The sequence below is a fragment of the Nocardia sp. NPDC003269 genome (assembly GCF_042888005.1).
GTDB lineage: Bacteria > Actinomycetota > Actinomycetes > Mycobacteriales > Mycobacteriaceae > Nocardia.
The window spans coordinates 510313-566694 of the sequence record NZ_JBIAPA010000001.1 but is presented as its reverse complement, the minus strand read 5'-3'; the positions used below and the strand labels follow the sequence as shown (position 1 = coordinate 566694).

Genomic DNA, 56382 nt, shown 5'->3' with positions numbered 1-56382 from the left:
TGAATCAGGTCAGGGCGCTGGGAGATTCGCTGCGGCAGCGGACCATGCGCGCGCTGCGGATCGCCTTCCTGTCCTCGATGGTGCTGGAATCGCTGGCGACGCTGAGCGTCGCGCTGATCGCCGTCGCCATCGGCCTGCGGTTGGTCTACGGCGAGATGACCTTGTACGCCGGGCTCGTCGCGCTGATCCTCGCGCCGGAGGTGTACTGGCCGCTGCGGCAGGTGGGGGAGAAGTTCCACGCGGCGCAGGACGGGATGGCGGCGGCCGACAGGGCATTCGCGGTCCTGGAATCGGCGAATTCGTCAGCCGATCACGTGGATTCGACGGGCTCGCGGCCCGGCGGGGCGGCCCTCGGTGCCCACGGAACCGATGTCGAGCGCGAGACGCCCGGGATGGCCGCCGAGGATGCCGAGGCGGTGCGCGGTGCCGGGCTCGACCCGGGCGGTGTGGATCGCGGCGACGGACCCGGCGCGGCAGAGATCGCCCGGTGCCGTGCGGACCGCGGTGGGCAGGCGGGACCGCGCATCGTGGTGCGGGGGTTGACCATCGCAGCGCGATCCGGGAACGCGCCCGATCGCCTGACCGCGGACCTGGCCCCGGGCCTGATCACGGTGCTCACCGGGCCGAACGGATGCGGCAAATCGACCACGCTGCAAGCGATTCTGGGCCTGATCGCACCCGATGCCGGCGCTGTCCTCGTCGACGGTGCCGACGTCCGCGCGCTCGACCCGGACAGCTGGTGGGCCAACATCGCCTGGCTGCCCCAGCGCCCCGTGCTGGTCCCCGGCACCCTGCGCGAGAACATCGAACTACTCGGCGCGCACTCCACCGCCGCCGACCTCGACGAGATCAGCGCCGCAACGGGTTTCGACACCGTCCTCGATGAACTGCCCGCCCGCTGGGACACCCGGGTGGGCCAGGGCGGTCTGGGCCTGTCCCTCGGTCAGCGCCAACGCCTCGCCCTCACCCGCGTCCTGGCCGCCCACCGCCCCGTCCTCCTGCTCGACGAGCCCACCGCCCACCTCGACTCCCACAGCGAACAGCAGGTGCTGACCACCCTGCGCACCCTCGCCACCGCGGGCGCGACCGTCGTCATCGTCGGCCACCGCCCGACCGTCCTGGCCGCCGCCGATGTCGTCGTGGAGGTGGTCGGGAGCAGCGCGCCCGGCATCGAAGACCCCGCTCCCGCCCAGTCGCCGACGGTGCTCGGTGGCGACGATTCCGGATCGCGCGGGCGGGGACGGGGCGATGTGGGCGTTCGTGGTGTGGAGGGGGTGTCGGTGTCGTGAGTGGAATCGGGTCGGTGCGTGGGGGTTTCGGGGGCGGGTCGTTGCTCGGGGATCTGCGGGAGATGTGGCGATTGCTGGCGCTCTCGCCGTGGCGGGTCGTGGTGGCGATCGCCTGGGGTGTGGCGGCGCTGGGCAGCGGGCTCGCGCTGGCCGCGCTGGCGGCCTGGTTGATCGCGCGGGCCTGGCAGATGCCGCCGGTGCTGTACCTGAGCGTGGCGGTCGTCGCCGTCCGGGCACTCGGCATCTCGCGCGGGCTGTGCCGCTATCTGGAGCGGCTGGCCACCCATGATGTGGCGCTGCGGGCGATGACGACGGCGCGGACGACGGTGTATCGCACGCTCGCGCACGCGGATATCTGGTGGTGGGGCGGGTCGTCGGCCGACCGGCTTGCGGCGATGTCGTTCGACGGACGTGCTGATCCGCGGGAGGGGTCGGGTGCGCTCGACGGTTTGCGTGAGGCGCCGGGCGCTGCGGACGAGTCGGGCGGGTATGCAGATCTGGGGGTGGGGTCGGGCGCTGCCGATAATCTGCGCAAGGCGCCGGGCGCTGCGGATGAGGCGGGCAGGTATGCCGATCTGCGGGAGATGCGGCGGGGGGATCTGCTGGTGCGGGTCGGTGCCGATATCGATGATCTCGGTGCGGTGGTGGTGCGGGTGCTGGTTCCGGTCGCGGTGGCGGTGATCCTGTCGCTGGCGGCGATCGGGCTGATCGCGTTCATCTCGGTGCCCGCGGCGGGGATTCTGGCTGTCGCCCTTGCTGTTTCGGGGATGCTCGCGCCCTGGCTGGCGGGGGTGTCGGCGCGGGAAGCCGAGCAGGCGGTGCGGGCCGATCGGGCGGAGTTCACGGCGGAAGCGGTCACCGTGCTCGACCACGCGGCCGAACTGCGGGTGGCGGGCAAGCTCGACGCGGCGCTCGCCCAGGCGGACACGGCGAATGGGCGCGCGGTGCGGGCCGAGGATACGGCCGCCGCGCACAGCGCGTGGGCCGCCGCGGCCACCCCGCTCTCGATCGGCGTCAGCGCGCTCGGCGCGCTCCTGGTCGGCATCGCGGCCTACGGCCCGACCGGCGGCCTCCCCGGCGGCATGACCCCCATGGCCCTCACCATCCTGGTCCTCGTCCCCCTGTCGGCGTTCGAGGCCGTCGGCGCCCTCCCCACCGCCGCGACCACCCTGACCACCTCCCGAGCCGCCCTCCACCGCCTCCGCGCCGCCGAAACCGCCACGACCGACGCTGCCGCGCCCGAGACGTCCCATACCGATGTCGGGGCCACCGCGACCGACTCGACTGCCGCGCGGGGCGCGACTACCGCGTCGGGCACGACTGCCGCGCCGCGTGCGACTGCCGCGACCGGCCCGACCGACACCGCAGGTCACGGCACCGCTGCCCACAGTGCGGCGGATCGAGGGCGCGGGGCGGGCGAGAAACCGTCCTCGCCGCAAATCCCGCTACCCGACGGCCGCCGAATCGTCGTGGTAGGTCCGAGCGGGGCGGGCAAGACGACGCTGCTCATGGCCTGGGCGGGCCTGTTCGACACCCCGCGCGACGGCGTCACCTTCTTCGCCGAAGACGCCCATCTGTTCGGCACCTCGATCCTGGAGAACCTGCGGGTCGCCAGGGGCGACCTGACGACCGAGGACGCCGCGGCCGCACTGCGCCTCGTCGGCCTCGGCCCCTGGCTGGACTCCCTGCCCGACGGGGTGCACACCGGGCTCACGGCGGGCGCGGCCACGGTCTCGGGTGGTCAGCGCCGCCGCCTCCTGCTCGCCCGCGCGCTGGTCGCCCCGGCACACACCCTGCTGCTCGACGAGCCCACCGAGCACCTGGCGGCCGCCGAGGGGGAGCAGCTGCTGCTGGATCTGCTCGACATCGACAGTGGCCTGGTCGCCCCGGATCGGACGGTCGTCGTGGTCACCCACCAGCTCCCGGCGCACCACCGCGCCGACACGATCGTCACCGTCGAAGCGACCGGCGCCCGCCATGTCGTCCACCCCGCGCACTGACCGGCATCCGCCCAGGTCAGACCCGCGAGAAAATCAATTGCCGACCTCGTGGCGCACCGATAGATTCGTCGGTACACAAGAGAGGAGGTGGTCTGAAGAATGTATGTTCATCGGATGCGTGAGGTGGCTGCCCGCTAGCAGCACCACTGCGGGAGATTCCCCAGCGGTGCGCTGAGCGAATCCCAGGCAGTCACCCGACCCCCGAGCCCCCGGACTATCCAACCGGGACCGTCATGTTCTCGAGCGTGGCGGAACGGCTCGGGGGTCGCTCCATTTCCACCGGAGAACGTCGAAGGCCCCGCACGAGTACGTGCGGGGCCTTCGGTGCGTCTGTCAGCCGATGTAGCGCTGCAGGCGGGCGGAGAGGCGGGGTTCGAGGGCGCCGTCGGCGTCGACGCGCTCCTCGACGTAGGCCAGGTCGCCGCCCTCGACGATGCCGTAGAGGCGCTTGGCGCCGCCGACGACCGCGCCGGACTGGCTGCGGATCACCACGTCGGTGGCCAGTTCCCAGGAGGACTGGGTGCGGGCGGTGCCGTAGAACAGTTCGACGATGCCGTTGCTGTGGGTGAGCAGGAGTTCGAGCATCTCGTCGTCACCCTCGGTGCCGACGCGCCAGAAGCCGCTCTCACGCAGATCGGTGCGCTCGAAATCGCCCTCGCCGTCGAGCTTCCAGGTCTGCGACTCCCAGATCAGGTAGTCGCCGCCGTCGTGCGAGACGACGATCTGCTGGCCGAAGCGGTAGTCGCCGTCGGTGGAGTGATTGCCCTCGCCCTCGCCGCGCCACACGCCGACCAGCGGCAGCAACGCCAGCATGGCGTGGTTCAGATCGGGACCCTCGCGCAGATTCGCGGTGTCCTCGGGCAGCGGAAGACCCGGCAGGACCGAAATGTTTCGGACGCCGGTCTCTTTCGCGCGTTCGGCAGCGGTGTTCACTGCCTCGTCGCCGCTTCGACGCTCGGCCGGAGCGTCGTGCTCGGTGCTCGCTCGCTCGGCCGGATCGGAACCCTCGCTCGCGAGCCCGCTCATGACTCGGTGAACAGCCGGTAGAAGACGTACAGGCCGAACCAGCCGATGAGGATCGACACGGCGATGAGGAGAATCTCGAAGAAGAGGACCACGATCGGAGTCTAGCGACTCCGGCGGGCGGACACGAAAACGGCCCTGGTAGTTCCCGCACAGGAACTACCAGGGCCGTTGTGAGGTACTTACTTCGCGACCTCGACGTCCACCGAGTGGATGCCGGCGCCCTCGGGGCGGACCTCGGCCGAGCCGTTGCCCGACGAGGACAGCGCGCGCAGGGTCCACGAACCCGGCGCGGCGAAGAAGCGGAAGTCACCGGTGCCGGAGGCCACGACCTCGGCGGTGAAATCACCGTTGCCGTCGAGCAGACGCACGAACGCGCCGCCCACCGGCTGACCGTCGGCGCTCAGGACGCGGCCGGTGATGACCGTCTCCTTCTCCACGTCGACGCCGGCCGGGATGGCCTGACCCTGGGTAGGTGCTGCACACATATTGATTACGCTCCCAACTCGATAGGCACAGCGACGAGCGAACCGTATTCGGTCCAGCTGCCGTCGTAGTTCTTGACGTTCTGGTGGCCGAGCAGCTCCTGCAGCACGAACCAGGTGTGCGAGGAACGCTCGCCGATGCGGCAGTAGGCGATGGTCTCCTTCTCGCCGTCCAGGCCCGCGTCCTTGTAGAGCTCGGCGAGCTCGGCGTCGGTACGGAAGGTGCCGTCCTCGTTGGCCGCCTTGCTCCACGGCACGTTGATCGCGGTCGGGATGTGGCCGGCCCGCTGGCTCTGCTCCTGCGGCAGGTGCGCGGGAGCCAGGATCTTGCCGGAGAACTCGTCGGGCGAACGCACGTCGACCAGGTTCTTGGCGCCGATGGCCGCGATGACCTCGTCGCGGAACGCGCGGATCGAGGTGTCGGGGGCGGCGGCCTTGTACTGGGTGGCCGGGCGCGCCACCGCGTCACGCGAGAGCGGACGACCGTCGAGCTCCCACTTCTTGCGGCCGCCGTCGAGCAGCTTGACGTCGTTGTGGCCGTACAGCTTGAAGTACCAGTAGGCGTAGGCGGCGAACCAGTTGTTGTTGCCGCCGTACAGCACGACGGTGTCGTCGTTGCCGATGCCACGCGCGGACAGCAGGTCGGAGAACTGCTCCTGGTTCACGAAGTCGCGACGCACGTGATCCTGCAGGTCGGTCTTCCAGTCCAGCCGGACGGCGCCCTCGATGTGGCCACCCTCGTAGGCGGAGGTGTCCTCGTCGACCTCGACGAAGACGACGCCGGGGGCGTTGAGGTTCTCTTCGGCCCAGTCAACGGAGACCAGGACATCGGAGCGAGCCATGTTGTTCCTTTCAGAGATGACTTGCAGGGGTTCAGTTCGATGCCGGGGCAGTGGACCGGCGGAAGCGGGCCACCAGCGGGTAGATCTGGCAGCCCAGGCAGACCCCGAACGCCGCGTTCAGGAACGCCGCGAACAGGGCGAAGCCGGCGAACACCGCGCCGACGATCGGGGAGCCGAGCGCGAAGCCCAGCAGGGAGAGACCGGCGAACGCGAAGCCGAGCAGCTGCGCGAAACGCAGCGGCGGCACGGGCTCGGTCTCGGTGGTCGGACCGTTGCGCGGCGCGACGAGCGCGGCGTAGATCCGGCCGTAAGGGTGCTTGGCGGGGCCTGCCGACGCGCCGATCGCGAACACGACGGCCTGCAGGCCGATCAGGAGCGCGGCGGCGGCGGTCGAGAACGCGGCGGTGACGAGCACGAGAACCAGCACACCGGTGGTGATCCAGGCCACGAAACGCGGCCCGCGAACATCCACCCGGGGGGTGGCATCAGGGGAAATGGTCATGGTGCGAACTCCTGCGCTGAGTCGATTCAGTGGGAACTGCAGTTCGCCGGGGGATCGTGTCGATCACTCGCGCGGCGGACAGAGGTCGGCGTCAGGAATCTCGGGAGAGAAGCCGACCGTTCAGCGGCACAGGCAGCAACAACCACCGAGCCGACACAGATCAACTGTGCGGCGTCGGGTGAGCATCAGCTCGTGGTCGGATTGCACGGGGAGTAGTTTACCCGGTCTCGTCGGGAAATGTCCCGGCCCCCCGGAACAAGGGGCCAGATCACACTGTCAGCGGTTCCAGCGCGGTGCGCAGATCGCCCGCCTTCGGCACCCCGGAGATGCGGAAACGCTCCTTGCCGTCGGCGTCGAAGACGAAGGTCGTCGGCAGCGAGAGGACGTTGAGCTCCCTTGCCAGCGCGGGGTCGGCGTCGATGTCGATCTCGATGTCGCGCGGGGCGTTCGGGGACGTGGCGAGGTCGGCGGTGACGCCGGCGACCACGCGGCGGACCGCGTCGCACGGGCCGCACCAGTCGGCCGAGAAGTGCAGCACCGCGGGGGTGGCACCGGTGACGCCCGCCGCGTCGAGCAGGCGGGCGCGCTGCGCGGTCTCGGGGTCGAGGGCGGCCGGGCGGACCCGGCCCTGGTTGCGCCGCAGCAGCAGGCCCACCGCGACGGCGGCCAGCACGACGGCGGCGAGGATGGCTAGTTCGATCATGGTTGCAGCAATCGGTCCAGGTCGATGGTCAGGGAGCGGCCGACACCGTAGACGATGATCTGGCCACCCTTGGCCTCCACTTCGGTGGGGGCGATGCCGAACGGCAATTCCTTGGTGTCGATCGTACGGCTGAAGCGCTCGAGCACCGCGGGCCGATCGACGTCGAGGATCTCGGTCTTGGTGGTCGAGACCGGGGTGTCCGCGGTGGCGGAGCGGTCCTTGTAGAAGCGGGTGGCCTGGATCCGGATCTTGTCCCCGTCCAGCATCAGGTCGGCCTCGACCTGCACTTCGACCCTGGTCGTGTTGTTCGACGGGGTGACGCCCGGCGCGAGGATCCGGCCGTTGGGCGCGACCGGCAGTGTGCCCTTGAGCACATGGGCGCCCGCGGTCGTCAGGCCGGAACCACCCGAACCGCCGGTGCCGTCGGCCTTGTCGGCGGGCGGGCCGAGGACCTGCAGGTCGGGGATACCGAACAGGCGGCCGAGCTCGGTCGGCTCGATCGCCATCTGGGCCTCGACCCGGTCGACCTGCACCGCGCGCGCCGTGCCGTCGATCAGCTGACTCGCCGAGGCGTGCAGGCCGTACAGATTGGCCTCGAGCGCGATCTCACCCGGGATGTCGGGGCGCATGCTGCGGGCGCGGACCAGGACGTCGTCGTAGCGGCCCGACACCGCCTGGGCGATGAACGGGAATCCCTTGATGGTCACTTCGGGGTCGGCCGACAGATCGGCTCCGGCCCGCAGTTGCCGCGATACGTGGTACTCGGTGTAGGCGGCGGCGCCGAAATCGATCACCACCGCCACACCGGCCAGGCACAGCAGCCCGATGATCAGCTTGCGCATGCGAGCCAGCCTATCCGGCGCTACCGTTCGGGCGAAGCGCGCGCCGACGCGTTACCTCGTGGCCACCATGTTGCGAGGTCATGGCCGCGCACGCGCTAATGTTGCAGACGACTTACCTGTGTTTCGGCGACGTAGCTACGCGGCTGCTGTCGTCCGCGGAGCCACGAGATAGGAGGAGAGCCCGGTGGAGCTGCTCCTACTGACCTCCGACCCCAACCCCGATGCGGTGTTGCCGTCGTTGTCGCTGCTGGCGCACAACGTGCGGCCCGCGCCGACCGAGGTGTCGTCCCTGCTGGAGGCGGGGAGCGCCGACGTCGCGCTGGTCGACGCCAGAACCGACCTGGCCGCGGCCAGGGGGCTGTGCAGGCTGCTCGGCAGCACCGGCTCCTCGGTGCCGGTCGTCGCGGTGCTGACCGAGGGCGGTCTGGTGGCCGTCAACGCGGACTGGGGCCTGGACGACATCCTGCTCCCCGGTACCGGCCCCGCCGAGCTGGACGCGCGCCTGCGCCTGCTGGTCGGCCGCAACGGTGGTGTGGCCAGCCCCGAGAACACGGGCAAGATCACCCTGGGTGAGCTGGTGATCGACGAGGGCACCTACACCGCGCGGCTGCGCGGCCGCCCGCTCGACCTCACCTACAAGGAATTCGAGCTGCTCAAGTACCTCGCCCAGCACGCGGGCCGGGTCTTCACCCGCGCCCAGCTGCTGCAGGAGGTGTGGGGCTACGACTTCTTCGGCGGCACCCGCACCGTCGACGTGCACGTGCGGCGCCTGCGCGCCAAGCTGGGCAGTGAGTACGAATCGCTGATCGGCACCGTGCGCAACGTCGGCTACAAGGCGGTGCGCCCGGCCAGGACGCCCGCGGCCAAGGGCGACGTGGTGAGTTTCCCCGACGAGGACGTCGACGGCGACGACACGCTGGCCCCGCTCAACGGCACCGCGCAGTAGTCGCGCCGAGCAGCGCCAGGACGGTACGGCGCGGCGCGGCAACGGCTCGCCGCGCACAGCGAGGAGGACGTCGATGTCGCAGACAGCAACCCTGACCTGGATCGACCGGGTCGAGCCGGGCACCGCGCCGCTGGTGCGCGAGCTGCTCGCCAGGGCGAAGGCCGCCGACGGCGTCGCGCCGGTCTCCGAGCAAGCCGTGCTGTCCCTCGCCGAGACCGACCCGGCGACCAGGCATCTGCTCGCCGAACGCGGTGGCGAACTCGTCGGTTACGCGAATCTCGTTGCGGCACATGCCGAACATCCCGCCATGGCCGAGGTCGCGGTCGACCCGGCGGCCCGGGGCGCCGGCGTCGGCACCGAGCTGGTGCGCGCCGCGCTGGCCGAGGGCGGACCCGGCGCGCGGGTGTGGGCGCACGGTGACCTGCCCGCCGCCAAGGCGCTCGCCGCCGGCCTCGGACTGGTCACCGCGCGGGAACTGTGGCAGATGCGCCGCTCGCTGGCAACACCGGAGCTACCCGAGCTGGTGGTGCCGGACGATCTCGTCCTGCGCACCTACGCCGGTCCCGCCGACGACGCCGAACTGCTGCGCGTCAACAACGCCGCCTTCGCCTGGCATCCCGAGCAGGGCGGCTGGACCGAGCGCGACATCGCCGCCCGCCGCGCCGAATCCTGGTTCGACCCGGCCGGGCTGTTCCTGGCCTTCGACGCCGCCGATCCGGCCCGCCTGCTCGGTTTCCACTGGACCAAGGTGCATCCGGACGCCGCGCCCGCGGGCGAGGTCTACGTGGTCGGCATCGATCCGGCCGCGCAGGGTCGCGGTCTCGGCAGGCTGCTGACCCTGGCCGGGCTGCGGTACCTGCGCGCGGAAGGGCTCGCCGAGGTGCTGCTCTACACCGAGGCCGACAACACGGCCGCCGTGCACACCTACACCCGGCTCGGGTTCGCGCCCGCGCATATCGACGTCGCCTACGCGGCGTCCTGACCGGGTGCGAGACACCTCACACCCGCGGTGAATTCTTCTGCGCCGCTGAATAGTGCGCGGCTGACGGGGTACGCGCGAGTAAAACTGGGGCAAACGTCACAATCGTGGCCCTAATCGCGCCGGGCTGTTCATTTTGCGTTAACCCACGTCGGGCCAACTGTCAACCGGGCGACCTTACGTTACTTCTGGGCGGCACAGTCGTCGCCTGGTGCGCGCGTTCCCCGCGATCCGCACCGCCCAACTCGCCCGGGCCGGTGAGGGACCGAGCGAGTCGTCAGCAATGTCGGAGGAAAAGTGAACTTCAAGCGCACCAGTGCCCTGGTCGGCGTCTTCGCCGTGGGCGCCATGACCCTGGCCGCCTGTGGCAGCGATGACAACACCACGGGTGACACCAGCAACGCCGCCAACACCAGCGTGGCCTGCGGTGGCAAGAAGGCGCTGAAGGCGTCCGGTGCCTCCTCGCAGAAGAACGCCATGGAGCGCTTCGTCGCCGCGTACGAGAACAACTGCGACGGCTACACCCTGAACTACACCTCCAGCGGCTCCGGCGCGGGCGTGAACGAGTTCATCGGCGGCCAGACCGATTTCGGTGGCTCCGACTCGGCGCTGAGCTCGAAGAAGGAAGAGCCGGCCAAGGCTCAGGAGCGCTGCGGCGCCCCGGCGTGGAACCTGCCGACCGTCTTCGGCCCGATCGCCATCACCTACAACGTCGACGGCGTGACCGACCTGGTCCTCGACGGCCCGACCGCCGCCAAGGTGTTCAACGGCTCCGTCGCCACCTGGGATGCCCCCGAGATCAAGGCGCTGAACCCCAACGCCAAGCTGCCGGCGGAGAAGATCGCCGTGATCTTCCGCTCCGACGAGTCGGGCACCACCGACAACTTCCAGCTCTACCTCGACGCCGCCTCCGACGGCGCGTGGGGCAAGGGTGGCGGCAAGACCTTCAACGGCGGTGTCGGTGAAGGCGCCAAGGGCAACGAGGGCACCTCGGCCGCGATCAAGAACACCAAGAACTCGATCACCTACAACGAGTGGTCCTTCGCCAAGGCGCAGAGCCTGTCGATCGCGCAGATCATCACCTCCGCGTCCAAGGACCCGGTCAAGCTGTCGGCCGAGTCGGCCGGTAAGTCGATCGACGGTGTGAAGGTCAAGGGCGAGGGCAACGACCTGGTGCTCGACACCAGCTCGTTCTACAAGCCGACCGCCGCGGGCTCCTACCCGATCATGATGGCGACCTACGAGATCGTGTGCTCCAAGTACGCCGACGCCGAGACCAGCAAGGCCGTCAAGGCGTTCCTGACCTCGGTCGTCACCAACGGTCAGGCCGGTCTGGCCGACGCCGGCTACGTGCCGCTGCCGGACGCCTTCAAGACCAAGCTGACCACCGCGATCAACGCCATCTCCTGATCGCTTCCTGGCCATGACCATGCACCCTGAGGTGACCGCCGTGGGCTCGTCGAATTCGACGAGCCCACGGGCGGCCGGAGATACTGCGAATATGCCGACCGAACCGAAAATCGACAAGGCCCCTGAGTCGGGTCGCGTAGGCCGTCTGAACGCCGAGACGATCTTCCGGTGGCTGGCCACCGCAGCTGGTGCGACCATCGTCGCGGCCATCGCGCTGATCGCGCTGTTCCTGCTGATCCGCGCGGTGCCGTCGGTCAGGGCCGACGAGGTCAACTTCTTCACCAGCACCGAGTTCGCCACCAACGATGCCAACCACCTGCGGTTCGGCATCCGCGATCTGTTCATGGTGACGGTGCTGAGCTCGATCTTCGCGCTCATCGTCGCGGTGCCGATCGGCGTCGGCATCGCGCTGTTCCTCACGCACTACGCGCCGTCGCGGCTCGGCAGGCCGTTCACGATGCTGATCGACCTGCTCGCCGCGGTGCCGTCCATCGTGTTCGGTCTCTGGGGCTTCCTGGTGCTGGCGCCGCAGATCGCGCCGGTCCAGCAGTTCCTCAACGACAAGCTGGGCTGGTTCTTCCTGTTCTCCGACGGCAACGTCTCGATCGGCGGCGGTGGCACCATCTTCACCGCCGGTGTCGTGCTCGCCGTGATGATCCTGCCGATCATCACCTCCGTCGCCCGCGAGGTGTTCGCGCTGACCCCGCGCGCCCACATCGAGGCGGCCCAGGCGCTCGGCGCCACCAAGTGGGAAGTCGTGCGGATGACCGTGCTGCCCTACGGCCGCAGCGGTGTGATCGCCGGTTCCATGCTCGGCCTCGGCCGCGCGCTCGGTGAGACCATCGCCGTCCTCGTGGTGCTGCGCACCGCGAGCCAGGCAGGCAGCTGGTCGCTGTTCGACGGCGGTTACACCTTCGCCTCCAAGATCGCCTCGGCGGCTTCGGAGTTCAGCTCACCGCTGCCGACCGGCGCCTACATCGCGGCCGGCTTCGTCCTCTTCGCGCTGACCTTCGTCGTCAACGCGCTGGCCCGCCTCGCTTCCGGCGGAAAGGTGAACGGCTGATGACCAGCACAACGACCCTCGACAAGCCGGTCAAGGCACCTACCTTCCGGCACGTCAGCACCGGTCGGCGGATCAAGAACAACGTCGCGACCGGCCTGGTCACGCTGTGCTTCGTGATCGCGCTGATCCCGCTGGTGTGGGTGCTCGGCCTGGTGGTCACCAAGGGCATCACCGCGATCGTCTCCGCCGACTGGTGGATGAACTCGCAGAAGGGCATCCTGCCGGATCAGACCGGCGGCGGTGTGTACCACGCGATCTACGGCACCATCGTGCAGGCCGCGGTGGCCTCGATCATCGCTGTGCCGCTGGGCATCATGGCCGCGGTCTACCTGGTCGAGTACGGTCGCGGCCGACTCGCCAAGGTCACCACCTTCATGGTCGACATCCTCGCCGGTGTGCCCTCGATCGTCGCCGCGCTGTTCATCTTCGCGCTCTGGATCGCCACCTTCGGCATGCCGCAGAGCTCCTTCGCCGTCTCGCTGGCGCTGGTGCTGCTGATGCTGCCGGTCGTGGTGCGCAGCACCGAGGAAATGCTCAAGCTGGTGCCCGACGAGCTGCGCGAAGCGTCCTACGCGCTCGGTGTGCCGAAGTGGAAGACCATCCTGCGGATCGTCATCCCTACCGCGGCGCCCGGCATGATCTCCGGTGTCCTGCTCTCCCTGGCCCGCGTCATGGGTGAGACCGCGCCGGTCCTGGTGCTGGTCGGCTACAGCAAGTCGATCAACCAGAACATCTTCGACGGCAACATGGCCTCGCTGCCGCTGCTGATCTACCAAGAGCTGGCCAACCCGGAGGCCGCCGGTCGCGAACGTGTCTGGGGTGCGGCGCTCACGCTCATCCTGATGATCGCGGCGCTGTACCTGGCCGCCGCCGGTGTCAACAAGTGGCTCACCCGGAACCGATAGAAGCGAACGGATAACTCAGATGGCCAAGCGGATCGACGTCAAAGATCTCAACATCTACTACGGCGCCTTCCACGCGGTGTCCAACGTGGAGCTGACCGTGCTGCCCCGCAGCGTCACCGCCTTCATCGGTCCCTCCGGTTGTGGCAAGTCCACCGTGCTGCGGTCGCTGAACCGGATGCACGAGGTGACCCCGAACGCCCGCGTCGAGGGCGCGGTGCTGCTCGACGGCGAGGACATCTACGGCGCCAACATCGACCCGGTCGGCGTACGCCGCACCATCGGCATGGTGTTCCAGCGGCCGAACCCGTTCCCCACCATGTCCATTCGCGACAACGTGGTGGCGGGCCTGAAGCTGCAGGGCGTGCGCAACAAGAAGGAACTCGACGAGGTCGCCGAGCGCTCGCTGCGCGGCGCCAACCTCTGGAACGAGGTCAAGGACCGGCTCGACAAGCCCGGTGGCGGCCTCTCCGGTGGTCAGCAGCAGCGTCTGTGCATCGCCCGCGCGATCGCGGTCTCGCCCGACGTGCTGCTGATGGACGAGCCCTGTTCGGCGCTGGACCCGATCTCCACCCTGGCGATCGAGGACCTGATCACCGAGCTGAAGAAGGAATTCACCATCGTCATCGTCACCCACAACATGCAGCAGGCCGCGCGTGTGAGTGACCAGACCGGTTTCTTCAACCTCGAGGCGCAGGGCAAGCCCGGCAAGCTGATCGAGATCGACGACACCGAGAAGATCTTCTCCAACCCCACCCAGCGCGCCACGGAGGACTACATCTCCGGCCGCTTCGGGTAGACACCAGCACGAGAAAGCCCCCGCCTCCGATCGGAGTGCGGGGGCTTTCTCGTTGCCGTGTCCTAGCTTTCGAGGTCCTCGTCGCCGGGGAGCACGCCGGTCACCAGGAAGATGACGCGGCGGCCGATCTCGACGGCGTGGTCGGCGAAGCGCTCGTAGTAGCGGCCGAGCAGGGTGACGTCGACGGCCGAGGCGACGCCGTACTTCCACTCGCGGTCCATCAGCAGGGTGAACAGGTGGCGGTGGAGGTCGTCCATCGCCTCGTCGTCCTGGTTGAGCTGGGCGGCGCGCTCGGGATCACGGGTCTCCAGCACCTCCTTGGCGCCCGCGCCCATGTTCACCGCGATCCGGCCCATCTCGGCGAAGTAGCCGTTGACCGACTCGGGCAGCGCGTGGTTGGGGTGGCGGCGCCGGGTCACCTTGGCGACGTGCAGGGCCAGCGCACCCATCCGGTTGACGTCTCCGACGATCTGGATGGCGCTCACCACCTGGCGCAGGTCGCCCGCGACGGGGGCCTGCAGCGCGAGCAGGGCGAAGGCCTTCTCCTCGGCCTCGGTGATCATCACCGAGATCCGGTCCTGCTCACCGATGACCTGCTCGGCCAGGGCGAGGTCGGCCTGCAGCAGGGACTGGGTGGCCTGTTCCATCGCCTGGCCAGCGAGACCGGCCATCTCGCCCAGGAGGTTGGCGAGATCGGCCATTTGCTCGTTGTAGATGACACGCATGATTGCAGACCCTAGTGGGTACCCCCGGCGCTGTCACCCAACGGTGGGTGAATGCCGCGTGGCAGTGTCGTGCCAGCTCAGCGGGGTTTGCTACCGCTGAGCCGCTCGCCGACCCGCCGCCCTTCGAACTAGCGGGTGATGATCCAGTGTCCACTCGCCGTTTGCGCGCAGTAGTACGTGAACGGCGGGGCGTCGTAGGTGCCGTTCTGGGTCATGGCCCGGATCGCGGCCCAGCATTCATCCGAGGACGCGTAGAGCCCGTCCGCTTCGACTGCGGCCGCGACTGCTGGGAACATCGTGATCCCCACCGCGGCAGCTCCGATAACAAGGGCGGCCGACATCGTCTTCTTCATCTACTTCTCCCCACGGTAGACGGCACGGATCGATTGAGCCGGAGGGATCAATTCCCTTCCGTGCCAATGGTGTTCGGTCGATCTACACATTTGGACGCGAGGGAAGGCCGTACGGTTCCGCGTTGTGATCTACAGCACGAATTGCCACGGCTCGAGTGGTGGCGGATGGCTGCGTGGGGCTCAGTCGCAGCTGGTGTCGGCCGCGTTCATGTGCTCGAGGTCGGACGGGAGGGCCACCGGTGCGGCCGCGATCGCTTTGCCGGTCTCCACGTTGGGGATTTCGGTACCGACCGCGGTGGGGGTGCGGACCTGTCCGGCGAAGCTCGAACCCAGGATGACCTCGACGATCCCGTCCAGGCTGTCGTCGCGTTCGATGACAGCGCCGGGGATCGAACTGGCCACAGTCGCGGCCGCGGCCTCGTTGCCCATCGAGTAGTGCACCACCGTCGACTCGCTGCCGTCGGGGTAGTTCCCGACGCTGTAGATGCCGAAACCCATCGTGCTGAGCTTGTTGGCGGCCTGCTGCGCGACGCCGGTGCGGCCGGTTCCGTTGGATACCCGGACCGACACCGAACCCGGACTGACGGCATGCACCTTGGGCGCCTGCGTCGGCGGCGCCTCCACCGAGCTCGTGACCGGCGGGGCGGTCTGTTCTCCTGGCAGCGGCTGGTCGTCGATGATCGAGCGGAAGATCGCCTTGATATCGGACTCGCGCGGAATCTCGTTCCCGTAGGTCGTGGTCCCGGCGGTCGGTGCGGTAATGAACGTCACCGCACCGGCATTGACCTTCTGCAGCGATCGGCCGAGCAGCATCAGGTCCTGGGTACCGACGCCGTCGACGAACGTGTGCTGCCGGAAGGCATCGACGAATCCCTGCAGCTTGCCCGGGTCGAGCAGGACCTTGCTCGACAACGCCCCGCGGAGCAGGGCGGCCAGGAACTGCTGTTGCCGGTGGATGCGGTCGTAATCGCTGCGCTCCTCACCAACGACGTGGCGTGCGCGCACATAGTTGAGCGCGGTCTCACCGTTGATGCGCTGCTTGCCCGAGGTCTCGAGGACCGTGCCGAGCACGCCGTCGATGATCGGCTTGGTGGAGCAGACCTCGACGCCGTCGACCTGGTCGACCATCGCCTGGAATCCGGCGAAGTCGATGCCGATGAAGTGGCCGATGCTCAGACCCGACATCTTGCGCACCACGTCGACCAGGCAGCGGGGGCCGCCGATCGCGTAGACGGCATTGAGCTTGTCGCCCATGAACGGGGGGAACTTCTGGTCGGTGTAGGCGGCCTTCTCGTTGTCCCAGCCCGCGCACTGCGGCCGGGTGACGTCGAGGTCGCGGGGGAAGGAGACGACGACGACGCGCGAACGGTTCTTCGGGATGTGAACCAGCATGACCGTATCGGCGCGCGCGCCTTCGGCGTCGTCGGTGGTCCCCGCGCCCAGCTGGGCGTTGACGCCCGCCCTGGTGTCGGTGCCGACGATCAGGTAGTTCTCGTCACCGAGCTGCATGTCGCCGTCGAGCACGTCCTCGGTGGCGCCGTCGAGCGCCGAGACCTGGTTGAAGCTGTTGTTGGTGGCGCGCAGATAGCTCCAGCCACCGCCGGTGACGACCAGCGTCAGCACCGCGAAGAAGATGAGGGCGCCCCGGCCCGCCATGCGCGCCTGCTTGCCGCGGCGGCCGTCGGCGGAGGGGCGGCGCGGAGGCGCGCCACCCGCGGCGGTCTTGACCGGGCGGGCGCGCTGCGGCGGCTCGGCGGTGACCGCGGGGAGGATGTCGGTGGCCGGGTCGCCGATCGGATCGTGGGTCCGGCGGGGCGGGGTCGGCTTGCGCGGCGCCCGGCCCGCCTCGGGGGCCTGGGCGGGCAGCGCGGTGGTGGCGGTGCGGTCGGCGGGGGATTCGGCGCGATGCGGGGTGCCCGCGATGTCGTCGACGACGGGCGAGCTCTCGACGCGCGGGGATAGGTCGGGGCGCTGGGTGGGCCGGGGCGCCTGCTCGCGGGCCCGGCGGCCCGCCCGCGATCCCTCGGGCTCGGCGGCGCCGTTGCGCCTGCCGCGCCGGGTCCGTTCGCTGTCGACGCGGTCGACGAGGTCCTGCACCGTCAGCGGGGCCGCCGCGGGGTCCTGTGCCGCGTCCGCGTGCCGGGAACGTCGCGCGCCCGTCTCCGGCTGCTCGGTGGGTTCGGCCGTCGGATAGCGCTCCCAGGGGGCGCGACTTCCGGGCCGGGGCGTTCGCCCACGCCGATCGTCACCCACCAACGAACCTCACTTCTCTATCTGCCGCAGCATGCGCGTCATCGCCCGGCTCCGCTTCGAACCGCAGCCGAACGATGTCCGCAATGATAACGATTCCGCCACGAGTGGCCACTCCTGTGCACAACAGATTCGCTGACGATCTCGTTGCGACGCTCTGACCGGCGCGGAAGGCGGAAGGTCGGGCAGGCGGAAATCAGCCGCCGCTGTGCATCACGTCGGCGGCGGCGGGGACGGTGTCGTCCTCGGGGTCGTCGAGCCAGCCGTCGGGGAGGGCGACCTTGGTCTGCGGCGAGCCCTGGCGGCCGCGGGGGCCGAGGGCGTCGGTGGGGAAGGGGACCGCGGGGTCGAGCTGGGCGACGAGGTCCTCGAGCTGAGCGAGCCGGGAGACGGTGGCGAAGCTGCGGCGCAGCTGCGAGCCGACCGGAAATCCCATCAGGTACCAGGCCATGTGCTTGCGGATGTCGCGCATCGCCTTGTCCTCGCCGTCGTGGGCGGTGAGCAGGGTCGCGTGCCGGATCAGGATCTCGCCGACGCGGCCGAGCGTCGGCCCGTCGGGGATCGGCTCGCCGCGCAGCGCGGCGCTGAGTTCGGCGAACAGCCAGGGGCGGCCGAGGCAGCCGCGGCCGACGACGACACCGTCGCAGCCGGTCTCGCGCATCATCCGCAGGGCGTCGTCGGCGGAGAAGATGTCGCCGTTGCCGAGCACCGGGATGGTGGTGACGGTTTCCTTGAGCCGCGCGATGGCCGACCAGTCGGCCGCGCCGGAGTACAGCTGGGCCGCGGTGCGGGCGTGCAGCGCGACGGCGGCCGCGCCCTCGGCCTCGGCGATGCGGCCGGTGTCGAGGTAGGTGTGGTGGTCGTCGTCGATGCCGACGCGGAACTTGAACGTCACCGGGACGCCGGCGGGTTCGGCCGCCGCGACCATCTCCCGGACGATGTTGGCGAACAGCCTGCGCTTGTACGGCAGCGCCGAGCCGCCGCCGAGCCTGGTCACCTTGCGGACCGGGCAGCCCAGATTGAGGTCGATGTGGTCGGCCCAGCCCTCGCCGACGATGATCCGCACGGCCTCGCCGAGCGTCTTCGGATCGACACCGTAGAGCTGCATCGAGCGCGGGTTCTCGTCGGCGTCGAACGACATCATGTGCAGCGTCTTCTCGTTGCGCTCGACCACCGCGCGCGCGGTGATCATCTCGCAGACGTAGATCGAGGTCGCGCTGCCGAATTCGCGGCACAGGGTGCGGAACGCGCGGTTGGTGATGCCCGCCATCGGGGCGAGCACGACCGGCGGATCGACCGGGTAGGGCCCGATCCGCAGCGGCGTCGTCACCTGGGGCATCGTGGTAGTCACGTCGGCCATTGTCTCATCACCCGAGGTCGCGACCACAAAAAGCCCTGGTGCGACCGATCACAGCGGCCGTTGCGGACCGGCTCGCAGGGCGTGTCGCCGACCGGACACGCGCGGTGTGATCGATATCGCGTACTACCTGTTTCGCGTGGTTACAGCATCATGACCGCGCCGGAGCGCCCGCGCGTGTGAGCAACACGACAGCATTCGGCCGTGGCCGATCGCCGCGCGCGCTACGGCTCAGTAACCTGTGTCTGCCGGCACCGTCGCCTCGGGCGGTGCGCTGTTCCCACGTAATCGGAGAAACCACCCCATGGCCGAACCCGCTGACGACGCCACCGACCTGACCAAGCCCGCCGCCCCAGCGCAGCCGGACAAGGGGACGGTCGCCGTGCAGATCTCGTCGCTGATCGGCGGCGCTGTCATCGCCGTCCTCGCGATCATCGCGATCGTGCTCGGCGTGCTGCTCGGCTCGGCGCGCTCCGAGCTGTCCGACCTGAAGGCGCAGGCCGCCGACGACGCGAAGGCCGAGCAGATCGCCCTCGACTATGCCGTCGGCTCGGCGACGCTGAACTATCAGGACGTCGACGCCTGGGTGGCCAAGCTGAAGGCGGGCACCTCGACGGAGCTGTCCGGCAAGTTCGAGGCGACCGGCGACAAGCTGGAGCAGATCATCATCCCGCTCAAGTGGACCTCCAGCGCGACGCCGATCACCGCGAAGGTGATGTCGCACGAGGGCGACGTCTACAAGGTGGCCGCGTTCGTCGACGTGAGCACCACCAACGCCCAGAACCCCGACGGCCTGCGCAACACCGTCACCTACAACATCACCGTCGACGCGGGCAAGGATTGGAAGATCACCGACGTCGGCAGCACCGACGGCGCCCTGCCCACCAAGTAGCCCCACTGACGAAAACAGCGCCGCCCTCCGAATCCGGAGGGCGGCGCTGAGTGGTTCGACAGCCTAGACGCGCGCCAGCTCGAGCTTCTTGGCCTCGCGGGCCAGCATCTTGTCGCGCTGCTCCTCGAACTTGAGCACGTCGGCGCCCAGCTTGTCGAGGAAGTCGGCCAGGCGCTCACGGGTGGCCTCACCGCGGGCGGTGAAGTCGGTCCGCTCGAAGATGTTCCACTTCTTGAGCACCGGCTGGACGACCTCTTCGAGGTGCTGACGCAGGTCGTAGATGCCGTGCTTGGCCATCAGCACGCCGTTGCGCCGGAAGTTCGGCATGCCCGCGCCGGGCATCTGGAAGTTCTCCACGATCAGGGAGATGGCCTCGATCGCCTGGTCGGGGCTCAGGTCGAGGGCCGCGCCGCAGAGGTTGCGGTAGAAGATCATGTGCAGGTTCTCGTCGGCGGCGACGCGCTGCAGCATGCGATCGGCGATCGGGTCGTCGCAGACCTTGCCGGTGTTGCGGTGGCTCACGCGGGTGGCCAGCTCCTGGAAGGTCACGTAGGCGACCGAGTGCAGGAAGCCGGCGTCGACCTCGGTGGGCGAGGCGAAACCGTTGGTCATGTGGATCATGCGCGCGTTCTCGAGGGCGACCGGGTCCACACCGCGGGTGACCACCAGGTAGTCGCGCATCACGATGCCGTGCCGGTTCTCCTCGGCGGTCCAGCGGCCGACCCAGGTGCCCCAGGCGCCGTCCTGGGAGAAGTTCTCGGCGATCTCACGGTGGTAGGACGGCAGGTTGTCCTCGGTGAGCAGGTTGGTGATCATGGCCGCCTTGGCGACCTCGTTGAGCTTGGACTGCTCCGGATCCCAGTCGATGCCGCCCATGGCGGCGAAGTTGCGGCCCTCATCCCACGGGACGTAGTCGTGGGGATGCCATTCCTTGGCCAGCGACAGGTGCCGATTGACGTTCTCTTCGGCAACCGGCTCCAACTCTGTGAGCAGTTCGAGTTGAGTCAGATCCCTTGCCATGTAAAAAACCCTTCGCTGTCGTGCTTACGGTCGAACGTCGCGATGCGGCCATACCTTACGGCACCGTAGGTGTGATGCGAAACGCAACTGAGCGGAATCCTGCCGAGTTTGATCAACGCCACAACCTCGGCCGACGCCGTCTCGTCGTGCTGACGAGTCTAGGTGTTCGGCCCGCAGCGTAGGGACTATCGCTGCGGGCCGCGCGGTGTTAGCCCCCGGTGGGGAACCTCTCAGCGCTTGCCACCGAGCAGGCCGCCCAGAATGCTGCCCAGACCGCCGCCGGCGTTCTTCGCCAGCGCCTCGCCGATCACGCCGCCGAGCCCGCCGCTGCTGGTGCTGCCGCCGATCAGCCCGCCCAGCAGATCGCCGAGACCGCCGCCGGAAGCCTGCGGCTGCGGTGCCGGTGCCGGCGCGGCCGCACCGCCACCGCCGGTCAGCTGCTTGGCGACATAGGCGAGCACGATCGGCGCCAGGATCGGCAGCAGCTTGCCGATCAGGTCGTTGCCGCCGGTCCCGCCGGTGCCGCCGAGGGCGCTGATGACGGTGTTCTTCTCGTCGCCGAAGACGTTGTCGACGATCTTCTCGCCGTCGGCCACGTCCACCTGCTGCAGATCGACGGCGCCCTCGCCCTCGACGAGACCGCCGTGGTTGTCGAGCGCGCCGAGCAGCGACGCGGCGCCCTGCGGTTCGGCCGCGTTGGCCTGCAGCCCGCCGAGCAGCGTCGGGAGCGCCGCCTGGACGGCGTTGGTCGCGGTCGCCTGGTCGACGCCGAGCTGGTCGGCGATCTGGGCGATCGGTACCTGGGAGAGCAAATCATCGAAGGAAGTCATCGGCTCCGCCTGTGTCGAATGGGGCCCGGTAGTGCCCGGGTCGGGCTCAGGGTAGGGGACCGAGATGGCGGAACCGGGGGTTTCGGCGGCGTCTGCGTCTGGCGCGTCGCCACGTGACGTTGGTCATCCGGGCCTCGTTGGTCAACCCGAGTAGCCGGTTACGCGTGCCCCGGCGACCGCGGAAGCCGACGGTGGAGGGAACGGCGCAACCTGTTGGGAGTGAGGACGATGGCCGAGCCGATGACGATCGCGGCGGACCCGCCGCCGAAGCAGGCGTCGCCGCCCACCTACGACGCCTTCCTGTCCTACTCGCACGCCGACCGCGCCATCGCGGCGGGCATCCAGCGCGGCCTGCACCGCATCGGCCGCCGCGTCGGCCGCCTGCACGCCCTGCGGGTCTTCCGCGACGCCACCGACCTGACCGCCAGCCCCGACCTGTGGGGCAAGGTCGCCGAGGCGATGGACCAGGCCCGCTACTGCATCGTCGTGCTGTCCCCGCATTCGGCCGCCTCGGAATGGGTGGACCGCGAGATCGCCTACTGGCTGCGCACCCGCGGCCCCGAACACCTGCTGTTCGTCGTCGCGGGCGGGCAGGTGAAATGGGACCGCGAGCTGCACCGCTTCGATCCCGACCGCTCGACCGTCGCACTCCCGGTCCTGACCGAGCCCGGCGCGCTCCCCACCGAACCCCTCTACGTCGACGTCACCGAGGACGCCCCGTGGGACCCGCGCGCCGCCCTCTTCCGCGAGAAGCTCACCGACCTCGCGGCGCCGATCCACGGCAAGCCGAAATACGAACTGGCGGGGGAGGATCTGCGGGAACAGCGGAGGTTCCGGCGGTTGCGCCGCGCCGCCGTCGCGGGGCTGGTCCTGCTCACCGTGCTCGCGCTCATCGCCGCTTTCGTCGCCATCGACCGGCAGCGGGAGGCGGTGCGCCAACGCAACCAGGCGATCGGGCTGCGTTTGGTCTCCGACACCGAGTCCATGCTGGCCGGTGCCCGTCCGCGCGACGACGTGCGGGCGATCCAGCAGACGCTGGCGGCGCGCCAGATCACGCCCGACTTCGACGAGGGAGCGTTGCTGCGGACGTTGAATGCGGAAGCGGCGGTGGACAAGATCGTGCAGACGGGGAAACCGTTCAGCACGAATGCAGTCCTCGACGGATTCGACGCGATGGCCGAGGCATACCGGACAGCCACGCCGGACTTCAGTATCGCGTACAGCCCGGCGGGCGACCGAATCCTCACCAGCGGCATCGAGATGCGACTGTGGGACGCGGCAACGGGTGATCGCATCGATCGCGCCTTCGATCCTCAGCCGCGCGCACTGCGTGCGGTGTTCAGCCCGGACGGTCGCCGGATCGCGGGCACGAGCGCCGACGGCGCGGTCCAGATCTGGGATGCCGAGACCGGAAAGGCGGTCGCTCCACCGCTGGTGGGCTTCGAAAGCGCCGTCAATAGCATCGCCTTCTCCCCGGATGGCCGATCGGTGGTGGCGGCGGGTGGACAAGACGGCACGATTCGGTGGTGGGACATCGTCGACGGTCGCACTGAGGTGTTCACCGGCCACGAAGGCGCGGTGAACTCGGTGGCGTTCAGCCCAGACGGCAGGCGTTTCGTCTCCGGCGGTGAAGACACCACCGTGCGTATCTGGAACGTCGATTCACCTACCGCCCCGCCGGCGACTTTGCGTCGGCACGGTCAAATCGTGAGATCCGTCGCCTGGAGTCCCGATGGTCGACGTATCGCGTCCGGCAGCATCGGCGTGGCCAGCATGGCGGCCTCAGCGCCCGAGTTCGGCACGGGCCTCTTGCTCTGGGACACCGACACAGGTCAACCGGTAGGACAACCGCTCATGGGGTACGACGGGCTCATCACCTCCGTCGCGTTCAGCCCCGACAGCACCAGACTGGCTTCCGGATCGACCGACAGCACGGTCAGACTGTGGAACGTGGCCACCGGAACACCGGAGGGGACGCCGCTGGAAGGCCACTCCGGTTGGGTGATGGGTGTCGAATTCGACCCCGACGGCCGCCGCCTCGCTTCCACGGCGTTCGACGGGACGATGCGTATCTGGGACATCAGTCGATCCGGTTCGCTCGGCTCGCCTTGGCCGTCGGACGAGGGATCATCGGAACCGGGCTTCGGCGCGGTGCTGGCTTTCGAGGGTGAGGGCAGCCTCTATGCCAAGCAGGTCGACGCGGACGCCTCGGTGTGGGTGGTCGATGCGCAGACCGGCCGCAGCATCCGTCTCGTCGACTACCCGGACGATTTCGGAGCCCGGGCGGCGGTGAGCGCGGACGGCCGCCGCGTCGCCGTCACCGGCCCTGACAAGACCGTCACCTTCTACGACACCGAGACCGGCGAGCAGGTGGGCCGCCCACTGACCGGATTCGGTGAGCAGGTGGGCGATCTGGACTTTGCCGCGACCAGTTCTCGGCTGGCCACCGCCACCGTCGGAAATGTCGTACAGGTATGGAACACCGACACCGCCGCGCTCGTCGGCGGGCCGTTCGACGGACTGCCCGAGGTCGACGGGATCGTGCTCAGCCCGGACGGTCGCTATCTCGCGGTGGCCGACGACAAGACGGTCCGGCTGTGGAACACCGAGACCGGCGCACCGATCGGCGACCCGCTGACCGGACACACCTCCGACATCAGCAGCATCGAATTCGATGCTGCTGAAACGCGCCTGCTCACCCACAGCCCCGATTCGGTACGTCTCTGGGACGTGCGCACCGGTGCCCTCGTCAAGGAGATTCGTGCCAAATTCATCTGGGCGGCGGCGATGGCGCCCGACGGGTCCCGGTTCGTCACCGGTGAGGAAGCGATCCTGCGCCGATGGGATACGCGAACCGGCGAGCAGATCGGCCCTCCGATGGCAGGGCACACGGACTGGGTGCGGAGCTTGGCCATCAGCGCTGATGGGCGCTATATCGTTTCCGGATCCAGCGACCGGACCCTGCGCTTCTGGGATCTGGCCGACGGCCACGCGATCGGTGAGCCGTTGCAGGGGGCGCCCGGCTGGATCGAAGGCGTGTGGATCAGTGCGGACAGCGCGACGGTCCGAACCATGCAACGGGACTTCGACGACAAGACCACCCTCTGGACCTGGCCTGGTCCCGAGGCATGGGCACGGCTGCTGTGCGACAAACTCCCTCATGAAATGAGCCGCCGGCAGTGGTCGGAATGGGTGTCCCCAGACCTGGAGTACCACTCGGTCTGCCCCGAGCTCCCGCCCCACCCCGACGACCGCTGACACGGACTGGGCGTGGCGGGAATCACAAGTACTCGCGCCGACGGAACCTCGGGCCTGCGGCCGGCGAATAGCGCGCAGTGAGGCGAGGGGGTGGGATTCGTCGGGATGTAGGCGGCGCACACGCGCGTGGCCAGTTCTTTCATCGTGGCCTGCGGGCGGGTGTGGTGGCTCAGCCTGCCTATCCCCGCAGGTCAGCCAGGTAAAACATGGTGCCCCCTGTAGGACTCGAACCTACGACCTAGTGATTAAAAGTCACCAGCTCTACCAACTGAGCTAAAGGGGCGCGGTGGGGAGTCTAACCGACACCGGCCCGTCGGGCCGAATACCGACCCCCGGCGCCGCCGGGAGTCGGGGGAGGCGCTGGTGGGCGCCGGTAACGAACCGTCCGGGCCGGACGATTCGTGGTAAACAACTGGTACCCATCACCGTTCGCGCTTGGGGCGCTGACGTGGTATCGAATACTGTTGTATTGCAACAGTTTTCGATGAGCAGGGGTTTCGTGGCCGATGAGGTGGTCCGGTGTTGGCGCGGTTCTCGCGACCTGCGGGCGAACGGCAGGGGGTTCGCGCGTGGGCGGTGGGCCAGGTCAACCGGGCTGTGCGCCTATGGAATTCGTAGCTTACGAAACCATTCCGGTTGCGCCTCGTTTGCTGGCCTGGATAACCGAACCGGATGTTCGGATGGGTGTTCCATTTGCCGCGTGTCGGCTGCGGAATGCGGGTACGGTGATTGCCTGGTGAATTTCGGAACAATCACCGGTGCTGCGTTATCCGACGGCCGCCCGGTGCTGGGTGCGGTGTCGAGGAATTCATCGAGGGTTCGAAGTGCCGGGGCAAACGCGATGGGCGCGCGAATCTTCGGCAAAGGGGCAATCGTTACCGCAGGAGGAGGCGGTTCTCACAGGTAGTTGAGCCCGAGTGTGCACCCCCTGCGGCGCACTCGGGCAGGCGAACTATACCAGCCGGAGGGGTACCGGCTTTTCTGCGAGATTTCATACCGAAAGTTTGTAATAAAACCACAATTCGCGCTACCGGTTGGTTATTGATCGTTAGCGACGAGAAGGTTCGGAGGCGTTTCGAGCATGGCACGGCAGCAAGAGCGGGCGCGCCGGACACGCGCGGCGATAATCAAGTCCGCGGCCGTCGAGTTCGGGAAGAGCGGATATGCGGCGGCATCGCTCAACCGCATTCTGGAAGGTTCACGCGCGACCAAGGGCGCGATGTACTTCCACTTCGACTCCAAGGAAGACCTCGCGCGCGCGGTCCTGGAGACCGCGGTCGAGCGCTACCGCACCTGTGCGGAGCGCTGGCTGGCCCGCGCCGATCTGGGGCCGCTCGACGTCCTGCACGGGATGGTGGACGAGATCGCGCTGCGGCTCGAGCACGACACCATCGTGCAGGCGGAGTACCGGCTCGTGATCGAGCCCGAGTTCCATCGCGACGCGGGCAACGGCGGCGGCCGCATCGTCGGCCGGGCCACCCGGGTGCTGGCCGTGCGCGCGATCGACGACGGACAGCTGCGCGCCGACGCCGACCCCGACCGCTTCACCCGCACGCTCTCCGCGGCGCTGGCCGGCCAGCGCTACCTGGTCGACCCGATCGCCAACGGCTCGGCCGCCGATCTGCGCGCCCGGTTCGCGGAGGTGCTGGAGGTTATCGTGGAGGCGATGGCGACGCCGGTGTGGATCCAGAACTTCCGCAGCGACGGGTGGCGCTCACAGGCGCGCCTGGATGACCTCGGTTTGGGCGCCTGACCAGCCGATTTGGAAGTCTGCGCACACCTGTCATAAGCTATGCGAGCTCCCAACGGAAACGTTGAAAGCCGGTCCGGAGAGATCCGGGACGAGCCCCCTTCGTCTAGCGGCCTAGGACGCCGCCCTTTCAAGGCGGTAGCGCGGGTTCGAATCCCGTAGGGGGTACAGTCTTCGGACTGTGTAGTACAGCAAGGCCCTGTGGCGCAGTTGGTTAGCGCGCCGCCCTGTCACGGCGGAGGTCGCGGGTTCGAGTCCCGTCAGGGTCGCAAGTAGCGCCGGAGTGATCCGGCGCTTCGCGTATGGCATTCCGTACGGGTGCCTGCGGCCAGGTAGCTCAGTTGGTACGAGCGTCCGCCTGAAAAGCGGAAGGTCGCCGGTTCGATCCCGGCCCTGGCCACTCATGAAGACCAGCCTTTCGGCTGGTCTTCACTCATTTCCGGGCTCGGTAGCGAGGCTAGGTCGTGAGGTCGACGAGTGCGGCGCCCGCGGCGTTGGTCTGCACCGAGGAGATGCCCTTCTTGGCCGCGTCCTTGGACTCGTAGGCCTGCGACTGGGCGATGATCTCGTTGTTGCCCGCCTTGAGCCGCCACCGGAACTTACCCGCCGCGTCGGCGAAGATCTCGAACTTTCCTGCCATGATCGGGCCCCGCTTTCGTTCGAAGGGAAAACGCGCCTACCAGCACAGAATAGGCCAGCGGTGCGGCCGGGCGGGGGATTCGCCGCGTCAGCGGGTGGTGGGCATGCGCAGGGCGTTCACCCACAGGCGGGTGACGGTGTAGACGAGGTCCTCGAGCGGGCGGGGCTCGCCGTCGAGGTGGCCGTCGGCGACGACGAAGTAGTGGAAGGCCAGGCGGCTGACCATGCCGGAGAGGGCTCGCGAGGTGAGCATCGGGTCGAGCTCGGGGTCGGCGAGGCCGCGTTTTTGCAGGTCGGCGATGCTGCGGGCGTTGCGGTGGATGAAGGCGTCGGCGCGGTTCTGGCGCAGCTTGCTGAACTCGGGATCGATATTGGCGACCTGCTCGAGCAGGCCCATCAGCTTGGCGTTGCGTCGGTAGGCCTCGAAGTAGGCGCGGTTGCTCGCCTCGACGATCGACGCGGGGTCGTCGTCGTCTGCCACGTGCCGCATGCCGGGGTGCAGCATGTCTTCCTGGGCGTGTTCGAGGATGGCCGCGAAGATCTCCTCCTTGCCCGCGAAATAGGTGTAGAAGGTGCCCGAGGAGCAGTTGGCTTCCTGGGTGATGTCGACCAGCCGGGTGTCGAGGTAGCCCAGCCGTTCGAAGACCGTTCGGCCCGCGTCGATCAGGGCCGACCTGGTTCGCAGGCCGCGCGGGGTGGCGGGTAGCTCACGCAGCAGCGAAGTGCGCGCCATCGAGGGCGGCGCGCCTTCGCTGTCGGTGTGGTCCATGCAGTATTTATAGCGCTCAGGGCTGGAACACGACGCGGCCGACCGTGCTGCCGTCGCCGAGCCTGCCGAGGCCGTCGGGCACGTCGGCCAGCGAAAGCCGCTCGCTGATCAGCGGTTTCAGCTGACCGGCGGCGGCCAGCCGGGTGAGTTCGGCGTGGCAGTCCGCGATCGCCCCCGGGTTGTACTGCTTGTACAAGCCCCAGTGCAGGCCGATGATCGAGTAGTTCTTGATCAGCGCGTGGTTGAGCGCGGGCTGCGGGATGGTGCCGCCGGCGAAGCCGATCACCAGGATGCGGCCCTCGAAGGCGACGCACTTGGTCGACTTGGCGTAGGCGTCGCCGCCGACCGGGTCGTAGATCACGTCCGCGCCGCGGCCGCCGGTGAACTCCTTCACGATCGGCACGAAGTCCTCGGTGCGCCGGTCGATGACGAGGTCGGCGCCGAGCCGACGGCAGTACTCGGCCTTGTCCGGCCCGCCGACCACGCCGATCACGGTCGCGCCCGCGGCCTTGCCCAGCTGCACGGCGGTGCTGCCGACGCCGCCCGCGGCCGCGTGCACCAGCAGGGTCTCGCCCGCCTTCACCTGGGTGCGCCGGTGCAGCGCGAACCAGCTCGTCTGGTAGCCGATGGACAGCGCGGCGGCCTCGGCGTCGTCGAGCGCCGCCGGAGCGGGAAAGACGTTGTCCGCGTCGAGGACCGCCAGTTCGGCGAACGCGCCGCCGGGCAGGGTGGTGGTGCCGACGACCCGGTCACCGACCGCGCACCGGGTGACATCGGCGCCCACCGCGAGCACCGTGCCGCTCAACTCCACGCCGGGCGTGAACGGCAGCGGTGGCTTGATCTGGTACTCCCCGCGGCACAGCAGCACGTCCGGGAAGTTGGCGGGCGCGGCCAGCACGCGCACCAGCACCTGGCCCGGCCCGGCGACGGGGTCGTCGATGTCGTCGAGCCGCAGCACCGCGCGTGGTTCGCCGAGCTCGTGCACCTGCCAAGCCTTCATGATGACCTCCTGCTAGATTCCGGCGTCGTCGGCGACGTCGCGGGCCAGACGCAGCACGGCGTCGAGGCGCTCGGCCGTCGGCGCGCCCGCCGCGGCCTTGTTCTCGGGGTTGTCCAGCGCGCGGCGCAGCACGCCCTCGCCGATGATCGCGAGCTTCCACAGCCCGAGGACCTGCCAGAACTTCAGCGCGGCCGGATCGCGGCCGGTCAGGTCGAGGTACTGGCGGGCCAGCTCGGCGCGGTCGGGGAAGCCGTCGAGCGTGGACGCCGGGAAGTCACCGGCGATGAGCTCGCCCGGCTCCGCCCAGTAGGCGAGCATGCTGCCCATGTCGGCCAGCGGGTCGCCGAGGGTGGACAGTTCCCAGTCCAGCGCGGCCGTCACCGCGCCGGTCTCGCGGGAGGTGATGACGTTGCGAAGGTGGAAATCGCCGTGCACCAGGCAGACCTCGGTCTGCTCCGGCACCGCGGCGGTGAGCCTGCGGGTGAGATCGTCGAGCTCGGGCAGGTCCCTGGTCTTGGACCGTTCCAGCTGACCGCTCCATCGCTTGAGCTGACGCGGCGCGTACGGGGTGTGCGCGGCCAGATCGGCCAGGCCGACCGCGGCCGGGTCGACCGCGTGGATGCGCGCCAGCGTCCGCGGCAGGGATTCCGCGATCGCCCGGCGGCGCTGCGGCGTCAGCGATTCCACGATCGGCATGGTGTCGACCACCTGCCCGTCGACGTACTCCATCAGCACCAGCGGCGCGTCGACCAGCGCCGGATCGGTGAGCACGCCGAAGATCCGCGGCACCGGCACCTCGGTGGACTCGAGCGCGGCGATGATCCGCGCCTCCCGCACGACATCGTGGGCCGAGGCCAGCAGCTTGCCGAGCGGCGGCCTGCGCAGCACCCACCGCCGGTCCGCGGCATCGGTGACCAGGTAGGTCAGATTCGATTGACCGAGCCCGATCCGGGCGAAGCGCAGCGGCGCCGCGCATTCGATGCCGAGGGTGGCGAACCAGCTGGTCACCACGGCCGGGTCGATCCCGACGATTGCTCGCGTGTCAGACACCGATCGAGGCTCCGCTCCGGAACAGGGGCGCGTCGCCCAGGCGCTGTCCGCCGTCGATCACCAGGATCTCGCCGGTGATCCAGCGCGCCGCGTCGGACACCAGGAACGTGACGGCGTCGGCGATATCGCCGGGCTCACCGATCCGGTTCAGCGCGATGCTGTTCGCGACGGCGTCCTCCTTGTCCTTCCACAGCGCCTCGGCCAGTTTGGTGCGGACCACGCCGGGCGCGATCGCGTTGACGCGCACCTTCGGCGACAGCTCCAGCGCCATCTGCTTGGTCAGGTGGATCAGCGCGGCCTTGGCCCCGTTGTACATGCCGATGTTCGGGTCGAGGACCAGCCCGCCGATCGAGGCGTTGTTCACGACGGCGCCGCCGTGCTCGCCCATCCACGCCTCGGTGACCAGCGACGTCCACAGGATCGGCGCCCACACGTTGACGTCGAAGGTCTTGGCGAACCGGCTGTGGTCCTGGCTGACCACCGGGCCGTAGGCGGGATTGGTGCCCGCGTTGTTGACCAGGATGTCGACGCTGCCGAAGTGCTCCACGGTCAGTTCGACGCATCGTCGGGCCGCCGCCTCGTCGGTGGCGTGCGCGCCGACGCCGATGGCGTTGCCGGTCACCTGCGCGGCGGCCGCGTCGGCCGCCTCCTGGGTCCGCGCGGTCAGCACGACATTGCCGCCCGCCGCCGCGATGGCCTGGGCGATCGCCAGCCCGATGCCGCGGGAGGCACCGGTGACGATCGCGGTGCGCCCGGTCAGGTCGGGTCCGGTCATCGGTTGCTCTCCTTGCCGCGGTACTTGCTCAGTTCCTGGCGCGCGATGGCGCGCTTGTGCACCTCGTCCGGGCCGTCGGCCAGGCGCAGCGAGCGCAGCTGGGCCCAGGCCAGCGCGAGCGGGAAGTCGTCGGTGACGCCGCCGGCGCCGTGCACCTGGATCGCGCGGTCGAGGACCTCGAGCGCGATGGTCGGCGCGGCGACCTTGATCGCGGCGATCTCGGTGCGGGCGGCCTTGTTGCCGACGGTGTCCATCAGGTGCGCGGCCTTGAGCGTCAGCAGCCGGATCATCTCGATATTGATCCGCGACTCGGCGATCCAGTCCTGGATATTGGCGTTCTCGGCGATCGGCTTGCCGAAGGTGACCCGCGACAATGCCCGCTGACACAGCATCTCCAGCGCGCGTTCGGCCATGCCGATGCTGCGCATGCAGTGGTGGATGCGGCCGGGCCCGAGCCGGGCCTGGCTGATCGCGAAGCCCTCGCCCTCGCCCTTGAGCACGTCGGTGACCGGCACCCGCACGTCGGCGAAATCGATCTCGGCGTGGCCCTCGCGCTCCTGGTAGCCGAACAGCGGCAGGCCGCGCAGGATGGTCACGCCGGGGGCGTCGATCGGGACGACCATCATCGACTGCTGCCGGTGCGGCGCGGCGGTCGGATCGGTCTTGCCCATCACGATCAGGACCTTGCAGTTGCGGTGCAGGGCGTTGGTGGCGAACCACTTGCGGCCGTTGAGCACGTACTCGTCGCCGTCGCGCACCATCGACAGTTCCACATTGGTGGCGTCGGAGCTGGCCACGCCGGGTTCGGTCATCGCGAACGCGGAGGCCATGGTGCCGTCGAGCAGCGGTTCGAGGTACTTGCGCTTGTGCTCCTCGGTGCCGAACAGCTCGAGCACCTCCATGTTCCCGGTGTCGGGGGCGTTGCAGTTGCAGGCCTCCGAGGCGAGATGGCTGCGGCCCATGATCTCGGCGAGCGGCGCGTACTCGAGGTTGGTCAGGCCGGGGCCGCGACCGGGGTGCGGGTGGAAGAGGTTCCACAGGCCGCGTCGCTTGGCCTCGGCCTTGAGCTCCTCGAGGATCGGCGGCTGGAAGTGCGGGTCACCGGACTCCCGCATCTGCTCCTCGTAGACGGGTTCGGCGGGGTAGACGTGCGCGTCCATGAAATCGAGCAGGTCGGCGCGGTATTTCTCGGCGCGCTCGGAGAGATCGAACAGCGACATGGGAGCTCCCGATGATCGGCGGTGACTTGTCAGCGAACCTATTAGAAGTTGACGTCAACTTCAAGTCTGTTCCGTCGACGCCGCCCAGCTGGGGTGGCTGAGCTGGGCGGGTGGCTTACGGCCGGACCAGGGTGGCGATCCAGGCGCGGGTGTCGGCGGGGTCGATGACGTCGTCGAGTTCGAATCCGGTCGCCGCGGTGAGCGCCTTGCCCTGCTGATAGGCGAGGGTGAGCAGCTGCTGGAACAGGATCTCGCGGGCGGCCGGGTCCGCGGCGGCGGCCAGCTCCTTGCGGAAGCCGAGGCGCACCGCGCCCTCGAGCCCCATCGGCCCGATCTCGCCGGTCGGCCAGGCGACGGTGAAGTCCGGCGCGCGGAAGTGCCCGGCCGCCATCGCCATCGCGCCGAGGCCGTAGCCCTTGCGCAGGATGATCGTGCCGAAGGGGACGCTCAGCCGGGCGCCGCGCACGAACAGGTCGCTGAACCGGCGCACCGTCGCGGTCCGCTCCGCGTCCGGGCCGACCATGAATCCCGGTGTGTCACACAGGGCGACGACCGGGAGCCCGAACGCCTCGCACAGCCCGAGGAAATCGCCCATCTTGTCGGCGGCCTCGGCATCGATGGCACCGCCGAGGTGATGACTGCTGTTGGCCACCAGGCCGAACGGCACGCCGTCGACCCGGATCAGCGCGGTGACGATGCCGACCCCGTAGTCGGAGCGCAGTTCCAGGATCGAGCCGAGATCGGCGATCGCCTCGATCGCGCGGTGAATGTCGTAGGCGCGCAAGCGGTTCTCCGGCACCACGTGCCGGGCCAGGCGCGGGTCGGGCGCCGTGTAGTCCGCGATCGGGCCCTGGAAATAGCCGAGGTACTGCTTGGCCAGCGCCACCGCGTGCGCCTCGTCGCGGGCGACCAGGTCGACCACGCCGTTGCGCCGCTGGACCTCGATCGGTCCGATGTCCTCCGGGCGGTACACGCCGAGCCCGCCGCCCTCGATCATCGCCGGGCCACCCATGCCGAGGTTGGCGTCGGGCGTCGCGATGATCACGTCGCAGACCCCGGCCAGGGCGGCGTTCCCGGCGAAGCAGCGCCCGGACACGATCGTCACCAGCGGCACCTGCCCGCGCAGCGCGGCGAGCGCGCGGAAGGTCGGCACATCCAGGCCCATGCCGGTCACGTCGGTGTCGCCGGGCCTGCCGCCGCCGCCCTCGGCGAACAGCACCACCGGCACCCGCTTGCGGGCGGCCAGGTCGAAGGCGCGGTCGGTCTTGGCGTGATTGTTCTTGCCCTGGGTGCCCGCGAGCACGGTGTAGTCGTAGGAGACCACCACCGCTTCGGCGGCCGCCCGGCCGAAGCGGTCGGCGCCGATGGTGGCCAGGCCGGTGATCAGGCCGTCGGCGGGGGTGTTGGCGATCAGGTCTTCCTCGGTGCGCCTGCTGCGCTGGGCGGCGACGGCCAGCGCGCCGTATTCGACGAAGCTGTCCGGGTCGACCAGGTCGGCGATGTTCTCCCTGGCCGTGCGGCGTCCGAGCCCGTGCCGCTTGGCCACCGCGTCCGGGCGGGATTCGTCCAGCGTGCCGAGGTGGCGCGCGCGGATCTCGTCGACATCGGCCCGCGAACGGCCGGGGTCCAGCTCGGCCTGCGCGCGGTCGGCGGCGTCGGCGCCGGTGCGGCTGACGATCACCAGCGGATCGCCGGGCGCGACCACCTGGCCCGGGTGGACCAGCACCCGGACGGTCCGCACCGCGGCCGGTGCGGCGAGCACGTGCTGCATCTTCATGGCCTCGAGCACGATCAGCTGTCCACCGGCCGCGACCTCGGTGCCCTCGCCGGTCACCTCGACCACGGTGCCCGCCAGGTGCGCCCGCACCGCTTCCTGTCCCGGATACAGCTCGACCGCGGCGATCGCGATCTCCGGCCGCCCGGCGTCGGCCGCCGCGACCAGCGCGGGCAGGTGTTCGCCGAGATAGCCGGTGGTGACGGTGCCGGTCTGGAATCGGCGGTCGCCGAGGATTTCCCGCAGGAAGCCGAGATTGGTGCGCGGGCCGTCGACAGTGAATTCGGCCAGCGCGGTGGCCGCCTTGCGCGCGGCGGCGTGGAAGGAATTCCCCCGGGTGCGCGTGATGACCTTGGCCAGCAGCGAGTCGTAGCGCGGGCTCGGGGTGAGGCCGGGACGGCCGAAGGTGTCGACGCGCACGCCGGGGCCGGTCGGTGGGGCGAACGCGGTCAGCGTGCCCGCGGTCGGGACGGCCGACCCGTCGGCCGTCATCGTCTCCATGTTCACCCTGGCCTGGATCGCGATGCCGTCGGCGGTGGCGGGTGCGCCGTCGGATCGCGTTCCGTCGGAGACGATTCCGTTCGGCAGACCCAGCTCGGCGAAGGCCGCGCCCCCGGCGATGGCCAGCTGCGCCGCCACCAGGTCGACACCGGTCACCTCCTCGGTGACGGTGTGCTCCACCTGGATCCGCGGATTCACCTCCAGGAAGACGAATCGCTCACCGGTGACCAGGAATTCGACGGTGGCGAGCCCGCGATAGCCGACCCGCGCGCACAGCCGGGCGGCCGCCTCGTGCAGATTCCGGCGCAGGCTGTCCGAAAGTCCCTGCGCCGGGGCGATTTCGAGCAGCTTCTGATGCCTGCGCTGCACACTGCAATCCCGATCGCCGAGCGCCAGCGCGGTGGTGCCGTCACCGGTGGGCGCGGCGACGATCTGCACCTCGATGTGCCGGGCGTCGGCGAGCAGTGCCTCGGCGAACACCGCCGGGTCGCCGAAGCCGAGTTCGGCCTCCGCGGCACACTGCCGATAGGCGTCGTCGATCTCCGCGGCCGTGCGGACCACCCGCATGCCGCGCCCACCACCACCGGCCAGCGCCTTGATCATGATCGGGCCCGGCTGGGCCGCGAAGAACGCGCCGACCTCGGCGAGCGTGCTCGCGCCGTCGGTGGCGGGCAGCACGGGGACGCCCGCGGCGACGGCGGTGCGCCGGGCCGCCGACTTGTCGCCGAACAGGTCGAGCACGGCGGGGTCGGGGCCGACGAAGGTGCGGCCCGCCGCGGCGCACGCCCTGGCGAACTCGGCGTTCTCGCTCAGGAAGCCGTAGCCGGGATGGATGAGTTCGGCGCCGGATTCCTTGGCGGCGGCCAGGATCGCGGCCTGGTCGAGATAGGGCGCCGGTCCGGCGCCGGCCAGGCCGATCGCCTCGTCGGCCGCGTGCACATTCGGGTTGCCGGCGTCGTCCTCGGCGTAGACCGCCACGGTGCGCAGGCCGAGTTCGGCGGCGGTGCGGATGATGCGCAGGGCGATCTCGCCGCGATTGGCGATCAACAGGGTCACGTGGCGTCCTCGATGTCGGCGAAGCCGATCAGCCGTTGGGCGATGGCGATGTGGTCGGTGACGAACTGTTCGCGCTGGTCCGGGCGGGCGCGGGCGGCGCCGATCAGCAGTGCGTCGGAGAGGGTTTCGACGATGCGTGGCAGCGGCGCGCAGGGGTCGATCTCGCCCTCGACACGTTCGAGAAACGCGGTGAACCGATGCCGCAGGCGCTCGCGCACCCGGGTCCATTGCGCGCCGATCGCCGGGTCGACATCGGCGCGATGCTCGATCAACGTCACCAGCGCGCCGTTGGCGAACACCGCCGCCGCGAAAGCCCGTGTGGTGGCGGCGATAACCGTCACCGGTGCGGTGACCTCGACGTCGACCACCAGCTGCGCGTCCAGGAACTGCGCGCACACCCGCTCGGTGATCGCCTGGAACACCTCGTCTTTGGAGGAGAAGTACGCGTAGAACGTCGCTCGCGAGACCCGCGCCCGCGTGGTGATCGTCTCCACCGAGGTCTGGTCGTACCCGAGCTCGGCGAAGCACCCCGCCGCCGCGTCGAGCAACTCGCCCCGCCGCGGCCCGGCACTGTCCTTGCGCGCCGACCTGGCCCGTTGCTGCGCCTCGCTGGTGGTCACCGCCCGAGTGTCGTTGACATTGACGTCAATGTCAACGCTCGGTCGACCGGCCCACCTGCACGATTACCGCCCGAACGCTTCCACGGGGTACAGTCCACCCTCGTTGTAGCGATACATCACGGCCCTGTGGCGCAGTTGGTTAGCGCGCCGCCCTGTCACGGCGGAGGTCGCGGGTTCGAGTCCCGTCAGGGTCGCAGACGAGATCCCCTCACCGATCATCGGTGAGGGGATCTCGCGTTTCCGGGGTCAGCGGCGGTGGTCGATGCTGGTGATGCGGTAGCGGCCGGGGGCCACTTCGGCGGTGCGCATGGTCTGCTGGATCTTCTCGATGGCGGTGTCGCCGGGCCACTGCTGCTGCACGGTGACGTTCCAGACGGTGGGGTCGGTGGAGTCGGCGCGGGTGATGTGGATGCAGTACTTGACGCCGGTCGGGAAGGTGGAAATGCCTGCGGCCAGGGCTGATTCGTCGCCGACATGGGCGTCGTCGGTGACGTAGGTGCGGGCCTTGGCGGCATCGCGGTCGACGTAGTAGCTGTACTCGAAGCCGAGGATCGCGCCCTGCGGGGTGGCGGTGTCGCCGCGTTCGGCGCTGATCGTGATGGACTGGCTGCGGAAGGATTCGCAGCCGGCCACCGCGTGCGCGGGCAGTGGCGGAACGGTGGTCGCGGTGGATCCCGTTGTCGGCGAACCGGACACGGACGCCTGTTTCGCCGCGACCGGTTTGTCGCCGGAGCCGAGGAAGATGTTCGCCGCCAGGCCGAGCACGACCACGAACACGAGCGCGCCGACGATGCCCTTCACCGCGGCGGCGGCTTTCGCCCGGCCGTTGGGGTCGTCGTAGCGTTCGTCGTCGTACTTCTTGCGCGGCCTGCGCGCGATCGGCCCGCCACCGCCGAAGTCCTTGAGGCGCGGCAGGACCGGCATCTCGACCCGGTCACCGCTCTGTTCGGTCGCGGTGGCGGTCGCCCAGTCGTTCCAGTCGACATCGTCGGTGCGGTGCGGCGCCTCCTCGGCGGGCGCCTCGTCGTTCCAGTCGTTCCAGTCGCCGGTGAACCCGTCCTCCTCGGCGGCGGTGCGATAGATCGGCTCGGTCGGCGCGGTGGCGAGCACGCCGGCGGCCTCGTCGAAGTGCTCCGGCTCCGGCGGCGGCCACGTCTCGGGATTGGTGCCGATGGTCTGCGGTTCTGCCTCGCGCCGCCGCCTGCGTCGCCGTTTGCCCTGCGGACGACGGCGCGCCGGATCGGCGGGCGAGGAGAAATAGGCCCCGAACGGATTGTCCATCCGGTGCCCTTACGCGGTCGCCGGGACGACTCCCGGCTGCCCGTGCTTGGGCGCGGCCGACGGACGCTCGCTCTCCTGATCCTGTTGCGGACGGCTCGCCGGCGGAATCACGCCGGTCTGACTCGGCTGCTGCTGTGCGGGCGCGGGCGCGGCGGGTGCCTGCTGCGGCTGCTCGACGACCGGCGATTGGCCCGAGGGCGCCGGTGTCGACGGGGCTGCGGGGGCGGGCTTGGTCGACGCGCCGTTGTTGTTGTTCGACGGCTCCGGCTTGGTGGTGGTGTCGCCGTTGCCGAGCCCGGCGAACAGGCCGCCGGAGTTGCCGCCGCCGTTGGTGGACGGTGTGGTCGGCGACGGTGTCGTGGTGGCCGGCGTGGTCGCGGTGCCGTCGGTGCCCGTGCCGGTGACATTCGCGGCGAGGGTGTCGATGCCGGTGGTCGCCAGGTCGGCGCCCGCGTCGATGCCGTGCATCGCGACCTCGGCGATCTTGTCGATCAGGTGCGTGCCGAAGGTGACGCCCGCGTCGATCGCCGCGGTGCCCAGCGCGACACCACCGTCGATCAGCGCCTCCTGCAGCGCGATCTGGGCGGCCGTCGCCGGATCGGTCGTGGTGGTGTCGGTGTCGATGGTGTTCGTCGACGTGCCGCCCGTGCCGAGGACGTAGACGCCCGGCGACACCTCGACCGCGCCCGGCGGCACGGTGACGCCGTTGGTGCCGCCCAGGTCGGAGGTGAGCTCCTTGGTGTTGCGGGTGTGCTCGTCCATCTCGGTGCTCGCGGTCCCGACGACGGTGACGGCCTCCTGGATCGCCTCCTCCGCGAGCTCGACGATCGCGTCCAGGTTGTTGCCGTTCACCGCGGGTGCGGCGGCCTTCGCCTTGGCACGGAAGTCGGCGATGATCGCGTCGACCTTGGCCGCCGCGGTGGACTGGGTCGAATGCGCCTGGCCGAGCAGGGTACTGAGCCGCTGGCCGCGGTCGGCGGCCGCGGACACCTCGGTCGCGGTCTGGCGCAGGGCCGGCGTGGCCGGTGCGGCGGTGTCGGTCGACTCGAGCGCGTACAGGCCGAGCCGGTGCGGGTCCTCGGTCGCGCTGGTCGCGGTGCTCGCGGTGGTCAGCGCGCTGACCACGGTGGCGTCGGGGTCGGCGGAGGTGTTGGAGCCCAGCGATTTCCGCAGTTCCAGCAGCGGCACCTCCAGCAGCGCGACCACCGGCGCGATCTTCGCCTCGGCCTCCTCCTGGGTGATCGTGCTCAGTGTGGTCTCGGTGACCAGGGATTTCGCGCGCATCACGCCACCTCGCTCTCGATCGCGACCAGGTCGCCCGCCAGCCCGGTATCGACCCCGGTGACATCGGCGCCGTACCGATTCAGGATGTCCTGATACGCGGTGACCAGATTCCCCGCGGTGCTCAACGTCGACGCGTGCGCTCCCGCGGCCGCCGTCCACGCGGCCGCGAATTCCTTCCCGAGCATCCCGAGCCCCGACAGGTCCACCCCCGCCGCCGTCGTCGTGCTGGTCGCCGCTTCTCCGAGTAGATCCGCGACCCGAGCGGCAGCGCGCTGATACGCGTCGAGCGCTGATGGGTCGAATGACATTTCCGCCACGATGCTCTTCCCCTTCACGATCGCGGGTGCTCGTCGGGCACTCCCGGCACGAAAAGCGTAACGAGATCGGCGCGGTTGTGGGTGGTACTGGGTCGGACCCACCGACCGGGACACGCGTGGCGCGGCGAGTAGGGTCGCGGGGGTCATGGGTGTCCTGTTGATCACGTTGCTGGGGTTTGCGGTGGTCGACGCGCTGGATGTGCTGTTGGTGGCGATCACGACGGCGGTGGTGGCGGACAGCCGGCTGGCGCGGCGGTCGCCCGTGGTGGGTGGGCTCAGTTTTCTCGGTGGCGTGTTCGCGGTGTCGGTGGCGTTCGGGATCGCGACGGTGCTCGGGATCGATTTCCTGGTCCGGTTGTTCGACTTCGAGCTGACGCCGGTGCTGCGGTACTGGGGTGAGCTGCTGATCGGTGTGGTGCTGATCGCGGTCGCGGCGTTGCCGATGGACACGACGATGAGCGGCGGCGGGCGCTGGGTCCGGCCGGTGCGGAAGTATCCGTGGCTGATGGGGGTGGTCGGGGTCACGCTGGGGCTGGCGAAGGTGCCGACCTCGGTGCCGTACCTGGCCGCGCTGGCGCTGGTGTCGGCGCAGCGTCCGCTGCCGGTGGTGTGGCCGTTGATCGTGGTCGTCTATTGCGCGATCGCGCTGCTGGTGCCGCTGGTGGTGCTGGCGCTGGCCCTGCGCAAGACCCCGCGCAGCCGCCGGGTCTACCGGCTGCTGGTGCGGTGGATCACCCGCTACGGGCCGCCGGTGGTCCGGGTGTTGTTCGTCGTTTTCGGCGTCGTCCTGGTGGTCGACGCGCTGGTCCACGCCCGCCAGCTGTGGTGACGCGGCCACGGCCGCTCAGGTTCGCGTCAGGTCGATCGAGTACGGTCATAACGAATCGATGACATGCTCGCGCGCCCGTTCGGTGGGGCGCGGGGCGTAACCAGGTGAGCAGGGAGGGCGACCCTTGAGGGTTACCGTTGTTGTGCCGACCTACAACGAGCGGGAAAATCTGCCGGTGGCGGTGGAGCGGCTGACGGCACTGCCGGTTCCCGATCTGCACGTGCTGGTGGTGGACGACAACTCACCCGACGGCACGGGCGAGGTGGCCGACAAGCTGGCCGCCGAGCTGCCGAACGTGGTGGGCGTGCTGCACCGCACCGAGAAGGACGGCCTCGGCCGCGCCTACATCGCGGGCATCACCAAGGCTCTCGACGAGGGCGCCGACGTGGTGATCCAGATGGACGCCGACCTGTCGCACCCCGCCGAGGTGATCCCGGCCATGCTGGAGAAACTGAGTTCCGCCGATACCGGCGTCGTGCTCGGTTCCCGCTACGTGCCCGGTGGTTCGACCGCCGCGGAGTGGAAGTGGTACCGCAAGGCGCTCTCGGCCTGGGCCAACTTCTACGTGAACCTGATCCTGCGCCTCGGCGTGAAGGACGCGACCGCCGGCTTCAAGGCGTGGAAGGCCGACACCCTGCGCGCGATCGACGTGGCCTCGATCCGCAGCAACGGCTACTCGTTCCAGGTCGAGATGAACTACCGCGCGATCAAGAAGGGCTACACGATCGCGGAGGTGCCGATCCGTTTCGAGGAGCGTACCCTCGGCGCGTCGAAGATGAGCCTGAAGGTGCAGCTGGAGTCGGCGCTGATGCCGTGGAAGCTGCTGTTCGGCCGCTCGGTCTAGGGCATACGGCGAAGGGCCCCACCGGTTTTCCGGTGGGGCCCTTCGTCATCTTCGGACTACCGAGTGGTGATGCTGCGGCGCACACCTTCCAGCGCGACCACGATGACCGGCACCAGCACCACGTGCATCACCGACAGCGCGATGGTGGAGGCGGTGTCGAAGTCGGCGTCGACGGTCATCGCGATCGTCGCGATCGACAGCAGCGATCCGACGACCGCCGCGACCCGCAGCACGCCGGTCCACAGGTAGGACACCAGCACGGCGACGGTCAGGCCGATCAGCAGCGGCACGGTCGACATGAAGATCACGCCGCCGGGAGCGACGTCCATCACCTTGCCGCCCTCGGTGGTGATGAAGGATCCGCCCGCGGCCGCGCCGATGCCCCAGACGATCAAGTTCGCCACGACGGCGGCGACCACGCCACCCAGGACGGCGACGGGCCGGTTCAGCGCGGGCAGGGTCAGCGAGCGGGTGGCGGAGGCGGTGGTGGTGGTCATGATGTGCTCCCTCATTCGGTGGTGAGACAATCATGAAACCTAAACAATCCTTGAGGTCAAGCCCGCATCCGAATTCTTTTCGCCGGATCGATGAGACGCTGGTCATACGCCCTGCGCCCGGTTGCTACGACAGTTGGTCGTAGCATGGCGGGGTGTGTTCACCGACGGATCACACCGCGCGCTTACGCGGCGCCGCGGTGGGTGCCGCCTCGGGTGCGGTCGCGATGCTCGCGCACGGACTCGGTGGCGCGACCGCCGTTCCCGGCGGATCGTCGGTGGCCCTGCTGCTCGCCGCCTGCGCGCTGATCGGCGTCGTCGCCTCGGCCCTGCCGCGCGGGAACACGCCGCTGGCGACGATGGCGGTGCTCGCCGTCGGCCAGGGCATCGGGCACACCGCGCTCTCGCTGGGACACGCCCAGCATCACCACACCTTCTCCGCCACCATGCTGCTCGCCCACCTGGTGGCGATCCCGGTGGGCGCGCTCGCGATCCGCGCCGCCGAGGTCGGGGTGCGCCGGGCGATCACCAGCGTGCGTCGGCTGGTCCGCGTGCTCGGCGGGGTGTCGTCGCCGTCCGTGCGGCCGCGTCCGCTACCCCGCGCCGACGATCGCGCGGTGCTGCGGCAACTCCTCCTGCGACCCGGAATCGGGCTGCGCGGTCCGCCCGCCGACGGCCACATCACACGTCACCCCGTTCCGGCGTAGCCGCCGAAATCCGCCGTAGCCGCGGATGATTCGCCGTGCCGGTCCGGGTTCTCACCTCACCCGATGATCGGAGATCTTTCGTGTCCGCATTCCCGCGTACCCACCTGCGTTCGCCCCGCGCCGCCCGTCGGCTCGGCGCCGCGACCGCGCTGTCCGTCCTCGCCGTCTTCGCCACCGCCTGCGCGGATTCCGAGCCGACGCCCGCGCCTGCCGCGGCCGGTGACCGGGTCACCATGAGCGATCAGTGGATCAAGGCCGCCGACTCCGGCATGTCCGCCGCCTTCGGCAATCTGCAGAACACCGGTGACGCGCCGGTGACCCTCGTCGCCGCGACCAGCCCCGCCTCGGACCGGGTCGAGATCCACGAGGTGGTCCCGGACAGCACCGGCGCCAAGACCATGCGTCCCAAGGCCGGTGGCATCACCATCCCCGCGCACGGTGAGGTGACGCTGAAGCCCGGCGCCGAGCACCTGATGTTCATGGACCTGAAGCAGCCGCTGCGCACCGGCTCGGAAACCTCGCTGACCCTGACCTTCGCCGACGGCTCGAGCACCGTCGTCACCGCGCAGGTGCGCGACTTCGCCGGCGGCAAGGAGAACTACGCGCCGGGCACCGAGAACTCCTCGCACGGTGGCTGATCCGCATACCAAGCTCTCCCGCCGGCGGTTGCTCGGCGGGGGAGCGGCGGCGGTCGGCGTGGTCGGCGCGGCCGGGATCGGCTGGGGCGCGGCCGGTCTCGCCGAGCGGGAGCCCGAACGAGACGACGCGCTCGAGGTCGTCTCGTTCTACGGCGCGCACCAGGCGGGCATCGAGACGACGCCACCCGGTCACGTCGCCTTCGCCGGTTTCGATCTGGCGCCGGGCGTCGGCCGCGATGACGTCATCGGCCTGCTCCGGATCTGGACCGACGACGCGTCCCGGCTCACCCAGGGCCTGCCCGCGCTCGCCGACACCGAGCCCGAGCTGGCGGTCCGGCCGGCGCGCCTGACGATCACGGTCGGTTTCGGTCCCGAGCTGTTCACCGCCACCGGCCTGACCGCGCGTCGGCCGAGCTGGCTGCGGCAGCTGCCGCCGTACCCCATCGACCGGCTCGAACCCGCCTACACCGGCGCCGACCTGGTCCTCCAGGTCTGCGCCGAGGAGGCGACGACGGTCGCGCACGCGGTGCGGGTGCTGTCCAAGCACGTGAAGTCGCTGGTGACGGTGCGCTGGGTGCAGCGCGGTTTCCGGGACGCGCCGCGCGGGCAGACCATGCGCAATCTCATGGGCCAGGTCGACGGCACCGTCAACATCGCCCCGCGCACGGTCGACTTCGACCGGCTGGTGTGGGACGACGGCACCTCGGCGCCGTGGCTGGCGGGCGGCACCTCCCTGGTGCTGCGCCGCATCGCCATGGACCTCGACACCTGGGACGAGCTCGACGCCGACGGCCGCGAACTGACCGTCGGGCGCCGGGTGGCCGACGGCGCCCCGCTGACCGGCACGGCCGAACACGACGAGCCGGACCTGGCCGCCGTCGACCGCAACGGCATCCCGGTGATCCCGCCGTCGTCGCACGTCGCCAGGGCCAGGCACACCTATGACGGGGAGCGGTTCCTGCGCCGCGGGTACAACTACGACGAGGCCCCGGCCCCGGGGCAGGTGTCGAATTCGGGCCTGCTGTTCGTCGCCTACCAGCGCGATGTCGCCGCCCAGTACCTCCCGGTCCAGGCCCGGCTGGCGGAGTTCGACGCGCTGAACGAATGGACGACCCCGGTCGGTTCGGCGGTCTTCGCCATCCCGCCCGGCGTCCCCGGCCCCGGCCACTACCTGGGCCAGCAGCTGTTCGAGGGCTGAGACCGAGTCCGGCCGGGCATCCACCCGGCCGGACTCAGCCGGCCTGCGGCCAGTCCAGCAGGGTGTTCTCGAACAGTCGGCGGACCCCTTCGACCTCGTCGTCCATGTCGGTGGGGTCCCAGCCGGAGACGTCGATCGGCGGCAGCACGGCGACGTCGACCAGGCCCGAGCGGGCGATCGGTGAATCGCGCCAGGCGATCTCGCCCGCGTTGCGGATCACCACCGGGATCACCGGGACACCCGCCTGGATGGCGATGTGGAAGGCGCCCTTCTTGAACGGGCCGACGCCAGGGGTGTAGGACCGGGTGCCCTCCGGTGCGACGGCGATGGACAGCCCGTCGCGCAGGGTCGAGACCACCGGCGCCAGCGCGGCCTTGGCGCGTTCGGTGTCGGTGCGGTCGATGAAGGTGACGCCGACGAACCGCATGAGCGGGCCGAAGAGGGGATGGTTGGCGAGTTCCTTCTTGCCGATGCCGGTGACCGCGCCGTCGAGCACCTTGGGCACGATGATCACGTCGAACTGGCTCTGGTGGTTGAACAGGAACACCGCAGGGCGCGGGGAGCGGGCGTGTTCGGCCCCGACGACCCGCAGTTCCACGTCGATCGCCGCGAGAGTCGCGGTGGTGGCGTCGTGCATCAGCCCGTCGGCCATCGATTGCCGCTTGCGGGTGTAGGTCTTGCGCAGCACGCCGACCAGCGCGCCGCCGAGCAGCGCGGCGAATCCGGCGACCGTGCGCAGATAGTCGATGGGCTTGGGCGCGAGCCGGGGACGGAATGTCAGCGCGGGCCAGCCGCGGTCGGTGGCGATCCGCGCGAGTTCGGGGTCAGGGTCGACGACGGTCGGGATCTCGGCCAGGTCGAGCAGGGTCAGATCGGTGATGCTGTCGGCGTAGGCGTAGCCGATCTCCACCTCGGCGGCGGCGGCGAATTCGGCCACCGCCTCGGCCTTCTCGACCCGCCACAGCGGCGCGCCGTCCGGCTGTCCGGTCACCAGCTCGTCGCGCACCGCCAGCTGCGTGCACAGCACGTGCTCGATGCCGAGCCGCTCGGCGGCGGGTTGCACCTGGAAGCGGGTGAGCTCGCTGACCAGCACCACCGTGTGCCCGGCCAGCTGATGCGCGCGCACGAGCTGCCACGCCTCGGGGAACAGCCGCCCGTAGATCTCCCGGCGGAAAGCGCTGCGGCCCAGCTCTTCCAGCTCGGCCTCGGACATCCCGGCCCAGGTCCGGTCGACGGCTTGCAGGAACCGCCCGAAGTCGCCGTCGCTGCCACCGCGCCGGATGCCGCCGAGCAGCGCGGCCCGGCGGGCGTCACCACGGCGCAGCACCCGGCGCGCCAGGCCGCGGCGGGGCAGCCCGTCGACGACGGTGCCGCCGAAATCGAAGACGGCGGCCACGCCCGGTCCCTGCGGACCCGTTCTGATCGCGGCGACGGCCTCGGCGAGGGTGCCCATCAGATCGTGGTCCGGTTCGACGGGTCGAGGCTGGCCGCGCGCGCGATGCGGTCACCGAGATCGCGCAGGCGTTCGGCGAATTCCATTCTGCGCGCGGTCAAGTCGTCCTCGGCGCCCTCGGTGGCGGGGCCGATGAGGCCGTGGTTGGCGGCCAGTTTCCAGGCGCTGGTGAACAATTCGGTCGACACCGATTCGGGGCTGTGCAGCCGCTGTTGCAGCAGCATCTGTTTGCCGACGGCCACACACTCGTCGATGAACTCCTTGCGATCGATCGTCGCGTCGGCCGGGCGCGCGGCCAGCCGCTCGGCCACCACGAGCTGCGCGTCGAAGAACGAGCGCAGCACGCGATGGGCCATCACGAAGCCGGAATCGGTGAGGGCGCCGAGGAATTGGCGATCCAGCCGGTCGTCGGGGGTGTTCTCGTCCCATTCCGGCACGATCAGCCGCACCTCGTCGATGATCTGCTCGGCGAACTCCTGGCGCTCGGGGAAGAAGAACTCGAACTTGAGCAGGTCGCGCAGCGCGAAGGCGGCCTTCCAGGCCGAGCGCAGCGGATCCTCGCCGGGTTCCTCGACGGCGGTGAGTGCGGCCAGCTCGAGGATCGCGCGGTTGACGAACCAGTGCACCGCGCTGTTGCGGTAGAACGCGGCCTCCAGGTGCGCACCGGGTTCGATCGCGTAGACCGGTTCCAGCCCACCGCGATACACGGTGACCACGCCGGCCAGCGCGAGCTGTTCGAGGACGACGCGCAGGCCCTGTTCGTCGCGCAGCGTGGACAACTCGCCGCTGGGCAGGCCACGCTGGGCGATGTAGCCGAGCACCGGATCGACGACCGTGCGCACCTGCCCGAGGGTCAGCGCGCGCTCGTGCACGCCGAGCAGGGCCAGGGTGACCAGCGCGTTCACCGTGATCGGGGTGACCGCGTTGATCCCGACGGCGACGTCGAAGGCCAACCGCTGCACCGCTTTGCGCTCGGTCTCGCTCAGCGCCGACTCGTCGGGGACGCTGGTCGCGCCGGTGGTGGTGTCGCGCAGCGGAATGGTCAGCGGGCGCTGGTCCATCGGATCACCGTGCGCGCCGAGCCGTTCCCGGGCAGAGAGCGGTTCGCCGAAGCGCACGTACACCCGGCCCGCCGAATGCTGCTGGCTGCGGACGTATCTGGCGAGCCAGCCGATACCCTCCGGCTTCTTCTTGCCGCCGGACTGCTCGCTCGCGATCGCCCCCAGCTCGTTGAGCCGCTCGTAGGTGATCGACACCGGCACCAGCAGCACGTCCTCGACCCGACGCGAACGCACGGCGGCGGCAAGGTAATTCAGCAGGCCATAGCGCGGCGGGCGCAGCTTGCCGGTGCGGGTGCGCCCGCCCTCGAAGTACCACTCCATGTTGAAGCGCTTGGCCAGCAGATAGGCGAAGTACTCCTCGACGACGGCCTTGTACACCTCGTCGTCGCCGAAACTGCGGCGGATGAACACCGTTCCGGTGCGCCGGGCGATCGGGCCCATCGGCCAGAAGTTCAGGTTCGCGCCGCCGATCACGTGATTGGGCGGGAAGTCGTTGCGCGCCAGCACGTCACCGAGGACGAAGGCGTCGACGTAGGACCGGTGCGAGGGCAGGAACACCAGCGGGTACTTGCGGTTGAGCTTGCGCAGCGCGTCCAGGCCGTGCAGGTCGGTGTCGACCTTCCAGGTCGAGGCGTGCACCGGCCGCATGGCCTGGGTGAACAGGTCCGAGACCAGCCTGCTCTGCGCGGCGACGAGTTCGCGCAGCGCCTTCTCCGCGTTGCGGTACACCTGATCGGGCTCGGAGCCGATCTCCTCGGCGATGTAGTCGAGTTTGCGCTGGAATTCGGGGGAGTCGAGGATCTCCTCGGCCACCAGCTGCGGCACCTTGTAGCGGTCGCCGATGACGGTGCGTTCGGCCCGCTCCAGCGCGACGACCGCCGCGCGCACCACCGACCGCGCGAACGGATCGGCGGTGCCGGCGCGCAGCAGGGCGGCGGCCTCGGGGTTGTTGGTGCGCAGTTCGCTGAGCCGGGCGGGCGCGCCGACCAGCACCCGGTGCCGGTCGGGTTCGGTGCGCAGCAGCCTGCGCTGGACCAGCCGATTGGGCTTGCGCGGGTTGGTGAGCAGGGCCAGATCGGCGAAGGTGACCCGGCGGACGCCGTCGCGCTCGGGCGGTAGCCACAGCACCCGGACCGGGACGACGAGCGGGTCGTCGTGCCTGCCGACCAGGCGTTTGGTGATCGCCTTCGCGTCGAGGTCGAGCTGGGTCACCGGCGCATCGGAGCCGATGTCGCGGGCCAGGCCGCCCTCGGCGATCCAGTTGCCGATCAGTTCGCGTTCGACGCCGGAGGCCGCGTCGACCAGGGCGACCACCGAGTCCGCCCCGGATCCCGTTCGCGGGCCGCGCCGCCCACCGATGTCGATCATCCCTCCATTCAAGCGGCAGATCCGCCTCGGCGCACCGAACTTGGGCTACCGCGCGTTGCGACGGCCGATCGGGGTGGCCTAGGTTACCCAATACTGGTCTGGCCAACCGACGAGGTAATGCTAACCTAACCCGAGAAAGTTAGGTCAGCATTACCTTGGAGGATCGTTGTCGTCGACGGAGCAGCCCGTACGGGTGGAGTATGTGACCGATCCAGCGGCAGCGATGGCCCGCCTGGCAGCGGCGGACCGTTTCGGTGAGTACGTGATGTACGAGCAGCCCGGGGAATGGGTGTTCGCCGCCGATCCGCTCGGCAGTGTGGAACTCGACGCCGGTGAGCTGCGCACGGTCTGGGGCGGGCGGACCACCGCCCGCGCGTGGACGGGCAGCCCCGCGCAGGTCGTCGACGCCGCGCTGGCCGAGCTGCCGCTCGACGGCCGCAACGCCTTCGGCTGGATCGGGTTCGAGTTCTGCGCCTACTCGCTGGACGCCACCCGCTACCTGAACCAGCGGACCCCCCTCGCGCATCTGATGATCCCGCGGATCGAGGTGCGCATCGACGCCGCAGGCGTGCGGATCAGTGGCGCCACCCCGAATGAGGCCTGCGATATCCACGACCTGATCGCCGCGTCGCAGGGCACCGACCTGCCGGTCGCGCACCCGGTCGACGTGCGCCCCGACCCGACGGACTACCAGGGCCGCGTCGCCGACGCGGTGGCCGAGATCCGTTCCGGCAGATACCAGAAGGTCATTCTGTCGCGCAAGGTCGCGCTGCCCTTCGCGGTCGACGTGCCGGGCACCTATCGGCTCGGCCGGGCCAACAACACCCCCGCGCGTTCATTCCTGCTGCGTCTCGGCGGGCTGGAGGCCGCCGGGTTCAGCCCGGAGCTGGTGGCCTCCGTCGACGACGATCGCATCGTCACCACCGAGCCGCTGGCGGGTACCCGCGCCTTCGGGCTCGGCGCCGCGGCCGACGACGCGGCCCGCACCGAACTGCTCGCCGATCCGAAGGAGATCGTGGAGCACGCGATCTCGGTGCAGACCTCCTTCGCCGAGATCACCGCGGTGGCCGTGCCCGGCACCCCCGCCGTCTCCGACTTCATGGCGGTGCGTGAGCGCGGCAGCGTGCAGCACCTGGCCTCGACCGTGCGCGGCACCCTCGCCGCCGACCGGACCAGCTGGGACGCGCTCGAGGTGCTGTTCCCGTCGGTGACCGCCTCCGGCATCCCCAAGCGCGAGGGCGTCGACTCCGTCTTCCGCAACGACCACGACCCGCGCGGCCTGTACTCCGGTGCGGTGGTGTGCGTCTCGCCGACCGGTGCGCTCGAGGCCACCCTGGTGCTGCGCGCCATCTACCAGACCGGTGCGGGCGCCTGGCTGCGCGCCGGCGCGGGCATCGTCGGGCAGTCGCGGCCGGAGCGCGAGTTCGAGGAGACCTGCGAGAAGCTGGGCAGCGTAGCACCCTACGTCGTCAAGGCTTGAGACAGCAGAACGGCGGCTCACCTTTCGGTGGGCCGCCGTTCTGCGTTCCGGTCAGCCGTGCAGCGCGCGCAGGGCCTTCTTGTCGATCTTGCCGACCGCGGTGATCGGGAGTGCGTCCGCCTGGCGGACCACGTCGGGCAGCTTGTAGGTGGCCAGGCCGCGCTCGGTGAGGAAGGTCTTGATCTCGCCGAGGCTGGGCAGTTCGCCCGTGACGACCAGGACGACGCACGCCTTCTCGCCGAGCGAGGCGTCGGGCAGGCCGACCGCGGCCGCGTGCCGGACGGCGGGGTGGGCGAGCAGGTGCTCCTCGAGCTCGTCGCAGGAGATGTTCTCGCCGCCGCGGTTGATCACGTCCTTGATCCGGCCGCTGACCACCAAGTGCCCGCTGGGCAGCTGCCGCACGAGATCGCCGCTGCGGTAGTAGCCGTCGGGGGTGAAGGCGCGGGCGTTGTGCTCGGGCGCGCGGTAGTAACCGCGCAGCGTGTACGGGCCGCGGGTGAGCAGTTCGCCCTCCTCACCGGGCGCGATGTCGTTGCCGTCGGCGTCGACGACGCGCAGTTCGTCGGCGGGGGAGAGCGGGCGGCCCTGGGTGGTGTAGACCAGCTCGTCGGCATCGTCGAGGCGGGTGTAGTTGAGCAGGCCCTCGGCCATGCCGAACACCTGCTGGAGACGGCAGTGCAGCGCGGGCTCCACGTCGCGGGCGTTGACCTCGGCCAGGCGCGCGCCACCGACCTGGAGCAGGCGCAGCGAGCTCAGGTCCGCGTCCTCCCATTCGACCGCGGCGCTCCACAATTGGGCCAGCGGCGGGACGACGGCGGTGACGGTGACGCCGAGCCGCTCGATCGCGGCGAAGGCCGCCTCCGGGCTCGGGTCGAGGGTGAAGGCGATCGCGCCGCCGGTGGCGACGACACCGAGGATGCCGGGGCAGGCCAGCGGGAAGTTGTGCGCGGCGGGCAGGGTCGCGAGGTAGACGTCGTCGGCGGTGAGTTCGCAGACCGCCGCGCTGGCGGTCGCGTTGTAGGCGTAGTCGTCGTGGGTGCGGGCGATCAGCTTGGGCAGGCCGGTGGTGCCGCCGGAGACCAGCATCAGCGCGATCTCGGACGGGTCGACCGCCGGCAGCGACGTGCCGTCGGCCGCGATCGAAGCCAGCGCGGTGAACTCGCCCGGGTCGCCGGCGACGAGGACGTGGCGCAGGCTCGGGACGGCCGCGCGCACCGTGGCGGCGAGCTCGCGGTAGTCGAAATCGGCCAGGGTGCCGGGGATCAGGTAGGCCACGGCGCCGGAGAGCGCGGCCAGGTGCTCGATCTCGGCGCGGCGGTGCGCGGGCAGCGTCAGCACCGGGATGATGCCTGCTCGCAGCAGGCCGAACAGGGCGGTGGCGAACTCCGGGATGTTCGGCAGCTGGACGACCACCCGGTCGCCGGGGTTGATGCCGAGCGCGAGCAGTCCGTGCGCCATCCGGTCGGCGGCGGCGTCGAGTTCGGCGTAGGTCCGCGCGCCCGTGTCGGTCAGGATCGCGGGCCGGTCCGGCCCGCTGCGGGCGGAGTCGCGCAGGAGGTCGCCGAGGGTGCGCCCGGCCCAGTAGCCGTCGGCGCGGTACTGCTGTGCGGCGGCCTCGGGGAAGGGGACGTAGCCCTCGCGATGGTCTGCTGCGGCTGATGTCGACGTCACGTGCTGCCTCGCTGCTCTGGCCGGTAGTGCGGTGGTTCGGCGCCCGCGTCGCAGGCTACCCTTGCATAGGTTAGGCAACCCTATCTCAATGGAGTAGGCTGCCGCCGAGCAGTACCGAAATCCGTCCGGCCAGGACGGCGAGCAAGGAGTGAACCGGCAGATGGACACAGCACCCGCAGGCGTCGTGATCGACCGCGCCGAGATCCGTGCCGCGATCGCCCGCCAGCTCGAGCTCACGCCCGAAGACGTCGCCGACGCCACCGACCTGATCCAGCTCGGCCTGGACTCGATCCGCACCATGAAGCTCGCCGGTGGCTGGCGCAAGCGCGGCATCGCGGTGAACTTCGCGCTGCTGGCGGCTCATCCGACGGTCGACGCCTGGTACGCCTTACTCAACGGCACCGACCCCGACGAGCTCGCGGCCGGGTCCGCCGACGCGCCGCAACCGCCCGCGGAGGGCGGGACGCAGGCCGACGCCGGGGCGAGCGCCGACCTGCCCGCAGGCCCCGGCGACGCGGCCGCATCCGGAGCCGCACGACCCGCCGACGGCAGTTCGGCTGTGCCCGCCGACGGCAGCCTGGTTGTGCCCGACGGCAGCCCGGTTGTGCCCGACGGCAGCCCGGTTGTGCCCGACGGCGGCTCGGTCGTGCCCGACGGCGGCCCGGCTGTGCCCGACGGCGGCCCGGCCGTGGGCGGCGACTTCGGCACGCCCGCAGGCGAATTCGCGATCGTGCCCGACGACGGCACTCCGTTCGCGCTGGCTCCGATGCAGCACGCGTACTGGATCGGCCGGTCCGACGCGCAGGAACTCGGCGGCGTGGCCGCGCACCTCTACGTCGAATTCGACGGTGCCGATGTCGATCCCGAGCGCCTGGAGCGGGCCGTCGAGCAGCTGCTGGCGCGGCACCCCATGCTGCGCACCCGGTTCCTGCCCGACGGCACCCAGCAGACCCTCGACCGTCCGGGCCGCGCCGTGTACAGCGTCACCGACCTGCGCGAATCCGCCACCGACGAGGCCGAGCTGCGGCTCGAGGAACTGCGGACCGCGCGCACCCATCAGCGGATGGCGGTGCAGGAGGGTCAGGTGATCGATATCGCGCTGACCCGCCTGGCCGACGGCCGCACCCGCCTGCACCTCGATGTCGACATGCTCGCCGCCGACGCGATGAGCTACCGCGTCCTCGTCACCGACCTGGCCCGGCTCTACCACGGCGAGCAGCTGCCACCCCAGGACTACACCTTCCGGCAGTACCTGGCCGAGCACCCGGCGGGCACCGGCGACGAGCACGCCCGCGACCGCGCCTGGTGGCAGGACCGCCTGTCCGAGCTGCCCGGCTCGCCGGAACTGCCGCAGTCCCAGCACCTCTCGGACCCGAGCCGGACCGTCCGCCTGCACCGCTGGCTGTCCCCGCAGGCCAAGGCCCAGGTCTTCGACGCCGCCCACGCGCGCGGCATCACCCCCGCGATGGCGCTGGCCTCGGTGTTCGCCGAGACCATCGGCGGCTGGTCGGCGCAGCGCCGGTTCCTGCTGAATCTGCCGCTGTTCCACCGGGAACCGGTGCACCCGCAGGTCGACGGCGTCGTCGGCGACTTCACCTCCTCGGTGCTGCTCGAGGTCGACGTCACCGAGCCCGCCACCGTCGCCGACCGGGCCCGCGCCCTCCAGCAGCGGCTGCACGAGGCGGGCGCGCACTCGGCCTATTCCGGCCTGGAAGTGCTGCGTGACCTGGGCCGTCACCGCGGTGAGCCGGTGCTCGCCCCGATCGTCTACACCAGTGCGCTGAACCTGGGCGAGCTGTTCGCCGACACCGTCACCGACACCTTCGGCGAGCCGGTCTGGATCATCTCCCAGGGCCCGCAGGTGCTGCTCGACGCCCAGATCACCGAGGTCCGCGGCGGCCTGCTGCTCAACTGGGACATCCGCGAATCCGCCTTCCCCGCCGGCATGGTCGAGTCCATGTTCGCCCGCTACATCGATGCGATCGAGCGGCTCGGCGGCCAGAGCACCACACTGGACGGTGCCGAGTCGGCATCGGGCGATGCGGGTTCGATCGCCGCAGCCGCGCAGGCGGGGACGATCGACGTCGGCGTTGCGGGCCGAGCGCCGTTGACAGGTGGTGCGGTGAGCGCGACCGAGCCGGTGTCGAGTGTGGACCTCGCGTCCGCTGCCGCGGACCGCCGCGGACGAACCGCGCAGGCGGTCGGCGACGCGGGCTGGCAGGCCGAGGCCGGTGTGCGAATTCCCGTGGAGCAGGCCGCGACTCGTGCTCGCGTCAATGCCACGGCGGGCCCGGTCAGCGGTGGACTGCTGCACACCGGTTTCTTCGCCAACGCCGCCACCACTCCGTCCGCGCCCGCGGTGCTCTGGGAGCCCGCCGGGCAGCTGACCTACGGCGAACTGGCCGCCGACGCACTGGCCGTGGCCGGTGCGCTGCGGGAAGCCGGTGTGGCGCCGGGTGATTCGGTCGCCGTGCAGCTGCCGAAGGGGCCGGATCAGGTCGTCGCGGTGCTCGGTGTGCTCGCGGCGGGCGCGGTGTATGTGCCGATCGGCTTCGATCAGCCCGCCGCCCGGCGCGCGGAGATCCTGCGCACCGCCGACGCGGTCGCGGTGCTCACCGTCGGCGGCGCGCTGATCCCCGACGCGCGCGCGATCGACCTGGCCGAGGCTCGCAATCACGCGGAACCGTTGGCGCGCCCCGTCTTCGGTGATCCCGAGAACATCGCCTACGTGCTGTTCACCTCAGGCTCCACCGGCAAGCCCAAGGGTGTCGAGGTGCCGCATCGCGCCGCGATGAACACCATCGACGACCTCAACGAACGCTTCGGCCTCGGCGCCGATGATCGGGCGCTCGCCCTCTCGGCGCTGGAGTTCGACCTCTCCGTCTACGACATCTTCGGCCTGCTCGCCGTCGGCGGCGCGGTCGTCGCCGTGGACGACACCCAGCGCGCCGACCCGGCCCGCTGGGTCGACCTCATCCGCCGCCATCGGGTGTCGATGCTCAACTGCGTGCCGAGCCTGCTCGACATGCTGCTCACCGCGGCGGCGGGCGAGGCGCTGCCGTCGCTGCGCACGGTGATCCTCGGTGGCGACTGGGTCGACGTGGCCCTGCCCGCGCGCCTGGCCGCCGTCGCGCCGGACTGCCGGTTCGCCGGTCTCGGTGGCGCCACCGAGACCGCGATCCACTCGACCATCTGCGAGGTCGTCGACGCCGAGGTGCCCGCCGAGTGGAGCGCGGTGCCCTACGGCACTCCGCTGCGCAATGTGCGCTGCCGCGTCGTCGGCCCCGCGGGCAACGACTGCCCCGACTGGGTGACCGGTGAGCTGTGGATCGGTGGGGATGGTGTCGCCGCCGGCTACCGCGCCGATCCGGAGCGCACCGCCGACCGGTTCGTCACCCACGAGGGTGTGCGCTGGTACCGCACCGGTGACCTGGCGCGTTACCTGCCCGACGGCGGCCTGGAATTCCTCGGCCGCGCCGATCACCAGGTCAAGATCCGGGGTTACCGGGTGGAGCTGGGCGAGGTGGAGAGCGCCCTTCGCGCGGTTCCCGGCATCCGGCACGCGGTCGCCGCCGTGGTCGGCGCCGCGGCACCGAAGCTGGTCGCCGCGATCGTGGCGACCCCGGACGCCGCCATCGACGTCGACGCCGTGCTGGCCGCGACCGCCGAGCTGGTGCCCGCCTACATGGTCCCGACCCGGCTGGAACTGCTCACCGAGCTCCCGCTCACCTCCAATGCCAAGCCGGACCGCAAGGCGGTGCGCGCGGTGCTCGAGCAGAACGAGGCGGCCGTCGAGTTCGTCGCGCCGCGGACCGAGCTCGAGCGCGCGCTCGCCGCGGTGATCGGCGAGGTGCTCGCGACCGAGCGGATCGGCGTCACCGACGACTTCTTCGCCCTCGGCGGCGACTCGGTGCTCGCCACCACCGCCGTCGCCCGCGTCCGCGAGTGGCTCGACGCCCCCGACACCGTGGTCGCCGACCTGTTCACCGCGCGCGATATCGCCGGGCTGGCGGCGCGCATGCTCGAGCGCGAAGCCGCCGCGGGCACCACCGGCAGGCTCGACGCGGTCGCCACGATGTACCTCGAGGTCGCCGCGATGACCGACGAGGAGATCCTCGCGCAGTCCTGACGACGAGAGCCGGTGCGAACCACGCACCGGCTCTTGCCGATTCGCGCTTTTCGCAGGTCGCAGTAGACTTTCGCCGGTGAGTAAGTGGACTACCGCGAACCTGCCCGACCAGACCGGCCGCACCATCGTCGTCACCGGAGCCAACAGTGGCCTAGGCGCCGCCACCACGCGCGCGCTCGCCGCCGCGGGCGCCCAGGTGATCCTGGCGTGTCGAGATACGGGCAAGGCGGAGCGGGTCGCGGCGAGTCTGCCGGGCGAGACCGAGGTCCGCGAGCTCGACCTGGCGAATCTGAACTCGGTCCGCGCCTTCGCCGACTCGATCGAGCGGGTCGACGTGCTGATCAACAACGCAGGCGTGATGGCGCTGCCGCTGCGCCGCACCGCCGACGGCTTCGAGATGCAGTTCGGCACCAACCACCTCGGCCACTTCGCGCTCACCAACCTGCTGCTGGACCGGATCACCGACCGCGTGGTCACGGTGTCCAGCGGTGCGCACCGGATCGGCCGGATCGACCTGGACGACCCCAACTGGGAGCGCCGCCGCTACGACCGCTGGCTGGCCTACGGCCAGTCCAAGCTGGCCAACCTGATGTTCGCCTACGAACTGCAGCGCCGGCTGGCCGGTGAGGGCGCCGCGGTGGTCTCGGTCGCCGCGCACCCCGGCTACGCCGCCACCGAACTCATGTCGCACACCGAGTCCATCCAGGACGCGGTGATGTGGCTGGGCAACCGCACCCTGGCGCAGAGTGCCGAGCAGGGCGCGCTGCCGACGCTGTACGCCGCCACCGCCGACATCGTGCCCGGCGCGTTCTACGGCCCCGACGGCCTGCTCGGCCTGCGTGGTTATCCGGCTCGCTGCGGCAGTACCGCCGCGTCGAAGAATCGCGCGCTCGCGGCCGAGCTGTGGGAGCTCTCCGAGAAGCTCTGCGGCCTGATCTGATTCATGGTGACCGGCATCACATCTGGTGGTGTCACACCCGGGGTGACTCCCTCGTCGTCTCTGTAGAACCCCGCAGAACGACGAAGGAGTCATCATGGAACCGCGCTTCAACCTCTACGGCAACCCGGTCGCCACCAGCTTCACCAAGCGCCTGACCATGGCGAGCAAGGTGATCGACGACTCGACACTGGACAAGGCGACCTACGAGCTTGTCAAGCTGCGTGCCTCGCAGATCAACGGCTGCGGCTACTGCACCGACATGCACTTCAAGGACGCCGTGCACGCGGGCGAGTCGACAACGCGGCTGAACCTGGTCGCCGCCTGGCACGAGGCCACCGTCTTCACCGAGGCCGAGCGGGCCGCCCTCGCGCTGACCGAGGAGGCGACCCGCGTCGCCGACGGCGGTCACGTCTCCGACGACACCTGGGAGCGGGTGCGCAAGCACTTCGACGACGACCAGACCGCCGCGCTGATCGCCGCCATCGCGATGATCAACGCCTGGAACCGGATGAACGCCATCGCCCGCACCCCCGCGGGCGACTACGTCCCCGGCCAGTGGGGCTGAGTGCACCGGGCGCTCGGCCCGGTCGGCCGGGCTGAGCGAATCGGCGCTCGGCGCGGTCAGCTGGCCCTGGCGAACCGGTGTCCGTGTTCGGCCGCCCACTGCGCGAAGGTGCGCGCCGGGCGGCCGAGTACGTTCTCCACCGTCGGATCCACCGTGTACGACTCCGGGCTCGACTCCGCGTACCAGCCGATCACGTAGTCGGCGTCGGCCTGCGAGACACCGGTCGCCATCAACCGGTCGACGGCCTGCTGATGGGTGATCCTGGCGAACTCGATCGGCCTGCCCGCCGCCGCGGCCAGGATCGCGATCCGCTCGTGGGTGGTCAGCGGCGCGGGCCCGGTCAGGTTGTAGGCGCGGCCGTGATGGCCGTCCTCCAGCAGCGCGACCGCGGCGACCGCGCCGATATCGGCCTCGTGGACCACCGCGCTCGGGTGGTCGTAGGGCTCGCGGACCACGCCGTCGGCCACGATCGTCTCCCGCCAGGTGAGCGCGTTCGACA

General features: G+C 70.1%; 48 protein-coding genes and 5 tRNA genes (2 of these 53 cut by a window edge). 24 read left to right on the top strand and 29 right to left on the bottom strand.

Translation table 11 applies throughout. From position 1 onward, the window contains the following. Together cydD and cydC are read left to right on the top strand one after the other, a co-directional pair. Positions 1 to 1289 carry the 3' portion of a thiol reductant ABC exporter subunit CydD gene (gene cydD / locus ACFYWJ_RS02455; protein WP_355270986.1) on the top strand. Its footprint begins 733 nt before the window's first position, so the window shows 1289 of its 2022 coding nt (coding positions 734-2022); its start codon lies beyond the left edge, outside the window; the stop codon is at positions 1287 to 1289. Between the two features lie 62 nt (positions 1290 to 1351). Then, positions 1352 to 3289 (top strand): thiol reductant ABC exporter subunit CydC, encoded by a 1938-nt coding sequence (cydC, locus tag ACFYWJ_RS02450; RefSeq protein WP_355271720.1) that lies wholly within the window; start codon positions 1352 to 1354, stop codon positions 3287 to 3289. A 333-nt stretch (positions 3290 to 3622) separates the two neighbouring features. Here the strand turns inward: cydC and ACFYWJ_RS02445 are convergent, their stop codons facing one another. The 6 genes from ACFYWJ_RS02445 to ACFYWJ_RS02420 form a co-directional block, all read right to left on the bottom strand. Then, the gene (locus tag ACFYWJ_RS02445; protein ID WP_355270987.1) at positions 3623 to 4315 is read right to left on the bottom strand and encodes an FABP family protein; all 693 of its coding nucleotides are present in this window, start codon (positions 4313 to 4315) and stop codon (positions 3623 to 3625) included. Between the two features lie 179 nt (positions 4316 to 4494). Then, positions 4495 to 4800, bottom strand: coding sequence for a DUF1416 domain-containing protein (locus ACFYWJ_RS02440; RefSeq protein WP_022565856.1), 306 nt, complete (start codon positions 4798 to 4800; stop codon positions 4495 to 4497). A 5-nt stretch (positions 4801 to 4805) separates the two neighbouring features. Next, complete coding sequence (locus tag ACFYWJ_RS02435; RefSeq protein ID WP_355270989.1) at positions 4806 to 5639, bottom strand: sulfurtransferase; 834 nt, start codon at positions 5637 to 5639, stop codon at positions 4806 to 4808. Between the two features lie 31 nt (positions 5640 to 5670). Next, the gene (locus ACFYWJ_RS02430; RefSeq protein WP_355270991.1) at positions 5671 to 6141 is read right to left on the bottom strand and encodes a DUF4395 domain-containing protein; all 471 of its coding nucleotides are present in this window, start codon (positions 6139 to 6141) and stop codon (positions 5671 to 5673) included. A gap of 268 nt (positions 6142 to 6409) precedes the next feature. Beyond that, positions 6410 to 6844, bottom strand: coding sequence for a thioredoxin family protein (locus tag ACFYWJ_RS02425; RefSeq protein WP_355270993.1), 435 nt, complete (start codon positions 6842 to 6844; stop codon positions 6410 to 6412). Then, a complete protein-coding gene (locus tag ACFYWJ_RS02420; RefSeq protein ID WP_355270994.1) occupies positions 6841 to 7686 on the bottom strand; it encodes an LmeA family phospholipid-binding protein in 846 nt (281 codons plus the stop codon). The genes ACFYWJ_RS02425 and ACFYWJ_RS02420 overlap by 4 nt, the downstream gene beginning before the upstream one ends. Before the next feature lie 184 nt (positions 7687 to 7870). Between ACFYWJ_RS02420 and ACFYWJ_RS02415 the strand changes: the two genes are divergently transcribed. From ACFYWJ_RS02415 to pstB, 6 genes are all read left to right on the top strand, one after another. Continuing rightward, positions 7871 to 8632, top strand: coding sequence for a response regulator transcription factor (locus tag ACFYWJ_RS02415; protein ID WP_355270996.1), 762 nt, complete (start codon positions 7871 to 7873; stop codon positions 8630 to 8632). A gap of 73 nt (positions 8633 to 8705) precedes the next feature. Further along, the gene (mshD, locus tag ACFYWJ_RS02410; RefSeq protein WP_355270998.1) at positions 8706 to 9614 is read left to right on the top strand and encodes a mycothiol synthase; all 909 of its coding nucleotides are present in this window, start codon (positions 8706 to 8708) and stop codon (positions 9612 to 9614) included. A 294-nt stretch (positions 9615 to 9908) separates the two neighbouring features. Further along, positions 9909 to 11021, top strand: a complete 1113-nt coding sequence (gene pstS / locus ACFYWJ_RS02405; protein ID WP_355271000.1) for a phosphate ABC transporter substrate-binding protein PstS — start codon at positions 9909 to 9911, stop codon at positions 11019 to 11021. A 91-nt stretch (positions 11022 to 11112) separates the two neighbouring features. Continuing rightward, positions 11113 to 12084: a phosphate ABC transporter permease subunit PstC gene (gene pstC, locus ACFYWJ_RS02400; protein ID WP_355271001.1), complete on the top strand. Its 972-nt coding sequence runs from the start codon at positions 11113 to 11115 to the stop codon at positions 12082 to 12084. Next, positions 12084 to 12989 carry a phosphate ABC transporter permease PstA gene (gene pstA, locus ACFYWJ_RS02395; protein ID WP_355271003.1) on the top strand — a complete coding sequence of 302 codons (906 nt, stop codon included), beginning with the start codon at positions 12084 to 12086 and terminating at the stop codon, positions 12987 to 12989. Before pstC ends, pstA begins: the two co-directional genes overlap by 1 nt. Before the next feature lie 19 nt (positions 12990 to 13008). Then, a complete protein-coding gene (pstB, locus tag ACFYWJ_RS02390) occupies positions 13009 to 13785 on the top strand; it encodes a phosphate ABC transporter ATP-binding protein PstB (protein ID WP_355271005.1) in 777 nt (258 codons plus the stop codon). Between the two features lie 62 nt (positions 13786 to 13847). On the opposite strand, the gene phoU is transcribed toward pstB, so the two are convergent. The 4 genes from phoU to dusB all read right to left on the bottom strand — a co-directional run bounded on the left by phoU (position 13848) and on the right by dusB (position 18473). Continuing rightward, on the bottom strand, positions 13848 to 14510 hold the full coding sequence (gene phoU, locus ACFYWJ_RS02385) for a phosphate signaling complex protein PhoU (protein ID WP_355271007.1): 663 nt from the start codon (positions 14508 to 14510) through the stop codon (positions 13848 to 13850). A gap of 128 nt (positions 14511 to 14638) precedes the next feature. Next, entirely contained in the window at positions 14639 to 14863 is a 225-nt protein-coding gene (locus tag ACFYWJ_RS02380) for a hypothetical protein (RefSeq protein WP_355271008.1), read from the bottom strand. Between the two features lie 180 nt (positions 14864 to 15043). After that, positions 15044 to 17116 (bottom strand): LCP family protein, encoded by a 2073-nt coding sequence (locus ACFYWJ_RS02375; protein WP_355271010.1) that lies wholly within the window; start codon positions 17114 to 17116, stop codon positions 15044 to 15046. A gap of 193 nt (positions 17117 to 17309) precedes the next feature. Further along, positions 17310 to 18473 carry a tRNA dihydrouridine synthase DusB gene (gene dusB / locus ACFYWJ_RS02370; RefSeq protein ID WP_378825397.1) on the bottom strand — a complete coding sequence of 388 codons (1164 nt, stop codon included), beginning with the start codon at positions 18471 to 18473 and terminating at the stop codon, positions 17310 to 17312. A gap of 301 nt (positions 18474 to 18774) precedes the next feature. On the opposite strand from dusB, the gene ACFYWJ_RS02365 reads away from it, so the two are divergent. Next, positions 18775 to 19362: a hypothetical protein gene (locus ACFYWJ_RS02365; RefSeq protein WP_355271011.1), complete on the top strand. Its 588-nt coding sequence runs from the start codon at positions 18775 to 18777 to the stop codon at positions 19360 to 19362. 63 nt (positions 19363 to 19425) lie between these two features. Here ACFYWJ_RS02365 and ACFYWJ_RS02360 read toward each other — a convergent pair whose 3' ends face one another. Next, entirely contained in the window at positions 19426 to 20382 is a 957-nt protein-coding gene (locus ACFYWJ_RS02360) for an acyl-ACP desaturase (protein WP_355271012.1), read from the bottom strand. A 230-nt stretch (positions 20383 to 20612) separates the two neighbouring features. Then, the gene (locus tag ACFYWJ_RS02355; protein WP_218717536.1) at positions 20613 to 21212 is read right to left on the bottom strand and encodes a DUF937 domain-containing protein; all 600 of its coding nucleotides are present in this window, start codon (positions 21210 to 21212) and stop codon (positions 20613 to 20615) included. Positions 21213 to 21440: 228 nt separating this feature from the next. Between ACFYWJ_RS02355 and ACFYWJ_RS02350 the strand changes: the two genes are divergently transcribed. Further along, entirely contained in the window at positions 21441 to 24470 is a 3030-nt protein-coding gene (locus ACFYWJ_RS02350) for a TIR domain-containing protein (protein ID WP_387160627.1), read from the top strand. Positions 24471 to 24677: 207 nt separating this feature from the next. Here the strand turns inward: ACFYWJ_RS02350 and ACFYWJ_RS02345 are convergent. Next, positions 24678 to 24753, bottom strand: a tRNA-Lys gene (locus tag ACFYWJ_RS02345). 798 nt (positions 24754 to 25551) lie between these two features. On the opposite strand from ACFYWJ_RS02345, the gene ACFYWJ_RS02340 reads away from it, so the two are divergent. The 4 genes from ACFYWJ_RS02340 to ACFYWJ_RS02325 all read left to right on the top strand — a co-directional run bounded on the left by ACFYWJ_RS02340 (position 25552) and on the right by ACFYWJ_RS02325 (position 26620). Beyond that, positions 25552 to 26223, top strand: a complete 672-nt coding sequence (locus ACFYWJ_RS02340) for a TetR family transcriptional regulator (RefSeq protein WP_355271014.1) — start codon at positions 25552 to 25554, stop codon at positions 26221 to 26223. A 92-nt stretch (positions 26224 to 26315) separates the two neighbouring features. After that, positions 26316 to 26388 (top strand) — tRNA-Glu (locus ACFYWJ_RS02335). 27 nt (positions 26389 to 26415) lie between these two features. Then, a tRNA-Asp gene (locus ACFYWJ_RS02330) sits at positions 26416 to 26489 on the top strand. A gap of 57 nt (positions 26490 to 26546) precedes the next feature. Then, a tRNA-Phe gene (locus tag ACFYWJ_RS02325) sits at positions 26547 to 26620 on the top strand. 57 nt (positions 26621 to 26677) lie between these two features. Here the strand turns inward: ACFYWJ_RS02325 and ACFYWJ_RS02320 are convergent. The 8 genes from ACFYWJ_RS02320 to ACFYWJ_RS02285 all read right to left on the bottom strand — a co-directional run bounded on the left by ACFYWJ_RS02320 (position 26678) and on the right by ACFYWJ_RS02285 (position 35624). After that, a complete protein-coding gene (locus tag ACFYWJ_RS02320) occupies positions 26678 to 26860 on the bottom strand; it encodes a DUF1508 domain-containing protein (protein WP_355271016.1) in 183 nt (60 codons plus the stop codon). A gap of 87 nt (positions 26861 to 26947) precedes the next feature. Further along, positions 26948 to 27628 carry a TetR/AcrR family transcriptional regulator gene (locus ACFYWJ_RS02315; protein WP_355271018.1) on the bottom strand — a complete coding sequence of 227 codons (681 nt, stop codon included), beginning with the start codon at positions 27626 to 27628 and terminating at the stop codon, positions 26948 to 26950. A gap of 16 nt (positions 27629 to 27644) precedes the next feature. Continuing rightward, on the bottom strand, positions 27645 to 28628 hold the full coding sequence (locus ACFYWJ_RS02310) for an NADPH:quinone oxidoreductase family protein (protein WP_355271020.1): 984 nt from the start codon (positions 28626 to 28628) through the stop codon (positions 27645 to 27647). Positions 28629 to 28640: 12 nt separating this feature from the next. Next, on the bottom strand, positions 28641 to 29678 hold the full coding sequence (locus tag ACFYWJ_RS02305) for a phosphotransferase family protein (RefSeq protein ID WP_355271021.1): 1038 nt from the start codon (positions 29676 to 29678) through the stop codon (positions 28641 to 28643). Further along, the gene (locus ACFYWJ_RS02300; RefSeq protein ID WP_355271023.1) at positions 29671 to 30453 is read right to left on the bottom strand and encodes an SDR family oxidoreductase; all 783 of its coding nucleotides are present in this window, start codon (positions 30451 to 30453) and stop codon (positions 29671 to 29673) included. The genes ACFYWJ_RS02305 and ACFYWJ_RS02300 overlap by 8 nt, the downstream gene beginning before the upstream one ends. Next, positions 30450 to 31673 (bottom strand): acyl-CoA dehydrogenase family protein, encoded by a 1224-nt coding sequence (locus tag ACFYWJ_RS02295; protein ID WP_355271025.1) that lies wholly within the window; start codon positions 31671 to 31673, stop codon positions 30450 to 30452. Before ACFYWJ_RS02295 ends, ACFYWJ_RS02300 begins: the two co-directional genes overlap by 4 nt. A 115-nt stretch (positions 31674 to 31788) precedes the next feature. Continuing rightward, entirely contained in the window at positions 31789 to 35004 is a 3216-nt protein-coding gene (locus ACFYWJ_RS02290; RefSeq protein WP_355271026.1) for a carboxyl transferase domain-containing protein, read from the bottom strand. Continuing rightward, a complete protein-coding gene (locus ACFYWJ_RS02285) occupies positions 35001 to 35624 on the bottom strand; it encodes a TetR/AcrR family transcriptional regulator (protein WP_355271028.1) in 624 nt (207 codons plus the stop codon). The genes ACFYWJ_RS02290 and ACFYWJ_RS02285 overlap by 4 nt, the downstream gene beginning before the upstream one ends. Positions 35625 to 35744: 120 nt before the next feature. Here ACFYWJ_RS02285 and ACFYWJ_RS02280 point away from each other — a divergent pair. After that, positions 35745 to 35818 (top strand) — tRNA-Asp (locus tag ACFYWJ_RS02280). A gap of 52 nt (positions 35819 to 35870) precedes the next feature. Here the strand turns inward: ACFYWJ_RS02280 and ACFYWJ_RS02275 are convergent. The 3 genes from ACFYWJ_RS02275 to ACFYWJ_RS02265 are packed head-to-tail and all read right to left on the bottom strand — an operon-like array spanning position 35871 to position 38497. After that, entirely contained in the window at positions 35871 to 36905 is a 1035-nt protein-coding gene (locus ACFYWJ_RS02275) for a hypothetical protein (RefSeq protein ID WP_355271030.1), read from the bottom strand. Positions 36906 to 36914: 9 nt separating this feature from the next. After that, positions 36915 to 38189, bottom strand: coding sequence for a hypothetical protein (locus tag ACFYWJ_RS02270; protein WP_355271032.1), 1275 nt, complete (start codon positions 38187 to 38189; stop codon positions 36915 to 36917). Further along, positions 38189 to 38497 carry a hypothetical protein gene (locus ACFYWJ_RS02265; protein ID WP_355271033.1) on the bottom strand — a complete coding sequence of 103 codons (309 nt, stop codon included), beginning with the start codon at positions 38495 to 38497 and terminating at the stop codon, positions 38189 to 38191. The genes ACFYWJ_RS02270 and ACFYWJ_RS02265 overlap by 1 nt, the downstream gene beginning before the upstream one ends. 154 nt (positions 38498 to 38651) lie before the next feature. Between ACFYWJ_RS02265 and ACFYWJ_RS02260 the strand changes: the two genes are divergently transcribed. Continuing rightward, on the top strand, positions 38652 to 39335 hold the full coding sequence (locus ACFYWJ_RS02260) for a GAP family protein (RefSeq protein WP_355271035.1): 684 nt from the start codon (positions 38652 to 38654) through the stop codon (positions 39333 to 39335). Positions 39336 to 39459: 124 nt separating this feature from the next. Beyond that, positions 39460 to 40179 carry a polyprenol monophosphomannose synthase gene (locus ACFYWJ_RS02255; protein WP_355271037.1) on the top strand — a complete coding sequence of 240 codons (720 nt, stop codon included), beginning with the start codon at positions 39460 to 39462 and terminating at the stop codon, positions 40177 to 40179. A 56-nt stretch (positions 40180 to 40235) separates the two neighbouring features. Here ACFYWJ_RS02255 and ACFYWJ_RS02250 read toward each other — a convergent pair whose 3' ends face one another. Continuing rightward, positions 40236 to 40676, bottom strand: coding sequence for a DUF6069 family protein (locus ACFYWJ_RS02250; RefSeq protein ID WP_355271039.1), 441 nt, complete (start codon positions 40674 to 40676; stop codon positions 40236 to 40238). 152 nt (positions 40677 to 40828) lie between these two features. Here ACFYWJ_RS02250 and ACFYWJ_RS02245 point away from each other — a divergent pair, with 152 nt between their 5' ends. From ACFYWJ_RS02245 to ACFYWJ_RS02235, 3 genes are all read left to right on the top strand, one after another. Next, the gene (locus ACFYWJ_RS02245; RefSeq protein ID WP_355271041.1) at positions 40829 to 41380 is read left to right on the top strand and encodes a hypothetical protein; all 552 of its coding nucleotides are present in this window, start codon (positions 40829 to 40831) and stop codon (positions 41378 to 41380) included. An 80-nt stretch (positions 41381 to 41460) separates the two neighbouring features. Beyond that, positions 41461 to 42018 carry a copper chaperone PCu(A)C gene (locus tag ACFYWJ_RS02240; RefSeq protein WP_355271043.1) on the top strand — a complete coding sequence of 186 codons (558 nt, stop codon included), beginning with the start codon at positions 41461 to 41463 and terminating at the stop codon, positions 42016 to 42018. Beyond that, the gene (locus ACFYWJ_RS02235) at positions 42011 to 43216 is read left to right on the top strand and encodes a Dyp-type peroxidase (protein ID WP_355271045.1); all 1206 of its coding nucleotides are present in this window, start codon (positions 42011 to 42013) and stop codon (positions 43214 to 43216) included. The genes ACFYWJ_RS02240 and ACFYWJ_RS02235 overlap by 8 nt, the downstream gene beginning before the upstream one ends. 34 nt (positions 43217 to 43250) lie before the next feature. Here ACFYWJ_RS02235 and ACFYWJ_RS02230 read toward each other — a convergent pair whose 3' ends face one another. Continuing rightward, the gene (locus ACFYWJ_RS02230; protein ID WP_355271047.1) at positions 43251 to 44669 is read right to left on the bottom strand and encodes a 1-acylglycerol-3-phosphate O-acyltransferase; all 1419 of its coding nucleotides are present in this window, start codon (positions 44667 to 44669) and stop codon (positions 43251 to 43253) included. Beyond that, complete coding sequence (locus ACFYWJ_RS02225; RefSeq protein ID WP_355271049.1) at positions 44669 to 47098, bottom strand: glycerol-3-phosphate 1-O-acyltransferase; 2430 nt, start codon at positions 47096 to 47098, stop codon at positions 44669 to 44671. The genes ACFYWJ_RS02230 and ACFYWJ_RS02225 overlap by 1 nt, the downstream gene beginning before the upstream one ends. Positions 47099 to 47291: 193 nt before the next feature. Here ACFYWJ_RS02225 and ACFYWJ_RS02220 point away from each other — a divergent pair, with 193 nt between their 5' ends. Continuing rightward, positions 47292 to 48578 carry a salicylate synthase gene (locus ACFYWJ_RS02220; RefSeq protein WP_387160617.1) on the top strand — a complete coding sequence of 429 codons (1287 nt, stop codon included), beginning with the start codon at positions 47292 to 47294 and terminating at the stop codon, positions 48576 to 48578. A gap of 51 nt (positions 48579 to 48629) precedes the next feature. On the opposite strand, the gene ACFYWJ_RS02215 is transcribed toward ACFYWJ_RS02220, so the two are convergent. Continuing rightward, the gene (locus ACFYWJ_RS02215; RefSeq protein WP_355271053.1) at positions 48630 to 50249 is read right to left on the bottom strand and encodes an AMP-binding protein; all 1620 of its coding nucleotides are present in this window, start codon (positions 50247 to 50249) and stop codon (positions 48630 to 48632) included. A gap of 160 nt (positions 50250 to 50409) precedes the next feature. Here ACFYWJ_RS02215 and ACFYWJ_RS02210 point away from each other — a divergent pair, with 160 nt between their 5' ends. From ACFYWJ_RS02210 to ACFYWJ_RS02200, 3 genes are all read left to right on the top strand, one after another. Further along, entirely contained in the window at positions 50410 to 54378 is a 3969-nt protein-coding gene (locus tag ACFYWJ_RS02210; protein ID WP_355271055.1) for an amino acid adenylation domain-containing protein, read from the top strand. Positions 54379 to 54454: 76 nt separating this feature from the next. Continuing rightward, on the top strand, positions 54455 to 55318 hold the full coding sequence (locus ACFYWJ_RS02205) for an oxidoreductase (RefSeq protein ID WP_355271057.1): 864 nt from the start codon (positions 54455 to 54457) through the stop codon (positions 55316 to 55318). Positions 55319 to 55412: 94 nt separating this feature from the next. Beyond that, positions 55413 to 55883: a carboxymuconolactone decarboxylase family protein gene (locus ACFYWJ_RS02200; RefSeq protein ID WP_355271059.1), complete on the top strand. Its 471-nt coding sequence runs from the start codon at positions 55413 to 55415 to the stop codon at positions 55881 to 55883. A 56-nt stretch (positions 55884 to 55939) separates the two neighbouring features. On the opposite strand, the gene ACFYWJ_RS02195 is transcribed toward ACFYWJ_RS02200, so the two are convergent. Continuing rightward, positions 55940 to 56382 carry the 3' portion of an NAD(P)H-binding protein gene (locus ACFYWJ_RS02195; RefSeq protein WP_355271061.1) on the bottom strand. The gene runs 376 nt beyond the window's last position, so only the last 443 of its 819 coding nucleotides appear in the window; the start codon falls outside the window, past its right edge; its stop codon occupies positions 55940 to 55942.

What these genes read in the sequence shown, in the direction of transcription:
- cydC (WP_355271720.1), top strand. Translation starts at nt 1,352, where the DNA reads ATGTGGCGATTGCTGGCGCTCTCGCCGTGGCGGGTCGTGGTGGCGATC.
- ACFYWJ_RS02445 (WP_355270987.1), bottom strand. Translation starts at nt 4,315, where the DNA reads ATGAGCGGGCTCGCGAGCGAGGGTTCCGATCCGGCCGAGCGAGCGAGC.
- ACFYWJ_RS02440 (WP_022565856.1), bottom strand. Translation starts at nt 4,800, where the DNA reads ATGTGTGCAGCACCTACCCAGGGTCAGGCCATCCCGGCCGGCGTCGAC.
- ACFYWJ_RS02435 (WP_355270989.1), bottom strand. Translation starts at nt 5,639, where the DNA reads ATGGCTCGCTCCGATGTCCTGGTCTCCGTTGACTGGGCCGAAGAGAAC.
- ACFYWJ_RS02430 (WP_355270991.1), bottom strand. Translation starts at nt 6,141, where the DNA reads ATGACCATTTCCCCTGATGCCACCCCCCGGGTGGATGTTCGCGGGCCG.
- ACFYWJ_RS02425 (WP_355270993.1), bottom strand. Translation starts at nt 6,844, where the DNA reads ATGATCGAACTAGCCATCCTCGCCGCCGTCGTGCTGGCCGCCGTCGCG.
- ACFYWJ_RS02420 (WP_355270994.1), bottom strand. Translation starts at nt 7,686, where the DNA reads ATGCGCAAGCTGATCATCGGGCTGCTGTGCCTGGCCGGTGTGGCGGTG.
- mshD (WP_355270998.1), top strand. Translation starts at nt 8,706, where the DNA reads ATGTCGCAGACAGCAACCCTGACCTGGATCGACCGGGTCGAGCCGGGC.
- pstC (WP_355271001.1), top strand. Translation starts at nt 11,113, where the DNA reads ATGCCGACCGAACCGAAAATCGACAAGGCCCCTGAGTCGGGTCGCGTA.
- pstA (WP_355271003.1), top strand. Translation starts at nt 12,084, where the DNA reads ATGACCAGCACAACGACCCTCGACAAGCCGGTCAAGGCACCTACCTTC.
- pstB (WP_355271005.1), top strand. Translation starts at nt 13,009, where the DNA reads ATGGCCAAGCGGATCGACGTCAAAGATCTCAACATCTACTACGGCGCC.
- phoU (WP_355271007.1), bottom strand. Translation starts at nt 14,510, where the DNA reads ATGCGTGTCATCTACAACGAGCAAATGGCCGATCTCGCCAACCTCCTG.
- ACFYWJ_RS02380 (WP_355271008.1), bottom strand. Translation starts at nt 14,863, where the DNA reads ATGAAGAAGACGATGTCGGCCGCCCTTGTTATCGGAGCTGCCGCGGTG.
- dusB (WP_378825397.1), bottom strand. Translation starts at nt 18,473, where the DNA reads ATGGCCGACGTGACTACCACGATGCCCCAGGTGACGACGCCGCTGCGG.
- ACFYWJ_RS02365 (WP_355271011.1), top strand. Translation starts at nt 18,775, where the DNA reads ATGGCCGAACCCGCTGACGACGCCACCGACCTGACCAAGCCCGCCGCC.
- ACFYWJ_RS02360 (WP_355271012.1), bottom strand. Translation starts at nt 20,382, where the DNA reads ATGGCAAGGGATCTGACTCAACTCGAACTGCTCACAGAGTTGGAGCCG.
- ACFYWJ_RS02355 (WP_218717536.1), bottom strand. Translation starts at nt 21,212, where the DNA reads ATGACTTCCTTCGATGATTTGCTCTCCCAGGTACCGATCGCCCAGATC.
- ACFYWJ_RS02350 (WP_387160627.1), top strand. Translation starts at nt 21,441, where the DNA reads ATGGCCGAGCCGATGACGATCGCGGCGGACCCGCCGCCGAAGCAGGCG.
- ACFYWJ_RS02340 (WP_355271014.1), top strand. Translation starts at nt 25,552, where the DNA reads ATGGCACGGCAGCAAGAGCGGGCGCGCCGGACACGCGCGGCGATAATC.
- ACFYWJ_RS02320 (WP_355271016.1), bottom strand. Translation starts at nt 26,860, where the DNA reads ATGGCAGGAAAGTTCGAGATCTTCGCCGACGCGGCGGGTAAGTTCCGG.
- ACFYWJ_RS02315 (WP_355271018.1), bottom strand. Translation starts at nt 27,628, where the DNA reads ATGGACCACACCGACAGCGAAGGCGCGCCGCCCTCGATGGCGCGCACT.
- ACFYWJ_RS02310 (WP_355271020.1), bottom strand. Translation starts at nt 28,628, where the DNA reads ATGAAGGCTTGGCAGGTGCACGAGCTCGGCGAACCACGCGCGGTGCTG.
- ACFYWJ_RS02300 (WP_355271023.1), bottom strand. Translation starts at nt 30,453, where the DNA reads ATGACCGGACCCGACCTGACCGGGCGCACCGCGATCGTCACCGGTGCC.
- ACFYWJ_RS02295 (WP_355271025.1), bottom strand. Translation starts at nt 31,673, where the DNA reads ATGTCGCTGTTCGATCTCTCCGAGCGCGCCGAGAAATACCGCGCCGAC.
- ACFYWJ_RS02275 (WP_355271030.1), bottom strand. Translation starts at nt 36,905, where the DNA reads ATGGACAATCCGTTCGGGGCCTATTTCTCCTCGCCCGCCGATCCGGCG.
- ACFYWJ_RS02270 (WP_355271032.1), bottom strand. Translation starts at nt 38,189, where the DNA reads ATGCGCGCGAAATCCCTGGTCACCGAGACCACACTGAGCACGATCACC.
- ACFYWJ_RS02265 (WP_355271033.1), bottom strand. Translation starts at nt 38,497, where the DNA reads ATGTCATTCGACCCATCAGCGCTCGACGCGTATCAGCGCGCTGCCGCT.
- ACFYWJ_RS02260 (WP_355271035.1), top strand. Translation starts at nt 38,652, where the DNA reads ATGGGTGTCCTGTTGATCACGTTGCTGGGGTTTGCGGTGGTCGACGCG.
- ACFYWJ_RS02250 (WP_355271039.1), bottom strand. Translation starts at nt 40,676, where the DNA reads ATGACCACCACCACCGCCTCCGCCACCCGCTCGCTGACCCTGCCCGCG.
- ACFYWJ_RS02230 (WP_355271047.1), bottom strand. Translation starts at nt 44,669, where the DNA reads ATGGGCACCCTCGCCGAGGCCGTCGCCGCGATCAGAACGGGTCCGCAG.
- ACFYWJ_RS02225 (WP_355271049.1), bottom strand. Translation starts at nt 47,098, where the DNA reads ATGATCGACATCGGTGGGCGGCGCGGCCCGCGAACGGGATCCGGGGCG.
- ACFYWJ_RS02210 (WP_355271055.1), top strand. Translation starts at nt 50,410, where the DNA reads ATGGACACAGCACCCGCAGGCGTCGTGATCGACCGCGCCGAGATCCGT.
- ACFYWJ_RS02200 (WP_355271059.1), top strand. Translation starts at nt 55,413, where the DNA reads ATGGAACCGCGCTTCAACCTCTACGGCAACCCGGTCGCCACCAGCTTC.